General features: G+C 41.6%; 58 protein-coding genes and 1 tRNA gene (1 of these 59 running past the window's edge). 15 read left to right on the top strand and 44 right to left on the bottom strand.

Translation table 11 applies throughout. The features are described 5' to 3' along the window. On the top strand, window positions 1-243 hold the 3' end of the coding sequence (locus Q1W14_RS19650; protein WP_300704385.1) for a YggS family pyridoxal phosphate-dependent enzyme. 423 nt of this gene lie to the left of the window's left edge; only the last 243 of its 666 coding nucleotides appear in the window; its start codon lies beyond the left edge, outside the window; it ends in the stop codon at window positions 241-243. Between the two features lie 23 nt (window positions 244-266). After that, entirely contained in the window at window positions 267-1,244 is a 978-nt protein-coding gene (locus Q1W14_RS19645) for a dihydroorotate dehydrogenase-like protein (protein ID WP_300704377.1), read from the top strand. A gap of 82 nt (window positions 1,245-1,326) precedes the next feature. On the opposite strand, the gene Q1W14_RS19640 is transcribed toward Q1W14_RS19645, so the two are convergent. Together Q1W14_RS19640 and Q1W14_RS19635 are read right to left on the bottom strand one after the other, a co-directional pair. Further along, window positions 1,327-3,228, bottom strand: a complete 1,902-nt coding sequence (locus tag Q1W14_RS19640; RefSeq protein ID WP_300704376.1) for a nucleoside-diphosphate sugar epimerase/dehydratase — start codon at window positions 3,226-3,228, stop codon at window positions 1,327-1,329. 181 nt (window positions 3,229-3,409) lie between these two features. Then, window positions 3,410-4,735, bottom strand: coding sequence for a PhoH family protein (locus tag Q1W14_RS19635; protein WP_300704375.1), 1,326 nt, complete (start codon window positions 4,733-4,735; stop codon window positions 3,410-3,412). Between the two features lie 96 nt (window positions 4,736-4,831). On the opposite strand from Q1W14_RS19635, the gene Q1W14_RS19630 reads away from it, so the two are divergent. Beyond that, window positions 4,832-6,085 (top strand): folylpolyglutamate synthase/dihydrofolate synthase family protein, encoded by a 1,254-nt coding sequence (locus Q1W14_RS19630; protein WP_300704374.1) that lies wholly within the window; start codon window positions 4,832-4,834, stop codon window positions 6,083-6,085. Here the strand turns inward: Q1W14_RS19630 and Q1W14_RS19625 are convergent. The 7 genes from Q1W14_RS19625 to dnaN form a co-directional block, all read right to left on the bottom strand. Further along, window positions 6,053-6,427, bottom strand: coding sequence for a RidA family protein (locus Q1W14_RS19625; protein ID WP_300704373.1), 375 nt, complete (start codon window positions 6,425-6,427; stop codon window positions 6,053-6,055). The two genes, Q1W14_RS19630 and Q1W14_RS19625, sit on opposite strands and share 33 nt — an antisense overlap. A gap of 232 nt (window positions 6,428-6,659) precedes the next feature. Continuing rightward, the gene (locus tag Q1W14_RS19620; protein ID WP_300704372.1) at window positions 6,660-8,363 is read right to left on the bottom strand and encodes a serine protease; all 1,704 of its coding nucleotides are present in this window, start codon (window positions 8,361-8,363) and stop codon (window positions 6,660-6,662) included. 137 nt (window positions 8,364-8,500) lie between these two features. Further along, window positions 8,501-9,247, bottom strand: a complete 747-nt coding sequence (rlmB, locus tag Q1W14_RS19615; RefSeq protein WP_300704371.1) for a 23S rRNA (guanosine(2251)-2'-O)-methyltransferase RlmB — start codon at window positions 9,245-9,247, stop codon at window positions 8,501-8,503. 64 nt (window positions 9,248-9,311) lie between these two features. Next, the gene (gene recN / locus Q1W14_RS19610; RefSeq protein WP_300704370.1) at window positions 9,312-10,970 is read right to left on the bottom strand and encodes a DNA repair protein RecN; all 1,659 of its coding nucleotides are present in this window, start codon (window positions 10,968-10,970) and stop codon (window positions 9,312-9,314) included. Between the two features lie 52 nt (window positions 10,971-11,022). Next, a complete protein-coding gene (coaBC, locus tag Q1W14_RS19605; RefSeq protein WP_300704369.1) occupies window positions 11,023-12,261 on the bottom strand; it encodes a bifunctional phosphopantothenoylcysteine decarboxylase/phosphopantothenate--cysteine ligase CoaBC in 1,239 nt (412 codons plus the stop codon). A 48-nt stretch (window positions 12,262-12,309) separates the two neighbouring features. Next, complete coding sequence (locus Q1W14_RS19600) at window positions 12,310-13,083, bottom strand: 3'-5' exonuclease (protein WP_300704368.1); 774 nt, start codon at window positions 13,081-13,083, stop codon at window positions 12,310-12,312. 107 nt (window positions 13,084-13,190) lie between these two features. Next, window positions 13,191-14,315 carry a DNA polymerase III subunit beta gene (dnaN, locus tag Q1W14_RS19595; protein ID WP_300704367.1) on the bottom strand — a complete coding sequence of 375 codons (1,125 nt, stop codon included), beginning with the start codon at window positions 14,313-14,315 and terminating at the stop codon, window positions 13,191-13,193. Window positions 14,316-14,478: 163 nt separating this feature from the next. Between dnaN and Q1W14_RS19590 the strand changes: the two genes are divergently transcribed. Further along, window positions 14,479-14,853 (top strand): DUF3127 domain-containing protein, encoded by a 375-nt coding sequence (locus tag Q1W14_RS19590; protein WP_300704366.1) that lies wholly within the window; start codon window positions 14,479-14,481, stop codon window positions 14,851-14,853. Window positions 14,854-14,910: 57 nt separating this feature from the next. Here the strand turns inward: Q1W14_RS19590 and Q1W14_RS19585 are convergent, their stop codons facing one another. The 5 genes from Q1W14_RS19585 to Q1W14_RS19565 form a co-directional block, all read right to left on the bottom strand. Next, window positions 14,911-16,554, bottom strand: coding sequence for a DUF3352 domain-containing protein (locus Q1W14_RS19585; RefSeq protein ID WP_300704365.1), 1,644 nt, complete (start codon window positions 16,552-16,554; stop codon window positions 14,911-14,913). A gap of 72 nt (window positions 16,555-16,626) precedes the next feature. Next, entirely contained in the window at window positions 16,627-17,391 is a 765-nt protein-coding gene (locus tag Q1W14_RS19580) for an MBL fold metallo-hydrolase (protein WP_300704364.1), read from the bottom strand. Window positions 17,392-17,400: 9 nt separating this feature from the next. Further along, window positions 17,401-18,396, bottom strand: coding sequence for a UDP-N-acetylmuramate dehydrogenase (gene murB, locus Q1W14_RS19575; protein WP_300704363.1), 996 nt, complete (start codon window positions 18,394-18,396; stop codon window positions 17,401-17,403). A 30-nt stretch (window positions 18,397-18,426) separates the two neighbouring features. Then, a complete protein-coding gene (locus Q1W14_RS19570) occupies window positions 18,427-19,275 on the bottom strand; it encodes a DUF4348 domain-containing protein (RefSeq protein WP_300704362.1) in 849 nt (282 codons plus the stop codon). Between the two features lie 17 nt (window positions 19,276-19,292). Then, a complete protein-coding gene (locus tag Q1W14_RS19565; protein WP_300704361.1) occupies window positions 19,293-20,249 on the bottom strand; it encodes an NAD-dependent epimerase/dehydratase family protein in 957 nt (318 codons plus the stop codon). Window positions 20,250-20,403: 154 nt separating this feature from the next. Between Q1W14_RS19565 and kbl the strand changes: the two genes are divergently transcribed. Then, window positions 20,404-21,591: a glycine C-acetyltransferase gene (kbl, locus tag Q1W14_RS19560; protein ID WP_300704360.1), complete on the top strand. Its 1,188-nt coding sequence runs from the start codon at window positions 20,404-20,406 to the stop codon at window positions 21,589-21,591. Between the two features lie 86 nt (window positions 21,592-21,677). Here kbl and Q1W14_RS19555 read toward each other — a convergent pair whose 3' ends face one another. Next, complete coding sequence (locus Q1W14_RS19555; RefSeq protein ID WP_300704359.1) at window positions 21,678-22,160, bottom strand: ferritin; 483 nt, start codon at window positions 22,158-22,160, stop codon at window positions 21,678-21,680. Window positions 22,161-22,248: 88 nt separating this feature from the next. Here Q1W14_RS19555 and Q1W14_RS19550 point away from each other — a divergent pair, with 88 nt between their 5' ends. Continuing rightward, the gene (locus tag Q1W14_RS19550; protein ID WP_300704358.1) at window positions 22,249-22,677 is read left to right on the top strand and encodes a DUF2231 domain-containing protein; all 429 of its coding nucleotides are present in this window, start codon (window positions 22,249-22,251) and stop codon (window positions 22,675-22,677) included. A gap of 5 nt (window positions 22,678-22,682) precedes the next feature. Here the strand turns inward: Q1W14_RS19550 and Q1W14_RS19545 are convergent, their stop codons facing one another. From Q1W14_RS19545 to Q1W14_RS19525, 5 genes are all read right to left on the bottom strand, one after another. Next, the gene (locus Q1W14_RS19545) at window positions 22,683-23,156 is read right to left on the bottom strand and encodes an N-acetylmuramoyl-L-alanine amidase (protein WP_300704357.1); all 474 of its coding nucleotides are present in this window, start codon (window positions 23,154-23,156) and stop codon (window positions 22,683-22,685) included. Between the two features lie 75 nt (window positions 23,157-23,231). After that, window positions 23,232-23,342, bottom strand: a complete 111-nt coding sequence (locus Q1W14_RS19540; protein ID WP_300704356.1) for a smalltalk protein — start codon at window positions 23,340-23,342, stop codon at window positions 23,232-23,234. A gap of 110 nt (window positions 23,343-23,452) precedes the next feature. Beyond that, window positions 23,453-23,944, bottom strand: a complete 492-nt coding sequence (locus Q1W14_RS19535) for an HU family DNA-binding protein (RefSeq protein WP_300704355.1) — start codon at window positions 23,942-23,944, stop codon at window positions 23,453-23,455. Window positions 23,945-24,121: 177 nt separating this feature from the next. Continuing rightward, the gene (dnaB, locus tag Q1W14_RS19530; RefSeq protein ID WP_300704354.1) at window positions 24,122-25,498 is read right to left on the bottom strand and encodes a replicative DNA helicase; all 1,377 of its coding nucleotides are present in this window, start codon (window positions 25,496-25,498) and stop codon (window positions 24,122-24,124) included. Between the two features lie 27 nt (window positions 25,499-25,525). Next, entirely contained in the window at window positions 25,526-26,158 is a 633-nt protein-coding gene (locus Q1W14_RS19525; RefSeq protein ID WP_300704353.1) for a hypothetical protein, read from the bottom strand. Window positions 26,159-26,701: 543 nt separating this feature from the next. Here Q1W14_RS19525 and Q1W14_RS19520 point away from each other — a divergent pair. From Q1W14_RS19520 to Q1W14_RS19510, 3 genes are read left to right on the top strand one after another with little or no spacing between them, the layout of a single operon-like run. Further along, complete coding sequence (locus tag Q1W14_RS19520; protein ID WP_300704384.1) at window positions 26,702-27,013, top strand: type II toxin-antitoxin system RelE/ParE family toxin; 312 nt, start codon at window positions 26,702-26,704, stop codon at window positions 27,011-27,013. A 7-nt stretch (window positions 27,014-27,020) separates the two neighbouring features. Beyond that, window positions 27,021-27,329 (top strand): HigA family addiction module antitoxin, encoded by a 309-nt coding sequence (locus Q1W14_RS19515; RefSeq protein WP_300704352.1) that lies wholly within the window; start codon window positions 27,021-27,023, stop codon window positions 27,327-27,329. Window positions 27,330-27,340: 11 nt separating this feature from the next. Further along, a complete protein-coding gene (locus tag Q1W14_RS19510) occupies window positions 27,341-27,631 on the top strand; it encodes a hypothetical protein (RefSeq protein WP_300704351.1) in 291 nt (96 codons plus the stop codon). Between the two features lie 55 nt (window positions 27,632-27,686). Here Q1W14_RS19510 and Q1W14_RS19505 read toward each other — a convergent pair whose 3' ends face one another. The 13 genes from Q1W14_RS19505 to purU all read right to left on the bottom strand — a co-directional run bounded on the left by Q1W14_RS19505 (window position 27,687) and on the right by purU (window position 38,939). Further along, window positions 27,687-27,983, bottom strand: coding sequence for a hypothetical protein (locus Q1W14_RS19505; RefSeq protein WP_300704350.1), 297 nt, complete (start codon window positions 27,981-27,983; stop codon window positions 27,687-27,689). A gap of 226 nt (window positions 27,984-28,209) precedes the next feature. Next, the gene (locus Q1W14_RS19500; RefSeq protein ID WP_300704349.1) at window positions 28,210-29,679 is read right to left on the bottom strand and encodes an Ig-like domain-containing protein; all 1,470 of its coding nucleotides are present in this window, start codon (window positions 29,677-29,679) and stop codon (window positions 28,210-28,212) included. Between the two features lie 41 nt (window positions 29,680-29,720). Further along, entirely contained in the window at window positions 29,721-30,053 is a 333-nt protein-coding gene (locus tag Q1W14_RS19495) for an Ig-like domain-containing protein (RefSeq protein ID WP_300704348.1), read from the bottom strand. Window positions 30,054-30,083: 30 nt separating this feature from the next. Next, window positions 30,084-30,314, bottom strand: a complete 231-nt coding sequence (locus tag Q1W14_RS19490; protein WP_300704347.1) for a hypothetical protein — start codon at window positions 30,312-30,314, stop codon at window positions 30,084-30,086. A gap of 364 nt (window positions 30,315-30,678) precedes the next feature. Further along, window positions 30,679-31,665 carry a phage integrase SAM-like domain-containing protein gene (locus tag Q1W14_RS19485; protein WP_300704346.1) on the bottom strand — a complete coding sequence of 329 codons (987 nt, stop codon included), beginning with the start codon at window positions 31,663-31,665 and terminating at the stop codon, window positions 30,679-30,681. Between the two features lie 224 nt (window positions 31,666-31,889). Beyond that, window positions 31,890-33,050: a diaminopimelate decarboxylase gene (lysA, locus tag Q1W14_RS19480; RefSeq protein WP_300704345.1), complete on the bottom strand. Its 1,161-nt coding sequence runs from the start codon at window positions 33,048-33,050 to the stop codon at window positions 31,890-31,892. A 19-nt stretch (window positions 33,051-33,069) separates the two neighbouring features. Next, complete coding sequence (locus Q1W14_RS19475) at window positions 33,070-34,389, bottom strand: aspartate kinase (protein WP_300704344.1); 1,320 nt, start codon at window positions 34,387-34,389, stop codon at window positions 33,070-33,072. A 36-nt stretch (window positions 34,390-34,425) separates the two neighbouring features. Next, window positions 34,426-35,136: an ATP-binding cassette domain-containing protein gene (locus Q1W14_RS19470; RefSeq protein ID WP_300704343.1), complete on the bottom strand. Its 711-nt coding sequence runs from the start codon at window positions 35,134-35,136 to the stop codon at window positions 34,426-34,428. Window positions 35,137-35,166: 30 nt separating this feature from the next. Next, on the bottom strand, window positions 35,167-35,775 hold the full coding sequence (hisIE, locus tag Q1W14_RS19465) for a bifunctional phosphoribosyl-AMP cyclohydrolase/phosphoribosyl-ATP diphosphatase HisIE (RefSeq protein WP_300704342.1): 609 nt from the start codon (window positions 35,773-35,775) through the stop codon (window positions 35,167-35,169). 80 nt (window positions 35,776-35,855) lie between these two features. Beyond that, window positions 35,856-36,611 carry an imidazole glycerol phosphate synthase subunit HisF gene (gene hisF / locus Q1W14_RS19460; protein WP_300704341.1) on the bottom strand — a complete coding sequence of 252 codons (756 nt, stop codon included), beginning with the start codon at window positions 36,609-36,611 and terminating at the stop codon, window positions 35,856-35,858. Between the two features lie 100 nt (window positions 36,612-36,711). Then, a complete protein-coding gene (gene hisA / locus Q1W14_RS19455) occupies window positions 36,712-37,431 on the bottom strand; it encodes a 1-(5-phosphoribosyl)-5-[(5-phosphoribosylamino)methylideneamino]imidazole-4-carboxamide isomerase (protein ID WP_300704340.1) in 720 nt (239 codons plus the stop codon). 40 nt (window positions 37,432-37,471) lie between these two features. After that, complete coding sequence (hisH, locus tag Q1W14_RS19450) at window positions 37,472-38,065, bottom strand: imidazole glycerol phosphate synthase subunit HisH (RefSeq protein ID WP_300704339.1); 594 nt, start codon at window positions 38,063-38,065, stop codon at window positions 37,472-37,474. Between the two features lie 16 nt (window positions 38,066-38,081). After that, window positions 38,082-38,939: a formyltetrahydrofolate deformylase gene (gene purU / locus Q1W14_RS19445; protein WP_300704338.1), complete on the bottom strand. Its 858-nt coding sequence runs from the start codon at window positions 38,937-38,939 to the stop codon at window positions 38,082-38,084. Between the two features lie 523 nt (window positions 38,940-39,462). Between purU and Q1W14_RS19440 the strand changes: the two genes are divergently transcribed. Further along, window positions 39,463-39,536, top strand: a tRNA-Asp gene (locus Q1W14_RS19440). Between the two features lie 85 nt (window positions 39,537-39,621). Here the strand turns inward: Q1W14_RS19440 and Q1W14_RS19435 are convergent. Continuing rightward, complete coding sequence (locus tag Q1W14_RS19435) at window positions 39,622-40,566, bottom strand: class I SAM-dependent methyltransferase (RefSeq protein WP_300704337.1); 945 nt, start codon at window positions 40,564-40,566, stop codon at window positions 39,622-39,624. 214 nt (window positions 40,567-40,780) lie between these two features. On the opposite strand from Q1W14_RS19435, the gene sucC reads away from it, so the two are divergent. Together sucC and sucD are read left to right on the top strand one after the other, a co-directional pair. Beyond that, a complete protein-coding gene (sucC, locus tag Q1W14_RS19430) occupies window positions 40,781-41,923 on the top strand; it encodes an ADP-forming succinate--CoA ligase subunit beta (RefSeq protein ID WP_300704336.1) in 1,143 nt (380 codons plus the stop codon). 14 nt (window positions 41,924-41,937) lie between these two features. Next, a complete protein-coding gene (sucD, locus tag Q1W14_RS19425; RefSeq protein WP_300704335.1) occupies window positions 41,938-42,810 on the top strand; it encodes a succinate--CoA ligase subunit alpha in 873 nt (290 codons plus the stop codon). A 59-nt stretch (window positions 42,811-42,869) separates the two neighbouring features. Here the strand turns inward: sucD and Q1W14_RS19420 are convergent, their stop codons facing one another. The 3 genes from Q1W14_RS19420 to Q1W14_RS19410 form a co-directional block, all read right to left on the bottom strand. Beyond that, a complete protein-coding gene (locus Q1W14_RS19420; protein ID WP_300704334.1) occupies window positions 42,870-43,388 on the bottom strand; it encodes a hypothetical protein in 519 nt (172 codons plus the stop codon). Between the two features lie 133 nt (window positions 43,389-43,521). Beyond that, a complete protein-coding gene (locus Q1W14_RS19415) occupies window positions 43,522-45,279 on the bottom strand; it encodes a 1-deoxy-D-xylulose-5-phosphate synthase (protein ID WP_300704333.1) in 1,758 nt (585 codons plus the stop codon). Window positions 45,280-45,708: 429 nt separating this feature from the next. After that, window positions 45,709-46,794, bottom strand: a complete 1,086-nt coding sequence (locus Q1W14_RS19410) for an MBL fold metallo-hydrolase (RefSeq protein ID WP_366945769.1) — start codon at window positions 46,792-46,794, stop codon at window positions 45,709-45,711. A 107-nt stretch (window positions 46,795-46,901) separates the two neighbouring features. On the opposite strand from Q1W14_RS19410, the gene Q1W14_RS19405 reads away from it, so the two are divergent. Beyond that, entirely contained in the window at window positions 46,902-47,780 is an 879-nt protein-coding gene (locus Q1W14_RS19405) for a PfkB family carbohydrate kinase (protein WP_300704331.1), read from the top strand. Window positions 47,781-47,827: 47 nt separating this feature from the next. Here Q1W14_RS19405 and hcp read toward each other — a convergent pair whose 3' ends face one another. Further along, window positions 47,828-49,483, bottom strand: a complete 1,656-nt coding sequence (gene hcp, locus Q1W14_RS19400) for a hydroxylamine reductase (protein WP_300704330.1) — start codon at window positions 49,481-49,483, stop codon at window positions 47,828-47,830. Window positions 49,484-49,594: 111 nt separating this feature from the next. Between hcp and Q1W14_RS19395 the strand changes: the two genes are divergently transcribed. Further along, window positions 49,595-50,233: a Crp/Fnr family transcriptional regulator gene (locus Q1W14_RS19395; RefSeq protein WP_300704329.1), complete on the top strand. Its 639-nt coding sequence runs from the start codon at window positions 49,595-49,597 to the stop codon at window positions 50,231-50,233. Window positions 50,234-50,286: 53 nt separating this feature from the next. Next, complete coding sequence (locus tag Q1W14_RS19390) at window positions 50,287-50,976, top strand: Crp/Fnr family transcriptional regulator (RefSeq protein WP_300704328.1); 690 nt, start codon at window positions 50,287-50,289, stop codon at window positions 50,974-50,976. 1 nt (window position 50,977) lies between these two features. Here the strand turns inward: Q1W14_RS19390 and Q1W14_RS19385 are convergent, their stop codons facing one another. From Q1W14_RS19385 to Q1W14_RS19360, 6 genes are all read right to left on the bottom strand, one after another. Then, window positions 50,978-52,249, bottom strand: a complete 1,272-nt coding sequence (locus Q1W14_RS19385) for an alginate export family protein (protein ID WP_300704327.1) — start codon at window positions 52,247-52,249, stop codon at window positions 50,978-50,980. Between the two features lie 7 nt (window positions 52,250-52,256). Further along, window positions 52,257-53,048, bottom strand: coding sequence for a cytochrome c biogenesis protein CcsA (ccsA, locus tag Q1W14_RS19380; protein ID WP_300704326.1), 792 nt, complete (start codon window positions 53,046-53,048; stop codon window positions 52,257-52,259). After that, entirely contained in the window at window positions 53,045-54,325 is a 1,281-nt protein-coding gene (locus tag Q1W14_RS19375) for a cytochrome c biogenesis protein ResB (RefSeq protein WP_300704383.1), read from the bottom strand. The genes ccsA and Q1W14_RS19375 overlap by 4 nt, the downstream gene beginning before the upstream one ends. Window positions 54,326-54,359: 34 nt before the next feature. Beyond that, window positions 54,360-55,844 carry an ammonia-forming cytochrome c nitrite reductase gene (gene nrfA, locus Q1W14_RS19370; protein WP_300704325.1) on the bottom strand — a complete coding sequence of 495 codons (1,485 nt, stop codon included), beginning with the start codon at window positions 55,842-55,844 and terminating at the stop codon, window positions 54,360-54,362. 25 nt (window positions 55,845-55,869) lie between these two features. Further along, a complete protein-coding gene (nrfH, locus tag Q1W14_RS19365; protein ID WP_300704324.1) occupies window positions 55,870-56,460 on the bottom strand; it encodes a cytochrome c nitrite reductase small subunit in 591 nt (196 codons plus the stop codon). An 87-nt stretch (window positions 56,461-56,547) separates the two neighbouring features. Further along, window positions 56,548-57,420 carry a VIT1/CCC1 transporter family protein gene (locus Q1W14_RS19360; protein WP_300704323.1) on the bottom strand — a complete coding sequence of 291 codons (873 nt, stop codon included), beginning with the start codon at window positions 57,418-57,420 and terminating at the stop codon, window positions 56,548-56,550. Between the last annotated feature and the right edge of the window lie 251 nt (window positions 57,421-57,671).

The following is a 57,671-nucleotide window of genomic DNA, read 5'->3' as shown; positions in this document are numbered from 1 at the left end:
AAAAACATTCGGATATGTGGATTAATGGGAATGGCGACAAACACTGATAATGTTGAACAAATTAAGGCAGAATTTTGTTCTTTAAGTAGCTTCTTCCAAGAAATGAAATCCGCTTGGTTTGCTAATGAAGAGTCATTTCGAGAATTATCAATGGGAATGTCTCACGATTATCACGAAGCCATAGCAGCCGGAAGCACATTAATACGTGTAGGAAGCAATATTTTTGGAGAAAGAACGTACTAATAACTTATAACTAATCCTTTATCATGGCAACATTAGAAACTACTTTTGCAGGGTTGAAACTCAAGAACCCCATTATTATCAGCAGCTCCGGACTGACAGACAGTGCTACAAAAAATCAGAAGTTGTATGAAGCAGGTGCTGGAGCCATCGTTCTCAAATCCCTTTTTGAAGAGCAAATTATGAGGGAAGCTGACTGGCTTGGTGATCCCAATATGTATCCCGAAGGTAGTGATTATCTGGTAGGATATGTTCGTGAACATAAGATAGGTGAATACATAACTTTAATCAAAGAGAGTAAGAAAGTTTGTAATATACCCATTATAGCCAGTATAAACTGCTATCAGGACGCTGACTGGATTGAGTTTGCCACCAAAATTGAAGAAGCAGGTGCTGACGCATTGGAAATTAATATTCTTGCGCTGCAAACAGATATAAACTATGTGTATGGCTCTTTTGAACAACGCCACATTGATATCTTGAGCCACATAAAAAAAATGATCAAGATTCCTGTTATCATGAAGTTAGGCGACAACCTTACCAATCCTATTGCACTCATTGACCAATTGTATGCCAATGGGGCAGCTGCAGTAGTAATGTTCAACCGTTTCTATCAACCGGATATCAATATTGAGAAAATGACTCAAATCTCCGGCAACGTATTCAGCAACGAATCTGATTTAGCCAAAGTCTTACGCTGGATTGGCATTGCTTCTGCAAATGTAAACAAGATGGATTATGCAGCATCAGGTGGAATTCACTCTCCGGAAGGTGTTGTAAAAGCCATATTAGCAGGCGCTTCGGTTGTAGAAATATGTAGTGCGCTCTATCAAAGCTCTTATTTCATTATTGAAGAATACATTCGCTTCCTGAATTTATGGATGGACCGCAAAGGTATGGAGACAATTAATCAATTCAAAGGCATTTTGAATGTGAGTGATCCAAAGGGAGTTAATACATTCGAACGTACGCAATTCTTAAAATACTTCTCCTCACGCGAGTAAGAAGAACTAAATAGATATAAAATAGGGTGGTAAAGTGCTTTAGCAGGCAACTTTACCACCCTATTTTATATCTATACTTTTTTTATGACTTCTTATCCAAAGCTTCGAAACAAGAATTCTTACTGACAAACTCCGGAACGATATCTTTCATTGCGCTTACAATCTTCATTTGATCATATGTATAACTAACATCAATGAGTTTTTGGATACGTTCCTTTACTTCATCATAATCATACTCACGCACAGTAGCAATCATTATCTTCTCATGATAAGTAGGCTTGGTCAGCTCTTTCACATTCAGAAGTTCTTCATACAACTTTTCACCATGACGCAAACCTGTAAACTCAATCTTTACATCTGTACGGCCGGACAGGCTGATCATACGTTTGGCAAGGTCTACAATCTTCACCGGTTTACCCATATCAAAGATGTAGATCTCTCCACCATTCCCCATACTACCGGCTTCAAGTACCAAGCGGCAAGCTTCGGGAATAGTCATGAAATAACGTATAATTTCGGGATGAGTAACTGTTACAGGACCACCACGCTGAATCTGATCACGGAAACGAGGAATAACAGAACCATTAGATCCCAATACATTCCCGAATCGAGTAGTGATGAATTGAGTGGCTCCACCTTCTTGTTGCAATTTCTTAGCCAAAGACTGCACATAAATTTCGCAAATACGTTTGGAACATCCCATCACATTGGTAGGATTAACTGCTTTATCAGTCGAAATCATCACAAATTTCTCAGCACCATATTTCACAGCCAAGTCGGCAATAGAACGTGTACCAAAAATATTGACCTGTATAGACTCAGAAACATTATCTTCCATCATAGGTACATGCTTGTAGGCTGCTGCATGGAAGATATACTGAGGCTTGAATTCCTGGAATATCGCCTCCATACGAGTCTGGTTGGAAATATCGGCAATAATCGTTTCCGCATCAATATCACGCCACCGGTCTTGCAACTCCAGACGAATATCATGCAAAGGAGTTTCCGCCTGGTCTACCAAAATCAGTTTATAAGGATTAAACGAAGCAACCTGACGCATGATTTCACTACCAATAGATCCGGCTGCACCTGTTATCATAACTCGTTTACCTTCCAGATGGGAAGCCACTTTATGAATATCTATCTCGATAGGATTACGTTGCAAAAGGTCTTCAATCTGAATTTCCTTCAGTTGGGTACGGTTTAATGTCTGACCATTCCATTCGCTTAATGGAGGGGCGGTCATCAATTTGATATTATGTGCCAACAAGCGATCCGCCATATCCGATTTTTTCAATTCCTCCATCTTGGCAGGAGAAATAATGATGGCTTGCACATCGCGGTCACTCAAGTTATCAATCAATGTGTCATCGTTAGGAAACACTCTGACACCCATCATCACTTTATTTATCAACTCAGGCTCATCAGCAATAAATCCACGCAAGCGGTAATGATTACGCAAATTCACACGCAATGCCTTAGCAATATTTACCCCAGCTTCCTTAGCTCCATAAATAAAAACATTTGCGCTATGTGTTCCATCAAAGTTCAACGCTTCAAAGAATGTTTTAACAACGATACGCGAACATGCCATCATGGCAAAGCTAATGATGTACGACATGAAAAGCACACTGACCGGAGCCAAATTGAAATTCATATAACTTTCAGCCAATACACTCGCAATCATCAACAATGCGTAGGACACTGTTAACGAAACAAAGATACGCATGATATCCACAAAAGATGAAAAGCGTAATACGTTAGAGTATGTCCGGAAAACACGGAAAAACACCAGATTGACAACAACCGTCCATAAAATTGTTCTATCTATGGTGGAAGATTCCAGAAAAATACTTCTGAAATCATATCGGAGTGCATAAGCCAGCAGACTAGATATGACGATGATAAATACATCAATCAATAGAATAGTCCAAATAGGTAATACCTTTGCAGAAAGGTATCTATGAAAAATTCTTCGCTTCATTTTGCTTGACAGTTTTGTTTTTAGGCGTGGCAAAGATACATTATTTTGGCTAAAGCGAGCAAGAAATAGATAAAAAAATATTATAATAAAAAATTAACATAAGCAGAAATCGCCCCTTCCCCTCTTTTATGTCGTAGAGAAGATGGGGCGGATATTATTTATCTCGCTAGAAATGTCCTGTTTACATTAAATTGCTAGCTAATTCACTCAACTGGCTACGCTCTCCTTTCACCAAATTAACGTGGGCAAATAAATTCTGATCTTTCATACGATCTATCATATACACAAGCCCATTGGACTGGCTATCAAGGTAAGGCTGGTCTATTTGTTGGATATCACCCGTAAATACCATCTTTGTACCCTCACCTGCACGGGTAATAATAGTCTTTATTTCATGTGGGGTCAAATTCTGAGCTTCATCAATAATACAATAAGTTTCACTCAAGCTTCGTCCGCGAATAAAGGCTAATGCTTCTATTACTAATTGTTCACTTTTCTGCATATCTTCCAAGCGTTTTACCTCTGAAGAGTTAGAAGCGAACTGATGTTTGATCACATTAAGATTATCGAACAATGGCTGCATATAGGGAGCTACTTTTTCGTTAGCATCACCAGGCAAGAAACCTAAATCTTTATTCGACAAGGCAACAATAGGACGAGCTAAAAGAATCTGTTTGTACTCGGTAAGTTTGCCTAAAGCGGCCGCCAATGCCAACAGGGTTTTACCGGTTCCGGCTTTACCAGTCAATGCAACCAATGTAATATTAGGATCATTCAAAACTTCAAATGCAAAACTTTGTTCGGCATTACGTGGCTCGATTCCGTAATTTTTGGATTTGTTTACCCGGCAAACAGAATGGGTAAAGGGATTATAACGCGCAAGTACACTATTTCGGTCACTCTTCAAAACAAAGCATTCATTAGGATGGATAACATCCTTAAAGTCGAATTCACTAATATCTATTCCCTCTTTTGAAGAATAAATACGATCGATTAAAGCAGGATCAACTCCTTCGAAAACTTCACTCGACTTCTCGAATATATCGACATTCACCACTTTGTCGTTGATATAGTCCTCGCATAGCAGGCCGATAGAGCGGGCTTTCATGCGCAGATTAACATCTTTCGTAACAAGAATGGATTTCATATTAGGCTTCTTTTCGGTAAGCCAGTCTAATACAGTCAAAATCTGATGATCGGGAATACGCGTAGGAAACGATTCACGTACCTTGGGAGATTCTATTGCTCCTGCCACTACAAACAAACGTCCCAGCCCCTCACCTAACGATGCTCCCTTCGTAAAGAGATTGTCGTCTGTAATTAAGTCGAGTTCGCGGACAAACTCACGGGCATTGAAATTAATCTGCTCATTGCCTTTCTTAAACTTGTCCAACTCTTCAAGTACTACAATGGGAAGATAAATGTCGTTCTCTTGGAAATTTTTCAAACAGTTATAGTCGTGAAGGATTACATTGGTATCAATCACAAAATTTTTCTTAGCTCCCATACTCGATAGATTTAAATAGTTAATATCTTTGTTGCTTATAAAGATAAACAAATTAATAAGCAGAAAGGATTCCTTTCTTGTTAAATATTACAAAAGATGGATTATCAGGACACTTTATCTTACTTATATAACAGCGCACCTATGTTCCAGCAGGTGGGCAGTTCGGCATACAAAGAAGGGCTGGAAAATACTATAGCACTGGATAATCACTTCGGACATCCTCACCATTCATTCCGTTGTATTCACGTAGCGGGTACTAACGGCAAAGGTTCTTGTTCGCATACACTTGCTGCAATATTGCAAGAAGCAGGTTATCGTGTGGGGCTTTATACCTCTCCTCATTTGATAGACTTCAGGGAGCGTATCCGCATCAATGGCGAACCTGTACCGGAAGAATATGTTATCCGTTTTGTAGAAAAAGAACGTAGCTTCTTCGAACCGCTACATCCTTCCTTCTTTGAATTGACCACTGCTATGGCCTTCCGCTACTTTGCTGATGAGAAAGTAGATGTGGCTATCATCGAAGTCGGTCTTGGAGGAAGATTAGATTGTACCAATATCATCCGACCTGATTTATGCATCATTACCAATATCAGTTTTGACCATGTTCAATTCCTCGGAAATACATTGGCTAAAATAGCCGGCGAAAAAGCAGGCATCATAAAAAGTGGAATTCCCGTTGTGATAGGTGAAACAACTCCCGAAACCCGACCTGTATTTTTGAACAAGGCGCAAGAAGTAGGCGCACCTATCTATTTTGCAGAAGAAAATGACCGTGAGGATTATCCCGGGATCGAGTGTGAGTTGAAAGGAATCTATCAAAAGAAGAATACTCGTACTGTTCTTACGGCTCTTCCTCTCCTGAAAGAAATCGGCTATCACCTGGATGAACAATCAGTACGTAGTGGCTTTGCCCACGTCACCGAACTGACCGGCTTAATGGGGCGATGGCAGAAACTTCAGGATACCCCTACCCTGATTTGTGATACAGGGCATAATGTAGGAGGCATTACCTACATTGTAGAGCAACTGAAGCAACAATCTTACCACCAACTGCATATTATAGTAGGTATGGTAAATGATAAGGATATCCGCGGAGTATTAGCATTACTGCCTAAAGAAGCGATTTACTATTTTACTAAAGCCAGCGTTAAGCGTGCATTACCCGAGGAAGAATTAGCTAAACTGGCGGCTACCGAAGGACTTCAAGGTGCGTGCTATCCGGATGTGCCGGCTGCCGTGCGGGCTGCACAAGAAAAAAGCCTCCCGGAAGATTTCATCTTCGTAGGAGGCAGTAGCTTTATTGTTGCCGATTTGTTAGCGAACCGCGATGCACTCAATCTCCACTAAGGCATCTTTAGGCAGTGCTTTCACGGCAACAGCCGAACGTGCCGGGAAAGCACCGTCAAAATAGGTAGCATATACTTTATTCATATCAGCAAACAAAGACATATCCGCCAGGAAAACCGTAGTCTTTACAATATTTGCCATACTCAAACCTGCTTCATCGAGGATGTGCTTCACATTCTCCAATGACTGGCGGGCTTGTGCTTCGGCACCTTCTGCCATCACTCCGGTAACAGCGTCAATAGGCAACTGACCAGATACAAATACCATTCCATTGGCTTCTATTGCTTGACTATAAGGACCTATAGCTCCCGGTGCCTTTTGGCTACAAATTACTTTTTTCATTGAGTTCTTAGTTTATTATATTAATAATCAATTCATTATTTCGTCTACGATAAAAAAAATCAGGATATATGCAGTATTTCCTCTATAAACGCATTTATTATATAAATACACAAAAGAAAAATTCACTCATAACCTTATTAATACCTAAGACTTAACTTTAATTTTAACACGGGGGGAAAGTTTCCCCAAATAAAGGCTCTGCTTGGGAAAACAGAGCCTTTGTTTTTATTCACTATTTGCAATGCTTTGCAATCAATTCATCTACATTAGGATCACCTAACTCCTTCGCTTTGGCAAAGCTGGCACAAGCTTCTTTATTCAATTTCAACTGAACTTGTGCAATACCCATCAGACGATAAGCTTCTGCGTATTTAGGATCTATCTCCAAAGCTGCTTTCAGGACTTTCAGAGCTTCATCATTACGCCCCACACGAATATTGATTACTGCCAATTCTGCACGGTAAGTCAAGTCTTTCGGGCTTAGTTCAATAGCTTTATCCATATCATCCAATGCACGTTGATATTGTTTTGCTTTCAGCGCAGCTTGTTCACGATAATAATAGAACATATCGTTTACTTCACCCTTTACAGCCTTAAAGTACGCATCATAATCCAGCATTGCATTACGTGCCTGATCAGCATTCATACGAACTTGGGCACGTTCCAGCAGATAAGGAGCAGCTTCTACGGTATAAGGTTCTGTAAAACGTGTTACACAGCTATCCAACAATGCTAAAACTTCTTCGGTAGGTGCCTGCATCAATTCTTTAGTTTTTGCGGCACTATAGAAGGTTGCGGCAGATGCCAAGTTTGTTTTATTCACTTCTTCATATTTAGCCAATGCTGCCGGATAATCTTGTTTAGCAAAGAGAATATCACCTTCCAATTGGACATAAACCGGAAGTGCTTCGATAGCTATAGCCTTTCTAATTTCATCCAATGCTTTATCGTATGACCAATCCTTATAAACTTTTTCCGGTTTACCCAGTTGGTAGCTATAAATCATTTTAGCGCGATTAAAATAAGCATCGTCTTTCTTCTGGGCAACTTCCAGTGCTTTATCCATATCTGCCGCTGCTTTGTTCATCGAAGCATCATCAGTGGACAAAAACAACTGCTGGGAAGCACGACGAAGATAACCATCGGCACTAGTAGGATACTGAGCAATAAAATCATTCAAGATATCCATATACTTTTCAGGAGACAATTGCGAAGATGCCATGTATAAGAATACCAAAGCTTGTTCTTCGGTATCAGGCAAAGCTTTCTTGATTCCGATTCCCTTCAAGGACATATCGCTATAAGATAGAGCACTTACACTCTGAGCCATAGCAAAGTTTGCATCAATAGCATAGCAAATAGTGGCAGTATCTTGTCCGGATGACTTTTGAGCCAAACCAAATACTTGTCCGTCTACGGTCATTACCGGGCAGCTTACCATTTTATCTTTCAAATGCATGTCAAGTGTGTAGTAGTAATAATTTCCTGCTACTTTACTGGCTTCTTTCACTTTTCCTGCTGTATAGGAGCGGTCTTTCTGAGTAGAGTATGATAACAAGTATACATCAGCCCCAACCACAGGATCTGTAGCAGCCAATGTCAAGGCAGGCACTTTCTTTCCTGATATACCCACACGGAATTTAACAACATCGTAAATATCGTTAGCTCCCATAACAGACTCTACCGGCATTTGCACACCATCCGAGTTTATCACAACTGCACGTTGGGCTCCCTTAAACAAGCTGTAATCGGATAGTGCCACACCATCTTCCGTTACAAAAAAGCCATTTCCTGTGTTCAGTATTTTGTCGCTACTGTCATAAGTCACTACGGAAAAGACCGAACGTTTGGCCTTTTCCACCCATTTGGGCGCTTGCGCTACACTCCATTGAGTCAACAAACAGAGAGTAAGCAATAAGAAGGTTTTCTTTTTCATATTTCAATTATCTTTCTTTTTATTCTTGAAATCACGCATCATCTGTTGGCCCGAAATGCATCATCTGTTTGCATCAAATACATCATCTGTTTGGGTGAAATACATCATCCGTTTGGGGTAAACAGATCATCTGTTTTTTATTCCTGTGGAGTACGTTGTTTCACAGCTTCATAAATCAAGACTCCGGCAGCAACCGATACATTAAGCGATTCAATGGTTCCCAACATAGGGATCTTCACCCATTCATCACATAATGCCAAATTATCGTATGATACCCCTCTATCTTCAGCTCCCATAATGATACACATCGGTCCGGTATAGTCAGCCTTTGTATAATCATAATCTCCCTTTTCAGTAGCAGCTACAATATGGAAACCACTGTTTTTGAGGAATTGCAAAGTTTCTTTCAAACTTTGCTCACGGCAAACAGGTAAGGTATGCAATGCGCCGGCAGAGGTTTTCATAGCATCGGCATTTACCGATACACTATTCTTAGCCGGAATAATTACGGCATCTACTGCTGCACACTCACATGTACGGGCAATAGCACCAAAATTACGAACATCCGTAATTCCATCCAACATTACAAATAGAGGATTTTTACCTTGCTCAAAAAGGAACGGTACCAAGTCTTCAGTCCTTTGATAAGTAACCGAAGATACAAAAGCAATCACTCCCTGGTGGTTTTTACGAGTTATGCGGTTGATGCGTTCCACAGGAACACGTTGTACCGGTATCAACAACCCTTTCAAGGCGGCAAATAACTCTTTGGACAAGTCACTTTGGATATCAGTTTTCACTAGTATCTTGTCGATTTCTTTTCCTGCCTGAATGGCTTCTATCACGGCACGAACGCCGAAAATCATTTCACTTTTATCAACCATCTATTTATTTACGATTTAATTATTTACGATTTACGATTGGAGTTACTATTTCACTAATCATTTTCTACAGCCCAAGCAAAGCTTTGGCATTATTCAAAGCAGCTTCGGTCAAGGTAGCTCCGCTTAGCATGTGAGCTATCTCTTCTACCCGTTCCTGATCGGTCAGTCGACGGATATGGCTGTTTGTCTCAGTTTCATTGTCTTGTTTATATACTTTATAATGGGCACATCCACGAGCGGCAATTTGTGGTAAGTGGGTAATACTGATTACCTGACGATCACTCTCACCCATTTCTTGCATAATATCTGCCATACGGTCGGCTATCTCACCTGAAACGCCGGTGTCTATTTCATCAAATACGATTGTAGGAAGTTTGACTGCACCTGCTATCATGGCTTTGATAGATAACATGACACGGGCTATTTCACCGCCGGATGCTACCGAAGATATGCTTTGCAAAGTTCCATTCTTATTGGCAGAAAACAGGAAGTTAACGGTATCAGCGCCATGTACTCCCGGTTCTTTACGAACACCGATTTCTACCTGAAAGCGAACGTTAGGCATTCCTAATGGCATCAAACGTGCAGCCATCTGTTTCTCAACTTCATGAGCAGCCAATGTACGGGATTTAGTTAATATAGCCGCTTGACTTTTCACCTTATTATATAAAGAGTCACAACGGGTCTTCAATTCTTCAATATTCTCTTCGGAGGAAGTGATAGCAGAAAGTTTGGCAGCATATTCTTCCGCCAAGGACAAAAGCCCCTCAACTGTGGTTACACGATGTTTTTGCTGGAGGGTATAAATCAAATTCAAGCGTTCGTTCACTTCTTCCAGTCGTGCCGGATTGAATTCAATTTCTTCTTCCCTGTCCGATACTTCCTGAGAAATATCTTTCAATTCAATATAGGTACTCTCCAAGCGTTCGGCAAATTCTCCGGCAGGAACGTAAACCTTCTGCAATCCTAGCATTGTATTCAAGCAATCTTTCAGTCCGGCTAATAAGCCACCTTCATCTGAATATAATGTTTGATTCACACGGTACAATCCTGCTTTGATATCTTCGGCATGACTCAGTGTATCAGCCTCTTGTTCCAATTCTTCTTGTTCACCTGCCAACAAATGTGCTTCTTCCAATTGTTCCAATTGAAAACGAATAAAATCTTCATCAGATTTATCCTGTTCAGCATGGGCTAAAAGGTCTTCCAAATCTTGCTGCGCCTGTTTCCATTCTTTGTATAATGCTTGATATACATCCAGATCTTTTTCATTATGCGAAAGTATATCCAGTACATTGAGTTGGAAACCCTCTTTATTCAATAAGAGATTTTGATGTTGAGAATGTACATCTATCAGTTGTTCACCCAGCTCTTTCATCTGCCCCAATGATGCCGGAGTATCGTTAATGAACGCCCTGCTCTTGCCTGAAGAATAAACTTCACGGCGAAGAATACATTCGTCTTCATACTCCAATTCATTGTCATCAAAGAATGGACGCATACCATAGGCAGATATATCAAAACGTGCTTCAATAACACACTTCGATGCTCCGATACGGATAGACTTCACATCAGCACGTTGCCCTAACAACAAACCGATAGCTCCCAGAATGATGGATTTACCTGCACCTGTTTCACCTGTAATTACAGAGAAGCCACTGCTGAAATCAATATCAAGCTTCTCAATCAACGCATAATTCTGTATGTAAAGTGAACGCAACATGTTATCAATTAAGAATTATAAATTATTAATTCAATCACAACTTTGCAAGAACCTACTTTGTTTCTTGCAATACCTTTGCTAAATGATCTATAATATCCGTAGCAACTTCTGCTTTAGATTTCAGCGGATAATCGGTTTTATTCTCCCGATCAATGATACTGATTTTATTGGTATCGTAACGAAAACCTGCTCCCTCGTCATTGAGAGAGTTCAGAACAATAAAATCAAGATTCTTCCGATTGAGTTTATCTTCGGCATTCTGTTGTTCCTGATTGGTTTCAAGAGCAAAACCTACCAATACTTTCTTGGCAAGTTTAGAAGTCAATGTACTCTTCAATTGTCCCAAAGTAGCAGCAATATCTTGCGTCGGTTTCAGATGAAGAGACATATTTCCGGTTTTTTCCCGTTTGATCTTTTCATCAGCTACCTGCTCCGGAGTGTAATCAGCTACAGCTGCCGACAAGATAGTGGCATCCGCATTGGCAAACAAAGAAAGTGCCGCATCATACATTTGCTGTGCCGACTCTACATCGCAACGTTGGTATACCGGAAAGTGAGTTTTTTGCTGAACCGGTCCCGTGATCAAGATCACTTTTGCCCCCCGACTAGTACATTCATCAGCAAGTGCAAATCCCATCTTTCCTGACGAATAATTACCGATAAAACGCACCGGATCAATCTTTTCGTAGGTAGGTCCGGTTGTTATCATAATGGTCTTCCCTACCAGATCGCCTTCTTTTGCCGCAAAGTATCTCTCCAAATGGAGAATGATAGTTGAGGGTTCTTCCATGCGTCCTTTTCCAACAAGATGGCTGGCTAGTTCTCCTGTAGCAGGTTCTATAATATGGTTACCGTATGAACGCAGTGTTTCCAAATTCTTTTGTGTAGAAGGATGGGCATACATATCCAAATCCATGGCAGGAGCCACAAACACAGGAGCTTTTGCCGAAAGATAAGTAGTAATAAGCATATTATCGGCAATCCCATTTGCCATTTTACCAATGGTAGAAGCCGTTGCAGGAGCTATCAGCATAGCATCTGCCCATAAGCCCAGATCTACATGGCTATTCCAAGTACCATCACGCTGGGCAAAGAATTCACTGATAACCGGTTTACTGGTTAAAGCAGACAAAGTAATAGGAGTAATAAATTCCTTACCGGCAGGGGTAATAACAACCTGCACTTCTGCACCGCATTTTATCAATCCACGGATAATATAACATGCTTTATAAGCAGCAATACTTCCGGTGATACCTAATATTATTTTTTTTCCTTTCAGCGTATTTGCCATGATGTAAGTTACAAATTACAAATTAACAGCTATCACCTATGTGTCCTGTTACTTTTGAGTCATTTCACGCAGACGTATTTTTGTCAACGTCGCCTTAGTATTCAGAGTAAAATCACTGTTTAAAATCCAGCTGTAGTAACCCGGATCACGCTTTAAAACTTCTGATACAGACATCCCTTTGTATTTACCGAAATTGAAAACTTCCACTCCATTATCATCATAAACCATGCGACCGGCAAAGTCAACATTTTTGTTATAACTGGAATATTCGGAAAGAAAAGCTACATCATTCTTTAAATCTTCAGGATATCGTTCCAATTGAGACATCAACACTTCGTAAGTGGCACGCGTATCTGCTTCGGCCGTATGTGCATCTTCCAAATTTCTGCCACAATAAAATTTATATGCAGCAGACAAGGTGCGCTGTTCCATCTTATGGAAAATAACCTGCACATCCACAAATTTACGGCGAGTCATATCTATTTCGACATCAGCACGAAGAAATTCTTCTGCCAGAACAGGAATATCGAAACGGTTGGAGTTGAAACCGGCAAGGTCGCAGCCCTCAATATCATTGGCTATTTTCCGCGCTACTTCTTTAAAAGTAGGACAATCAACCACATCTTCGTCGTAAATACCATGCACGGCAGATGATTCGGCGGGTATAGGCATTTCGGGATTGATGCGCATGGTTTTCGCTTCTTCATTCCCATTTGGATAGACTTTGAAATAGCAGATTTCAACAATCCGATCAGAATTAATGTTTGTACCGGTAGTCTCTAAGTCGAAGAAGACAAGCGGATTTTTCAGATTTAATTTCATGGAATTTTGTATTTACTGTTTTTCACCACAAAGGACACAAAGAGTACAGAATGCAAACTCTGTACTCTCAGTGTCCTCATTATGGGAAGACAAATCGTTCAGTTCTTTTAGTCATTCAGCATCATCGGCATCAACAACATCAACAAATCTTCGTTTTCTTCCTGCTCCACCGGAACAATGACACCGGCGCGTGAAGGATCAGCCAATTCCACAATAACTTCGTTAGAAGAGAAGTTATTCAGTATATCGATCAAGAAAGTTGATTTAAAACCGATACTCATCGGATTGCCTGTATATTGGCATATCAAAGTCTCTTCCGCAGAAGTAGAGAAATCGATATCCTGAGCAGAGATAACGATAAGATTTTCCTGCATACGCAGTTTTATAAGGCTACTTGCCTGAGAAGAGAATATAGATACACGGCGTAATGCTCCCACCAATTGCTGGCGATCTACCGTTACTTTGTACGGGTTATTTTGTGGAATTACAGAGTTGTAATTCGGATAACGACCTTCAATCAAACGGCATACCATGCGATAGCTTTCCAAAGTAAACACAGCATTGCGTTCATCAAATTCAATAGTAACCGCACCTTGTTCCTTAGGCAACAAGTTCTTCATCAAAGAAGCCGGTTTTTTAGGAAGGATGAAAGCAGCACGTTCGTTACCTTTGGCAGCCAACGTTTTGCAACGAACCAATTTATGACCGTCTGATGCAACCATAGTTATATCTTCGGTAGTAATATCAAAATAAATACCGTTCATTACAGGACGAAGTTCATCGTCAGCCGTAGCAAACACAGCACGATTGATACCACCCAACAGAATCTGCGCATCCATTTCTACTCGTACAGCATTGTCACCCAACATAGCCGATTGTGGGAATTCATCCGCATTCTGCCCCATCAGGCTGTATTTACCATTCTGATACTGTACTGTGATTTCGAGAGAATCCGTATTTATCTCAAACGTCAACGGTTGTTCGGGGATTTCTTTTAATGCATCCAATAATGTCTTGGCAGTCACAGCAAAACGTCCGTCCATATCACTTTCGTTCACTTCGACTGAAGTAACCATAGTTGTTTCACTATCAGAAACCGTAATAGTCAAAGTTCCGTCTTGCAGTTCAAAAAGGAAGCAATCCAGAATAGGCAGTGCATTCTTCGAATTAATCACTCGGCTAATAGCCTGCAAATGGCTGGAGAGTGCAGTACTTGAAACGATAAATTTCATATAATCTGTATATTTAAGTTTTTATTTTGTCTTCTTTTAAACTAACGGACAAAGTTAAAAAAAGAATTCCCTACAACAAAGAAATACTAAGAAAAAACAGCCGATTATTCGTCTCATATTACTAAAAAATTGTAACTTCGCCGCATCATTAAAATAGAGAACAATGGAATTTACAGGAAAAATTATTGCTATACTCCAGCCCAGAGGCGGAGTTTCCAAGACAGGCAATGAGTGGAAATCACAAGAATTCGTAATCGAAGACCACGGTCAATACCCCCGCAAAATGTGTTTCGACGTTTTCGGAGCAGATAAAATAGAGCAATTCAATATCCAGATGGGTGAAGAATTAACCGTATCCTTTGACGTAGATGCACGCCAATGGCAAGACCGTTGGTTCAATAGTATCCGTGCATGGAAAGTAGAACGTGTAAGCGCTGCCAATGCAGCACCGGCACCGGGAGCACCTGTTCCTCCTCCGGCACCATCTGCTGCACCCGAGTTTCTTTCAGGAGACGCAAAGGATGATCTGCCTTTCTAAACAGGAATCAACATATCAACAAAAAAGGGAAAGCATGCTTTCCCTTTTTTGTTGATATCAATCAGGCTCACTTCCTTTATAGAGGAGTACAATATTAGGATAAACTATTCCGTCCGTACATGTAAACTGCACTGCAAAGATAAAATGACGGAAGAATTTTGCCTGGCGGAAGAAAAAATTAGGAATCAATCGCACATAGGTTTCCGGTTGACGCAACATCTCTTCCATATCGGCCATCATCACGAAATTGTAAGAAGGAGACAAACTGCCGATTCCTTCTTCATAAGTTGGCTTTCCATCCATCACATCCCCATTCTCTAGTGCATCAATGTAAGCCGAAAGACTCACGGCATCAGGAGCAAGCAAAAGATGCCCCTTATAAAAACAGGCAAATGTATAAAGCGCTGATTCCGTAATACCGGTCATCTGAGTCAACATCGTATTTCGAGGCAACACATATCGTTTGAATTTCCTGGCTTTGGGATATTGATTATAGTCAGGAGAAATCTTTGGTACATTCGGTGCGTCCTCCTCTTTAGGAGTAGTGTATAGCAAGGATTGCAAACGTCGTTCAGCCTCCAATTCATTCTTAACAGGAATGCTCATTATCGCACAAGGATGATTATCCAGAGTGTCATTGGCGTAGAACAAACAAGACATCACACTTTCACCACTATGCTCAGTCAGAAAAGTAATCCACTCTACATCACGGTTTTTGATATAATCAGAATAAGTTGCCTTAGCATATTCTTGCCGGGCAGTAAAGGTAAACACAGCCTCCCTATCCGAAATAGCCCAACGATCATAGAAGAAGGTAGAAGATGGAAGAGATGTTCCTGAGAAACCTTCCACCGGTTTCTGTTTGCGTAAAGCATTGATAAATGTCTGTGTGGTATCCACCCCGTGACTGATACCGGAACAGTAGATAGCATCTTCATTGAACTTCATATCAAATTCCGCCCAACTTCCCAAGCGAGACTGCGAACGAATACCATCGGTAGGCTTACCCATATCTACAGACTTCATGCGCACATAAACCGTAGCCGACACATTATTGTGTTTCCCTGCCTGCATAGCACGGAAAGAAGGAAGCTGCATCAACGATTCTTTCTTACGATATGCGTCAATTACATCTTCGATCAAATGTTTCTGAAAACTCACGGCCAAGAAATCCGGTGTAAAGTAAGCCGCCAAGAAGCGACCGTCTGCCATAGGATATATGCGTATCTCCTCTCCCTTATAATCAAAAAACTTGGAAGGAAAAATACTGGAACAATACTTTTGTATGAAAGACTCCACCAGCTCATAATCGCCCGAGCCGAGGGTACAATACAAAACTTGGTTCATTGGAGTATCCGGTTCATGGAAACTGATCATCATCTTATTCATCTGCTTGCTTAATCCGTGCGGAGTATCTTCCACCAAAGTATATAAATACTTTTTCAGATAAACAAAGAGTTCCGATACATACAGGAAATGATTGTCTTTGCTGCAATGCAATTGATTGATATCTTCTACCATTTCTGCCATACGATCCGTTTCAAGTATGGCTGTAGCATCTTGCGGAACCAAAGAATAGAGGTTAAAATCTTGTTGATTTTCTGCCGCATTCATCCTAAAATAAGAATACACACCGAAGCCCGTGCATAGTAGCACTACAGATACGATGACAGCTATTCTTATAACGACTCGGAGTTTCATGGCATTCACACAACAAGTTTTGGCAAAAATAACATTTTCTACTAATAAAACAAAACAAATGTTTCAAAAAGTTTAGAAATCTATTTCCAGTCCATCATAAGCATAGTGTACATGGGGTGGCATCTGCTTGCTCAACTCAGCATGAAGGCCGGCATGATGGCTCATGTGGATGAAATAGGTTTCCTTTGCCCCAATCCGTTCTGCAGTCGCCAAAGCCTCAGAGATGCTTTGGTGCGTTGGATGGGATTGCGGACGCAAAGCGTTCACTATCAAAACATCCAACCCTTTCAATTGTTCGTAAGAAGCATCGGGCATTGTCAGCATATCCGTTATATATCCTAAACGTCCTCCGATACGATAACCCAGAATAGGTAATTTGCCATGCATTACTTGTAGAGGTACCATTTCAGTCTCGTTTATATAGAAAGGGTTACCTGCTTCCACTTCGTGCAAGTAGATACGGGGTACACCCGGATATATCTTGTCGACAAAGCAGTAGGGCATCCGGATACGTAAATGATTGGCAGTATAAGCATCCGAGTAAATAGGGATCTCACCAAAACGGCAGAAAGGACGTAAATCATCCAGACCACCTACATGGTCGTAATGCTCATGGGTAATCAGCACACCATCGAGCTTCTCGAAAGTAGAAGTACGTAACATCTGTTCCCTGAAATCAGGACCACAATCTATTAAGATGGTAGCATCATCAGTATGCACAAGAGATGATGCACGCAAGCGGTTATCCCGCGGATCGGTAGAAGTGCAAACCGGACAAGTGCAACCTATTTCCGGAACCCCCGTAGAAGTTCCGCTCCCCAATATTTTTATTTTCATAACTTCTAACTAAATAAAGTTTACTTCCGGATGAATTTCTATTCCGAATTTCTCACGTACAGAGGCTCTGACAGCATCCGACAAAGCTATGACATCCTTACCGGCAGCACCGCCCAAATTGACCAACACTAACGCTTGCTTGTCGTGAACAGCAGCAGGTCCCAATGCCTTGCCCTTCCAGCCACACCGATCAATCATCCATCCGGCAGGTATTTTTACCCGATCCGCATCTACGTCGTAATAAGGCATAGAAGGATATTGCTGTTTCAATTCTTCAAATTGCACGCGTGGTACAATAGGATTCATAAAAAAACTTCCGGCATTACCCAAGACTTTCGGATCAGGTAATTTACTTTCACGGATATCAATAATTACCCGGCGCAGAGTTTTTAAATCAATAGCCGGAAACTTCATCAGTTCCTGGCGGATAGTACCATAATCCAGCGTATAATGTTCTTTTTTCGACAAGCAAAAATTTACATAGGTCACAAACACCGATTTCATTTCCGGTTGTTTGAACAGACTTTTCCGATAAGCATATTCGCATTCATCCACCTGATAAACACGCTTCTCGCCTTGAATGTTTATCGTTTCAACGGAAGAAACCAAATCCCTTACCTCTACACCGTAAGCACCGATATTCTGCACAGCACTTGCACCGACTTCACCCGGTATCAAGGATAGATTTTCGGCACCATACCAGTTATGATCCACACAGTAACCTACAAAATCATCCCACACCACTCCTGCACCAACACGTACAAATACTTTATCTTCATCTTCCGCAGTAATTGTCACATCATTAATGCACGAATGCAGCACCGTACCTTTATAGTCTTTGACAAACAGCAAATTACTGCCTGCACCAATATGCAGATAAGGAGAAGCAACGCACCCTTCGGCGATCCACCTCTCCAATTCTTCTACTGATTCATACTCCAGCCAAACATCTGCTTTGACATCAAACCCGAATGTATTGGGTATCTTCTTCCCTTCAAGCCTCACTGTATCAGCTCCTTTATTAATAATTAATTATCAAATACTTGTATCTTCATATTTGTACAACTCCCATTCCCCACCCCGCTTGCGGAAGTAGAAGATATTGGAGTAACCATTTCCGATACCGTTTACCTTCAATATTTTGGTGTTTGAATTATCCTCGTTCTGCTGCCCGTAGTTAATGTTCGAAAGTTTATCGGCAGGCAATACTGGACGGAAAGCATACCACTGGTTCACGTCCAATGTAGTTTCCAATATAGAAAAATCATCATCCGGATCTATGGTGATAAACTGCAACGGATCACTGAGATGGCGGCTTTGATATACACTATCGGTTGCAAACCGGGCATAGAAGCTGACAAAGTCTTCATTCTCCCCTTCTTCAATGTGACGCAATTTGATAGCTTCGAGCTTCCACATGCCCTTCCGGCGTTCAAAGTTATACTTCTTTACCATACGGGTTTTCAGATATATCCACTCTACCTGCACCGATTTCAAAGTAGTATCCCCTACCATGTCCATATCATCTTCATTGTCAAAAAGTAGGGTGTAGTAACTCTGATTAGTAAAAAGGTAGTCATGTTTCCAGAATTTTTCTTCTATTTTCGTCGGAGTCTCTCCGTTATAATAAGGCAATGGAAAGATTGTCCGCTGCTTTTGCAGGGCATCATCCGAAGCGTAATTGAAGATAAAATCATCAAACAGCTCATCAGCCTCTATAGGTTTCGGTTCTTCCTTTGCCTGCTGATGCAGTGAATCGGCTTTGCGATTGCTAGCCGAATCCACCATATCAGTAAGAGTAGCAAAGGGATCTATTTTCGTCTTTTTATTTCCGCATGAAATCAAAAAGGCTAGTAAGAAAAATCCCAGTAATAATTTTCTCATTTTTGTAGACCAAAAGGTCACTTATTTAATTTTGCTTTTAACTTTTCAAGCATGTCTACAGTCATGGATTCCAAGTTATATTGTGGTTTCCAATCCCATTCTTCACGAGCACAGGAGTCATCCAATGAATCAGGCCAACTGTCGGCAATAGCTTGTCTCAAGGGGTCAACCTGATATTCCATTTCGAAATCGGGTACAAACTTCTTGATTTCCTGATAAATCTCTTCCGGATCAAAGCTCATGGAAGCAATGTTAAACGCATTGCGATGTTTCAATCTGGCAGGAGCAGCCTCCATCAGAGTGATAGCCGCATTCAGTGCGTCTGGCATGTACATCATATCCATAAAAGTACCTGCTTTGACGGGGCATACAAACTTTTCACCTTTCACGGCAGCATAGTAGATGTCTACTGCATAGTCCGTAGTACCACCACCCGGAGGGGTTACATTAGAAATGATTCCCGGAAAACGTACCGCACGGGTATCAACTCCATATCTCGTATAATAATAATCACTTAACAATTCTGTGGTTACTTTTGTTACACCATACATGGTACGAGGACGCTGAATAGTATCTTGCGGAGTACCTACATGAGGTGTCGTTTCGCCGAACGAACCGATAGAACTCGGAGTAAATACAGCACAACCATATTCACGTGCAACCTCCAATATATTCCACAATCCATCTATACCAATTTTCCAAGCCATGGCGGGACGGCTTTCGGCAACTACTGACAACAATGCAGCCAGATTATAGATAGTATCAATCTTAAATTGACGTACTACTACTTCAATGGACTGGCGGTCGGTTACGTCTGCGATGGCCGAAGGACCTGATGCCTTCAATTCGCCTCTAGGCATAGCGCTCGGGATATATCCTGCTACAACATGGTCATCACCATAACGCTTACGCAACTCTAATGTGAGTTCCGAACCGATCTGCCCGGTAGCTCCAATTACCAAAATATTCTTCATACGATTTATTAATAAGGTGTTTGTTAATTACGAGGCGCAAATATACGTACTTTTTTTTCATTTTTCTATCATTTTGCTTTGTTTATTCGAAGAAAAATAGTGTCCTTTGTATGCTCATGTTTATGTGAGATAATCACCTTTAAAAAAAATTTCTATGTACGGTAAAATGCAAGAACACCTCAGCAACACACTTGCTGAAATTAAGGAGGCCGGACTCTACAAAGTAGAGCGCCTGATTGAAAGTGCACAACAAGCTGCTATCACTGTAAAAGGTAAAGAAGTACTGAACTTCTGTGCCAACAACTACTTGGGATTATCCAATCATCCCCGCTTGATAGCCGCCTCACAAAAGATGATGGACCGTCGCGGTTACGGTATGTCGTCCGTTCGTTTTATCTGTGGAACTCAAGACATCCACAAAGAACTTGAAGCCGCTATCTCCGATTACTTCAAAACAGAAGACACTATCCTATATGCAGCTTGCTTCGATGCAAACGGCGGTGTATTCGAACCTCTCTTTACTGAAGAAGATGCGATCATCTCCGATTCATTGAACCATGCTTCCATCATCGACGGCGTACGTCTGTGTAAAGCCAAACGTTATCGCTATGCTAATGCCGACATGGCCGAACTGGAAAAATGCCTGCAAGAAGCTCAAGCACAACGCTTCCGTATCGTTGTAACAGATGGCGTTTTCTCTATGGACGGCAACGTAGCTCCTATGGATAAGATCTGTGATCTTGCCGAGAAGTATGATGCCTTGGTAATGGTAGACGAATCTCACTCTGCCGGAGTGGTAGGCCCTACTGGTCACGGAGTAAGCGACCAATACAACACTTACGGTCGTGTAGACATCTATACCGGTACTTTAGGAAAAGCTTTCGGCGGTGCTTTAGGCGGATTTACTACTGGACGCAAAGAGATTATTGACCTATTGCGTCAACGCAGTCGTCCGTACTTATTCTCCAACTCTCTGGCTCCGGGCATCATTGGTGCCAGCCTCGAAGTATTCAAGATGTTGAAAGAGAGCAATGCTCTGCACGATAAATTGGTAGAAAACGTAAACTATTTCCGTGACAAGATGACTGCTGCCGGTTTCGACATCAAGCCGACTCAAAGCGCTATCTGTGCAGTAATGTTATATGACGCTAAATTGTCTCAGATTTATGCAGCCCGTATGCAGGAAGAAGGCATCTACGTAACCGGATTCTACTACCCAGTTGTTCCGAAAGACCAGGCACGTATCCGCGTACAGATTTCTGCCGGACACGAGAAAGAGCATCTGGATAAGTGTATTGCCGCATTTATTAAGGTAGGAAAAGAACTGGAAGTACTTAAATAATACTCAAGTCATACAGTAAACAAAGAAAGGGTGCTTACATTTTTTTATGTAAGCACCCTTTTCTTAATATATTATATTATCTAAGTTTAGCTACGTTTACCCAGTTTAGAGTCAATATAGAAGATTCCCGTAGGACTAGCTTTCTTAATCATATCCACAATAGTCATTGCCGAAGATTCTTCCTCAACTTGCTCGCGAACAAATCCCCACAAGAAATCCTGAGTAGCATTATCTTTTTCAGCAGCAGCTATATCCACCAACATATCAATCATTTTAGATACGCGACGTTCATGCTCGTACACTTGTTCAAATACTTCTAACGGAGTACCGAAGTCATTAGGAACTACATCAATCTTGTCCAACTTGGCTTTTCCACCACGTTTAATAATATAGGAAGCCATTGAACAAGCGTGTTCATTTTCTTCCGAAGATTGTTTTTTCAGCCATGCTGCCATTCCACAGAAACCTTCTTTCTCCATATAAAAGGACATCGCTAAATAAAGGTTCGATGACCACATCTCAGCCGTAATCTGCTCATTAATTGCATTTTGTAATTTTTCTGTTATCATAATCGTATTTTGAGTTAATGAAACCATATCTAATTAAACAAAAACACAAAGCAAGTTGTTCATTTAATCAGATTAAATTTGAAAGGTTATGTTCAACGTCGATCACATTCATCCTATGTTGGTTCACTTCCCAATAGCACTGACATTATTAGGAGTGCTATTCGCAGCCTTCAGGCTCTTCAAGCCCAACAAATTTGCCTATCCATGCGGCGAGTATATTTTATATTTTGCCACAGTATCAGCTATTATTGCAGCAATGGTAGGGGGAGCTTTTACGCCTAACTTCACCAATCCTGTTTTAGCACAGGCAAAAGACATCCATAGCACTTTTGCAGGAATTACAATTACTTTTCTGTGCATTGCTTCTGCCTTCTATCTTGCCCAACATTTTATTAAAAAATATGCCGATAAATTACATAAGGCAGGATTTGCCTTTTATGTATTAGCAGCTCTCGCTGTATCGGCAACCGGATTTTTAGGAGGAGTCATAGTATATAATGACTTGCTAAAGATGTAAGAAGACTACAGGTAGGCAGGATTAACAGGTGGAGGTTCTTGAAGAAGGTCTGCTGCATCAAAGCAGGGACATTGCTTCACCCATTCTTCCGGCTCTATTTCGCCATTGTGATTCAGATCGGGGCTAAGGTCACGATGACCGCAAAGGCGGGAACCGGGATAATCTCTTAATAGCAACATAACCAGTACACGTAGAGAGTGTTTCTGAAAAGGAGTCCGTGTATCAGCAGGATGTCCGTGTTCATCAAGACCACCTTCATAGCAAATCCCGATTGAGTTTGCATTGTAACCTTTGGCATGTGCACCTAGTTTTTCCACAGGTCGCAAGGATTTGATATCTCCATTCTTCCTTATATAGTAATGATAGCCTGCACCGGAGAATCCCCGGCGCAGGTGGTCTGTTGTCAAATCATACTCCGTATAGCAACGGTCACAGCGGGTTGCGGAGCAGTGGACAACGATAAGATTGATTGATCTCATAATGATAGAAAACAAGCAGCCTCACCCCCTGCCCCTCTCCGAAAGAGAGGGGAGACAGAGAGGTGGGGTTAGGTTTTAAATTGGGTTATAGGGACAGGCATGAGCACCAAGGGCGCCAAGTAGTGCCGAGGCAAGTGCGATGATTACTTTCAATACATAATCCCAGGTAGATGATTTCTTATTCATAAAAGTTACAATTTAGGTTTTAAAAAAAACATTATTAATCCAGCGTTCCGGATTTCGGTACTATCCCTATCCCCCTCTCTTTCGGAGAGGGGTTAGGGGTGAGGCTGTTTTTATCCCAGCGGATTATCATTCTCGTCCCCCGCTCCTCCACCGGTACTGCCGCCCGACGAGCTGCCATCAGTAGGTTTATCGAGCACGAAATCGACGTTGGCGGAGCTTCGCGTAGTGGCATTGCTGCCATTTACAAGCCGGAGTTCTTTATCGGGAACAAAGCGGATATTGACACGGCTGATGTTACGAACCGTACATTTATCCGAAGTTTCTACACCGGGACAACGGAAAGTCATGTGAAACGTGCCGAATTCGTTCAGCTTTACCTTGTCACCATTGGAAAGATTAGCCTGTATCTCTTCCACCAGAGCCACAATGACATGCTTCACGTCACCTTTTGTCATGGCACAGTTCTTCTGAATACTGGCAGCAAGTGTATCTACATCCACCGTACCACAAGTTTTGGGTTTCTGACGAAGATAAAACAACATGGGAGATTTAGCGTCACTCACAATTTTTCTGCGCTGAAAGCGTTCTACAAGTACATCCATAATCTTTAAAAAGTTAAGGTTTAAGTTAAGAAAAATGATTTAATAGGAAAAGTGGGAAAGAGGAGGGATAAAGGCGCCTTAATCAATGATTATTCCTTTTCTTAAGCACATTACAAAGATACAAAATCAGAGAGGAAAAGTCAAGTATTCCGTTGTTTTTTTTCAAATAAAAAGCAACTATTTCGCATTCTTCATCATCCACTCCAACGGAGGAACATGATCTACTATCTTCGTCAGACTGGCGTTGTGGTGAAAGTACACATCACCCGTCTGACCATTGCGGTGCTTGGCCACAATTACCATTCCCAAACCTTCGGAAGGGAATTTGCTTTTACGCTCTGTGGGCAGATCGTAGAGAGCCGGACGGTAGAGCAACAGTACGAGATCGGCATCCTGCTCGATAGCTCCACTTTCGCGCAAGTCGCTCAATGCCGGGCGATGGTCGCCACGCACTTCACAATCGCGGTTGAGCTGACACAGGAGGATGACCGGGATGTCCAGTTCCTTAGCCAGCATCTTGGCTTTGCGGCTGGCTTCGGCCACTTCTTGTTCACGGTTCCGATTTTTCTGGTCGGACTTCATCTCGCAAAGTTGCAGATAATCCACAATAATCCCATCGCAGTGTCCCTTGCTCTTTTGCAAGAGGGCGGACGAGCGGATGTGATCCATATTCATCTTAGGATTATCGTCTACATAAATAGGCAGATTGGAGAGCTGGCGGGCAGCATCGAGCGCCTGTCGTTGTTCGTCGTCACTGAGTTGTCCGGTGCGCAGGCGGGTGGCGCTAAGGTCATCAGCATGCGAGCAGAGCCAACGGTCGCCCAGGCGTTCGCCTTGCATTTCGAGGCTGTACACCACCATCTGCTTTCCGGCGCATCCTGCTGCCAACGCCAAGTGCAGTGCAAAGGCAGTTTTACCTACCGAGGGACGGGCGGCAATAATTATCAGATCTCCCGATTGCCAGCCGGCGGTGAGTTTATCCAGTTCGGTCAAGCCGGTGGGGATACCCGTGATACCGTTGCAGTTATCAGCTATACGTGCATCCATCTGCTTCAAAGTGGCAAGCATCAGTTGGTCCATATTGCGCAGATAATTATCGAAGACACATTCACCTTCCAAATGATCCACCAATGCATGCAGTTTCATCATTACGTCGTCCAGATCCTCCGACTCATCAGCAGCCTGAGTAAGCAGAACTTGCAGACCATGTATCATTTCGCGACGTATGTACATATCTCGCAGAATAAGGGCATGTTCTTCCAAGTGAGCCGACGAAACGACGCTGGAACTAAGTTGGAGGAGCCGGATAGGCCCTCCAACAAATTCTAATTTTCCACGCGAGGCAAGTTCATTTTTTACGGTGATGGGGTCTATCGCTTTGCCCTCATGATGCATGGCCAGCAAAGCCGAATATATTTCACAGTGCTTGTCGTCGTAGAACATTTCGGGACGAAGTTTGTCACCAATAAGCACCATTGCGGTTCTCTCTATCAGGCAAGCACCCAAGATAACAGATTCAAGGCTGTCATCATGGGGATTTAGGATTTCGGACATAGGGATTGAATGTTTAATGATTAATGTTTAATTAAGAACGTCATTTTCAAAAGTTCTGTATTCCAAATACTTGGCGGCTTGAAAGCAGAAATTAGTGTTGGGCAGGCCGTAATAATAATCTTCGATACCGTCCAGGGCATGCTGGCGATCGACCGTAGAAAGGTGCTTCCACAGGCTGCGCAAGCGCCCTTTGCTCTCGGCAGGCAAATGGGTTACTTGGCTGTAGCGGTCGATGAATTGTAGCAAACTGTCTTCAAGCGGGTTTACACTAGGTTTGAGAATTGGCTTCTTCACCAAATCCTGCCCTGCCGCTTTGCCTGTCCAGGCATCATAATGAGGAACACGAATATGACTGGGACATTCGTCGGACACCATTTCGATTACTCCTTTCGTAACACATCGTTTGATAAAGTTGCGCACATGCCCACGCTTCCAGCCCAATATATCCGCCCAACCCACAAAGGAGATTACTGACTCACCACGGGCGCACTTTAGCGGAATGCCATTATACCAAGCTATGTTTTCTTTATAATTCACATGAATCAATATCCGCAAAAAGGCTTCATCGTCAGTTTTAGCCGCACCTCTTTTCTCACAAATTTCCATCAGCAATGCCCTCGAAACCATGACATAGCCTTTGTGCAATAATTGTTCTTCCATTAGTTGTAAATGTTTTCGGTTTATAATCGGTTGTTTTCGTCGTGACGCGCTCATGACACCCAATGTGGCAGAGTCGCATCTGTTTATCAATAACTTACGTTCGTCACGCGATATTCCTCGTGACATCGATATGACACAACATAATTAATAAAGATAAGATATACTATCGTATATCTAGGGCGGACTGCCTAAACCGATGATGTGTTTATGTATAAGACATGATGCATCGGAGGCAAACATATCATCTATTTGCCTCATACTGATAATGTATATTTTTTCTTTCATTGCTACATATTGAATGTTTGGATATTTATCTAAATAGTCCATGCATACTAATTCTTCTCTCACTGTACAGTGATGCAAATATAAGAGTAGCAGACTAAAGATAAAAAGTAAATAATTACGTTATCACTCGCGTAAACTTCTAGGAGTAAAATAGTTGTAATTATTTCGATGTAAGGAGATATAGCAAGAAAACATTCACTATTTCAGTGAATATTTACCAAAAAACTTCTATCTTTGCATAAACAAGCATACATACCAATGATTATTGAATATGACAAAGACTATCTTCGTGAACTTTACAATGATGGCAAGTGCAAAAGTAAAAAATATCGTTTTGAAACTTCTGTGATAAAAAAGTATCAAAAGCGTATAGATACTTTAATGGGTGCCACTAGAATTGAAGATTTATTTATCTTCAATTCATTGAATTTTGAATCATTAAGCGGCAAAGATTGTTTTTCTATTCGAATAGATTATCATTACCGTTTAGAATTTAAAATAAAGATTGAAGGAAGCGAACCGATCATAACAGTTTGTACTATATTAAATATAACAAACCATTATCAATAAAGTGTTTATGAAAACAATAGATAGATTACCCACACATCCAGGTGATGTTTTAAAAGAAGAATTAGAGTGCAGGAAAATTTCCCAAAAGAAATTTTCTCAAGTATTAGGAGTGTCATACACTATGCTTAACGAAATACTTAACGGCAAACGCCCCGTAACAAGTGATTTTGCTCTTATGATAGAGGCTGCTTTAAACATCAATGCAGAATTGCTTATCAATATGCAGACTCGTTACAACCTGGCTGTTTCCCGTAAAGAAAATGCGCTCGCAAATAAATTATATGAAATACGCAAGTTATGCGCTTCCTTATTATAATATAAGCAAGTGTGTCATCACAATACGACAGCTTCCTTTACTCTAAATATTTAAGTCAGATTAAAAATTGTCATACTCGTTCGGCTGGATTTGTAATCCAGCCGAACGGAGAGAAATATGATGCAAGTATCAAAGTATATAGAGATACGCTTGCAACGATGGCGTATGCTGAAGAAAAAGGAATAACTACAAGAATGGCAGAAGGTATAAAAAAGGACGGGAAGAAGTGCAAAAACTATAGTTTCCCATTCTGCTCTTTCAAGCAAAAACAGATTCTGATTATCGTTATATTCCTATTGTAAAAACAATTAAGAATATAACGATAACTTTTTTCTAATAAAACGACAATAAAATCAATCAAGGCAACTTGCTTTTGTGTACGTACAGCAAATCTTCGATTAATACATTGAATTCTTTATCGCTGATGCAGCCCTCGTGAAAGTAGAAATGATAGGTAAGCAGATGCCGCACTTGCTTGATGCAGCACTCGGAGGTGTGCCCTTTCCACTCACCCACCCCATGGTCGAGCGCCAGACGAATCACAGCAACATAAGTAGCAATAAGACTACGGACATCATCGCCGGGATGGACGGATATCTTTTCGTCGGGCAGGATGATGGTAGCTTCGGGATGAAAGGAACGGATGACACGCAAGGCGTCGGTCCAGCGGTTGCCGGGAGCTACTACATCGTGGATGGTCTTTTTTTTGATGCTGTTTGGACATCGGTCGTCTTTTGAGCAACAGTTTTCTTTCTTGTCATAATTTTCTTTTTAATGGTTTTAGTATTCATAAAAAGAAGGATGCAATTATAGGGTATATAATGTGCATCCTTCGTCTATTCTTATTTGTATATAGGCATTGCCTTACCTGAACGGTCTATCATTCAGAAATATGTACCAAAGCTCTAATTGTATCTGCCGGCATTCTTATCGGATCAACGGAGTTTTTCCATACATAGATTTCATCTTGCTTTGTCGTAGCATTTTCACAACCACCATACACATAAGTGTCATTACCTTCTCCTATTGCCATAATACCATAAGGACTCAATGTTAGACCTGAAGGTATTGCTAAACTTGGTAAAGCTTTACTCCAATCAGTCTTGTAGACATTTATAGTCTTGTCCGTTGCAGTTAATATAGCAAACAAGCCACCTTTTGCACCAATATAATGAACAGTGTTTGCTTCTACAGAAGCATCTTCGACCATTGTAGTGCCATTATAGACGTATCGACGACACATTTTATCACTGCTTGTATACACAACCAAATAAACCTTACCGTCATAAACCATCAAATCATTGACAGTAATACTACCAGTATAAGGTAATTCGAACATCTCCAAATCACGGCCTTTAGCGACAACTAAAGTCTTGGCATTCCTATTATTTAGTGCAACAAACGCATCCTCACCCAAAACGCAGGCTCCTTCAATACCCATACCTCCGCCGGCTGTGAATACTCTATTTCCGTCTTTCCAATAAGCACCTTCTCCCTTTATATTCGTACCAACTATATAAAGAGAATTTCCAGCTGCAAACATTTTACTGGGTCTTGATATATCTGTCGGTATCTTATCGGCATCAGTACAAATCACGCCATTTTTATAAGCATTCCCACTAAAATCCATTGCATAGAAATCTTTATTTAGCAATGCTGAAACCGCAATAGAATAAGCGGAAGCACCTTCTACAGGCTTCAAACTCTGTCCATCATAGTAAACCAATTTTTTATTTTTAACTCCATAAAACAAGAAGTTAGCTCTATCTGCTACTGTCACAATACAAGTAGCGGTTTTGCCGCCATCTTCGGTGGTAGCGGTGATGGTGGCAACGCCTACGCCTACAGCAGTCACTTCACCGGTAGGGCTTACAGTTGCTATGCCGGCATCGCTTGTGGTCCACGTCACATTGGTGTTTGTGGCATCTTCGGGAGCAATGGTGGCGGTGAGTTGTGCTTTCTCGTCAGCACTGAGCGAAAACTGGGCATTATCGAGGGTGATGCCTGTCACTGCTATAGGAGCAGGAGTCACCTTCACTACACAAGAGGCTGATTTGCCACCACTGCGTGTAACTACAGTTATTGTGGCTTCGCCTACCTTCAGAGCTGTCACCACACCACTACCGTCTACAGTAGCCACTGTTTCGTCGCAACTCATCCAAGTGAGGTCTTTGGTTTCTACATTATCGGGGGTAATAGTAGCGGTAAGCGTACCGGTAGTGCCTTCGACAAGCGACAACACTTCTTTATCGAGACTCACAGTAGTAGCTATAATCGGGTCGTCATCATCTTTACAAGAGGTCAGAAGAACAGTTGCACATAGCAACATTAAAGAGAAAATCTTTTTCATACGTTTTAACTTAATATTAATTTGTAAATAAACAGATGGAGTTACTCAGCCGTAACAGTAACAGTACATGAAGCGATTTTACCTTCATTGGCAGTGATAGCCGAAATGACTGCCTTGCCTGCCGAGACTCCTGTCACTACACCTTTGCTATCTACGGTAGCAATGGACTTATCACAACTAATCCAACTTACTTCCATAATCGAGGCATTCTCGGGAGCTATGGTAGCGGATAGAGTAGCAGTTTGTCCCACGGCAAGGGATAGGGTAGTCTTATCAAGACTTATGCCCGTCACAAGTGTCGGATCGTCATCGTTTGAGCACGATGTGAAAAGAATTGTTGCACATAGCAACATCAAAGAAAAAAACTTTTTCATCTTGTAATAATTAAATTGTTAGTAAATAAGTTATTGGTTAGTATTAAATCCTTTTATTTGCTCCATCGCAACACATTCATATTTTACATCACCGCTATCAAGATAATGTACCGCTACATAAGTATTGACTTTCATTATAGACGATAAAGAATTGACTCTCAGCACTTCGGCTGGTCGCAAGCGTAAAGGATTACCTAAAACATCTTTTTCTTCTACCCAAATATGGTCCCCTTTCTTAAGTTCTATATTTATACAATCCATAAAACAGGTCTTTTGTTTGTGCAATTACTTACCAAGTAACGGCTAACTACTATCAATGCAGCATAGAAAAGCGTTTCAAAAACTGTGTTAGTAGGAAGGAAAAAGGATTTATTATTACGATAAAGACTATAAGAAGGCATTCTGCTTTTCAAGTATGAAAGCAGAAGATATATTTCATGTACGTATACGGATGGAAATATGGAATAATATGTATGTTTGTCTGAATTACGGTGTGTCTACACCCTGAATCACTAGATATATTTAAAGATTAATTGTGTTTCATTTGCGTTTTTCTAAAAAATACAGCATATTTGCAAAACAAACAGCCGTTACTTGGTAAGTAATTTATCGCCAATATCGTGCTTTACAATATGTTATTTATCGTCTCATCCTTCCATTTACATTTTCTAACAGAAGAAATCAGTTTACGATTTGCTTCATCCACCATTGCATTTTCAAAAGGTTTGAGATAGGTTTCTGTGACATGTAGCGAAGAGTGCCCCAGTGCCTGGCTGACAATGCCGGGAGTCGTGCCAAGATGAAAGGCCAAAGTAGCCCAGGTGTGCCGGGCGGTGTACGAACTTACGTTTACACCGGGCAGTAATTTACACATCAGTCGCTTCAAAGATTTATTAAAGCAACAGAGGGCATCCAGATAGTCCTTATACTGATTCCAGCTCCCTTTAAGACTGGAGTCGAGGATCGGAAACAGGTAAACGGAATCCGTCCTTCTGTCTCTGAACTCTTTGATTAGAGGAAGGGCTTCTTTGGGAATACATACCGTCATCTGCTTGCCGGTCTTGTGGCGGCGGTACACGATTCTATTCCCCTGTACATCCTTTTTGCGGAGATGTGCCAGGTCAATAAACGGCATCCCGCGAAACAGGAACATTAACAAGAAATAGGCAAGGACGCTTTTCTGTTCATCGGGCAGCCCGTCAATGTCGGTATGCATCAGTTTCGACATATCCTCATTAGTCAATGAACGCTTGGTGCACGAAACAACTTTGGTTGTTACTCCGTCGAATAGCTTGGGATTATGACCGAGGGTTCCCGGTATCATCCAGCGGTTATAAACTGCCCGCAAGGTATGCAGGTACGTAGACACGGTGTTCAGGCTCTTTTCATGCAGGATCATCCAATTCTCATATTCCTTTAAACACCCGGAAGTGAACACCTCCTGCATAGGCATGTCTCTCCCTTCAGAAAAGGCCACAAAGGAATGCAATGTACTCGTATAGATATGTACAGCCGGATACTTCTGCTCCTGCCGCAAGGTTGCGATAACCTCAGCCATGTAGGAAGACAAGGCTGACATATCTACTACATTCTCTACTTCATCAGTTCTCATAACTTTCTTCGTATTTAAGTTTCACATTAGTAATGTGCCGTGACATAACAGGCACAAATGCTACAAAGTTCATGAATAGAAAATAACAATCATTACATTCAACTAGGAAGAGGAAAAAAGTAGAACTGTATAATGGTTTATAAAAGATGTAAGAGTAATAAAAAAACAGAAGCAGAACATAACAATATGCTCTGCTTCTGTTTTATAAGTAGATGTATCTTCTGTTACAACAGTTCCTCCGAAGCATACCCTAACGGTAGCTCACGGCAGTTGTATCTTGACGCCATAATCTCACCGTATGCACCGGCAGAACGAAGGGCGATAAGATCACCACGCTTCACACCGTTCAAATCTACTGCCTTGCCGAATACATCGGAAGATTCGCAGATAGGACCTACTACATCGTAAGTTTGAATCGGAGCATCCGAAGTGATATTTTCAATCTTATGATAAGCCTGATAGAGTGCCGGACGTATCAGATCCGTCATACCGGCATCGAGAATAGCGAATTGCTTATTCGCACCTTTCTTGACGTACAGCACCTTTGATATGAGCGAACCACACTGTCCTACAATCGAACGCCCCAATTCGAAGTGCAACGTCTGATAAGGACGCAACTTCAAATGCTCGTCATACACCCGGAAATACTCTTTGAAATCGGGAATAGCCTGACGGTTAGGATGATTATAATCAATTCCCAATCCTCCACCAACATTGATATGTTCTACCAGAATACGACGAGCTTCCAGTCTGTCTTGCAATTCGTTTACCCGATTACATAACGCCGTGAAGTCACCCATATCCAGTATCTGAGAACCGATGTGGAAATGCAGACCGACAAACTTCACATTCTTCATTTCCTGTGCCACATCGATCACTTCTTCCATATCCCGCATGCTGATACCAAACTTATTCTCAGCAAGTCCCGTTGTTATATTGGCATGCGTATGGGCACCTACATTAGGATTGATACGAAATACCACATTGGCAACCTTGCCTTGTGCACCAGCCAGCTCGTTAATCACCTGAAGTTCGGGAATAGACTCTACGTTGAAACAGAAAATGTCGCATTCCAGTCCGAGCTCAATCTCCCAATCAGCCTTGCCTACTCCGGCAAATACTATCTTGTGAGCAGGAATCTTAGCTTTGATAGCGGCACGTATTTCACCCCCGCTCACACAGTCGGCTCCCAATCCGCTTTCACTGATTATCTTAAGAACTTTCGGATTAACATTCGCCTTCATGGCATAATGCACGTCGAAACGTTCGTATTTGGCAACTTCACTCTTAATGCAAGCCAAAGTATCACGCAACACCTTTGTATCATAATAATAGAAAGGTGTACGCAGTTCACGAAATTTATCTATAGGAAATATTCCTTTCATATATCAAATCACTGCTCGTTTATTCTGCATTGAACAGTGCATCACTGAGCGACTGTAAAGCAGCTTTCTTATCACTCTCGCGGATAAGGAAAGAAATGTTATAGTTACTACCGCCAAATGAAATCATACGAACCGGAATATTACGCATAGCATCCAATGCTTTTGCCTCGAAACCTACGTTCTCCCATTCCAAGTCGCCTACCACGCAGATAATACACATATCTTTGTCTACTGTTACCGTACCATATTTCTTGAGGTCATCCAAAATCTCATTCAGATGCTTCAGGTTATCAATGGATACAGATACACCTACCTCGGATGTACAAATCATGTCGATAGATGTCTGATAGCTTTCGAAGATTTCGAATACCTTGCGCAAGAAACCATGAGCAAGCAACATACGGCTGGATTTAATCTTAATAGCCGTGATATTATCTTTAGCAGCTACTGCCTTGATTTTATCTTTCTCAGTATCGTTAGAAATCAACGTACCCGGAGCTGTAGGTTCCATCGTATTGAGCAGACGAACAGGTATATTAGCATACTTAGCCGGCTGAATACAAGTAGGATGCAGAATCTTAGCACCGAAGTAAGCCAACTCGGCAGCTTCCTCGAAGTGCAACTGGCGTACAGGAGCTGTCTTATCTACAATGCGCGGGTCGTTATTGTGCATGCCGTCGATATCTGTCCAAATCTGTATTTCAGCAGCGTTGATAGCCGCACCAATCAATGAAGCAGTATAGTCGCTACCACCACGTTGCAGGTTATCGATCTCACCATAAGCATTACGGCAGATGTAACCCTGAGTAATATAGATTTCAGCATCAGGATGCAATTCCAACTGAACCTGTAGTTTCTCCTTAATATAAATAGGATCGGGCTCAGCGTTCTTGTCTGTACGCATGTATTCTAAAGATGGAAGAAGAACTGACTTCACACCGCATTCCTGCAAATAGTAATTCATCATGGCAGTAGAAATCAACTCGCCCTGAGCCAATACCACTTTCTCTTCGAACAGTGTGAAGAGGTCTTTGGTATAAGAACGGATATAGTCAAAATGAGATTTGATGAGTTCCAGACCTTTCTGTTTATACTCCGGTGTAGCAAAAAGCTCAGCAATATGCTGGCGATATTTTGCTTCCAGCTTATTGATAATCTCGTTGGCACCCTCCGGATTCTTCTTGTACAGATAGTCCGAAATTTCCACCAATGTGTTTGTGGTACCCGACATGGCTGAGAGAACCACAATCTTACGTTCACCATCGGTAATCAATTTGGCTACTTCTTTTATTCTTTGTGCTGAACCTACTGAAGTACCTCCAAACTTTAAAACTTTCATTTTCGTTCCTGTATTAAAATTGTTATATAATTTTGTTTATTTCTCTATAGCTGATGCAATGGCAGCATATTCTGGTGTAACATCCGTCATCAAGTGGTCGGCAAAACGATATACTTTCCCCGGAAACTCACGAAGCAACTGCAAGTTGTGCGTGGTCATGATAACAAGCGAACCTGCTTCGCTAATATCATGCAAAAGTCCGGCAATAGCACGTCCTGTTTCAACATCCAGATTACCTGTCGGTTCATCGGCAAGAATAATCTCCGGAGAGTTGAGTACGGCACGGGCAATCACGATTCGCTGTTGTTCACCACCCGAAAGTTCGTTGGGTAGTTTATAGCCCTTGTTACTCATACCCACCAAATTCAAGACTTCATCAATACGGTCTTTAATCTCTCCCTTGTTTTTCCAGCCGGTGGCCCGAAGAACAAATTCAAGATTATCATGCACAGTACGGTCAGTAAGCAACTGGAAGTCCTGGAAGATAATTCCCAACTTACGGCGTAACTGGGGAATATACTTACGCTTGATATGAAGCATATCATAACCCAACACTTCCGCCTCTCCTGATGCAACATCCAATTCGCCATAGAAGGTCTTCAGCAGGCTGGTCTTACCGGAACCTACTTTACCAACCAGATACACGAACTCTCCTTTGTGAAGTTCCAAGTTCACATCATTCAGTACGCATAACTCCTGTTGGTGTATTTCTACGTCTTTATATCGTATCAGCGCTCCTTCGCCCATCTCCGTCTTTTAATTATTATTTTTTAATTATTAGTGCTTCTTCCAAGATGCACTATGACGTACTATCAATTCCTGTGCCAAATCTTCAATGCGATAGCCTTTGGAAGTCAGCAACACAATCAGATGGTACAACAAATCGGAACCTTCGTAAAGCAAACGGTCATTTGTACCGTTGGTAGCTTCAATCACAGTCTCAACCGCTTCTTCACCTACTTTTTGTGCTATTTTGTTTATCCCGGACTGGAACAGGCTCGTTGTATAGGAACCTTCGGGCATTTCGGCATAACGTTTATCAATAAAGTCCTGAAGTTCTTTCAAGAACATAACAGGTTCTTCATTTTTTTCGCCCCAGCAAGTATCTGTACCTGTATGACATACAGGACCAACGGGATGCACTTGGATCAATAAAGTATCTTGATCGCAGTCTTCTTTCATGGAAACTACATTCAAGAAGTTGCCACTCTCCTCACCTTTAGTCCAAAGACGATTCTTTGTACGGCTAAAGAATGTTACTTTTCCGGTTTCTACTGTCTTGTCGTATGCTTCTTTGTTCATGAAGCCCAACATCAGTACTTTAGCAGTATTTGCATCCTGTATAATCGCCGGAACAAGTCCGTTCATCTTATCAAAGTCCAACATCTTTTTATTTACGATTTAGCTATTTACGATTTATGATTCATATTACTATTTTAATGACTGGAGATTTCGTAAATTCTCCTTTATCTTCTCATCGCGATTCCTTGGCCACAAAGATACGATTTTAAATCGGGAATTTTAATTTCTCCGAAGTGAAAAACACTGGCTGCCAAGGCGGCATCTGCTTTCCCTTGAAGAAAAACATCGCGAAAATGTTCTTTATTACCAGCTCCACCCGATGCAATTACCGGAATGGAAAGGGTGTCTGCCATTTTGGAAAGGGCTTCGTTTGCATATCCTGTCTTAACACCATCATGATTCATACTAGTGAAAAGAATTTCTCCGGCGCCACGTTCCTGAGCTTCTTTAGTCCAGGAAAACAGTTCTTTTTCTGTTTCCACACGACCACCGTTCAAGTAACACCACCATCCTTTTTCGGTCTGTTTGGCATCTACGGCGAGCACACACACTTGCGAACCAAAGTTTTTAGCTATCTCATCAATCAATTCGGGACGACGAATAGCAGAAGAGTTGATGGAAATCTTATCAGCTCCCGCACTTAATAGCCGGTCTACATCACTCAATTCATGAATGCCTCCACCCACTGTAAAAGGAATGCTGATATTAGCAGCAATACGTTTCACCAGTTCAGTAAACGTCTTCCGTTCCTCAAAACTGGCGGTTATGTCCAAGAACACGAGTTCGTCAGCCCCTTGCTCACTATAAGCACGAGCCAACTCAACCGGATCACCTGCCTGACGCAGATTCACAAAATTGGTACCTTTCACCGTCTGCCCGTCTTTTATATCAAGACAAGGAATAATTCTTTTCGCTAACACAATTATAATTAGTTATAAGTGATTAGTGATTTGCTTATTACTCTTCTATGCTCTGATCAGCTCTTTTGCAAACAAATCACTAATCACTAATCGTTAAACACTATAAAAAGTTTTCCAGTTCTTTCAAAGTTATACGGCCTTCGTATAATGCTTTGCCGAAGATTACAGCAGGTACGCCGGCATCTTCAAGCTCATAGATATCTTCGGCACAACTTACACCTCCACTAGCTATCAGATAAAGATCGGGATGGCGTTCCAACATCTCTTTATATAAAGCTGTAGAAGGTCCTTGTAACATACCGTCACAACTAATATCCGTACAGATAACCTTACGGATACCTTTTTCTACATAATCCTTAAGGAAAGGGAACAGCTCACATACACTCTCATCCTTCCAGCCATTGACCGCAATCTTATAATCTTTTACATCAGCACCAAGAATGATTTTCTCTGAACCGTAAGTCTGAAGCCAATGACAAAATAAATCTGGATCTTTCACGGCAATACTACCACCGGTCACCATCTGTGCACCGCTTTCAAAAGCGATCTTCAAGTCTTCATCACTCTTTACTCCACCACCAAAATCAACAATCAACGAAGTTTGTGAAGTAATCTGTTCCAGCGTACGGTAGTTTACTACATGATGAGATGCCGCACCGTCAAGGTCTACCACATGCAGACGACAAATACCATGTGCTTCCAGTTCTTTGGCCACCTCTACAGGACTCTCATTATATACCTTCTTGCTATCATAATCTCCTTGGGAAAGGCGTACGCACTTTCCGTCGATAATGTCAATAGCAGGGATCAGTTCTATCATTTTATTTACGATTTACGATGTACAATGTACGATTGGAAAATCATTTCAAATCTAAGAAATTACGAAGAATACGCTCTCCTACTCCTCCACTCTTTTCCGGATGGAACTGGGTGGCGTAATAGTTATCTTTATGTAAAGCAGCACTAAACGGAAGGATATAATCTGTTACAGCCGCCGTACAGTCGTTCAACGGTACATAGTAGCTATGTACAAAATAAACAAACTCTTCTTTCGTAAACCCTTTAAACAATTCACTATTCGTCTGCACAATCGTATTCCAACCCATGTGAGGCACTTTATCTTCATGCTTCTCAGAGACAAACCGCTTCACTTCCGCATCAAAGATGCCAAGGCAGTCAGCATCTCCTTCTTCAGAATGACGACACATCAACTGCATGCCCAAACAAATACCCAGCACCGGCTGGCGTAGTTCCTTTATCAGCTTGTCCATGCCACCGGCACGCAGAAAGTTCATAGTGGTCTCCGCCTCACCCACTCCGGGAAAGATAACTTTATCGGCAGCACGCAACACGGCTTGATCTGCCGTAATCACCGCCTCCACGCCCAAGCGCTTCAACGCATAATCTACCGAACAAATATTGCCTGCATTATATTTGATGATTGCAACCTTCATAAGCAATTCGTTTGCATTAACTAAATATCACTGTTTTATTCTTATACGCCAGTACCTTCCGTTCAATATGTTTCTGAACGGCACGGGAAAGGACAATCTTCTCCAAATCCTTACCTTTATTAACCAGATCACTCACCGTGTCTTTATGGGTAATACGTACCACATCTTGCTCAATAATAGGACCGGCATCCAGTTCAGTAGTTACATAATGACTGGTAGCTCCAATAATCTTCACACCACGTTCAAATGCCGCATGGTAAGGTTTTGCCCCCACAAATGCAGGAAGGAACGAGTGATGAATATTGATAATCCGGTTAGGATAAGCATTAATCATTTGTTCTGAAATGACTTGCATATAGCGAGCCAGGACTATAAAGGTTATCTGGTGTTTTGCCAGCAGTTCCATTTCTTTTTGTTCTTGTTCTTCTTTTGTCTCTTTTGTAATAGGAAACAGATAGAAAGGGATACCGAAACGTTCTGCTACATGTTGCATATCGGGATGATTACTTATAATCAAAGGTATTTCCACATTCCACTCACCCGCCGTATATCGTGCCAACAAGTCGAACAGACAATGTGACATCTTCGACACAAAGATAGCCATACGTGGTTTAGTATCCGAGAAGTAAAGACGAAAACTCATTTCATACTTCTGTGCATACAAAGTTGCAAAATAATCCTCTATTTTCTCTTGGGGTATCAGGAAATCTTTCAATTCCCACTCAATACGCATGAAAAAGATATCCTCCACATGGTCTACATATTGATCCAAATAGATAATATTACCTTTATTCACCGTTATAAAGTCTGTCACTTCAGCTAAGATACCCGGTTTGTCAGGGCAGTGAAGTAACAGTTTGGCTGTTTTCATCATCCTTGAAATCTCTTTTTATTATATTCAAATTACAACATTCTTGTTTTGAGTTCGCAAAAATAACGATTTATTGCAAAATAACGAAGTTTTCGAGCAAGAAGTTTAAAAGAAGCCTCAAATTGTTTCGTTTTCTTCAAATAAGAATTAGAAAGAATCCCTATTCTTGAAACTCTATACACATACCCTATAACTATCTTCTTTGCTTCTCCTTCGCTTCAGCTCTGCCTATAGATGCTTATAAGTGGAGCTGAAGCGAAGGAGAAGCGGAGAAAGTATATTAGGAAAGAAACCCGAAAGTCATGCGACTTTCAAACCAAAAGTAACTACAAGGCATGCGCCTATTTCTAAACAGTTGTTAATTGTCAATATTCTGTTTTTTTACAACATCCTCAATATGAGATAATAAAATCAAATCGCAAATAAACGTTCAAAAAATAATTCATCATAGCTATTGCAGATATGAAAAAAACGCCTACCTTTGCAACCGCAATCGAGAGAGATAGCAAATAAAAAATGAAATAATGGTTCGGTAGTTCAGTTGGTTAGAATACATGCCTGTCACGCATGGGGTCGCGGGTTCGAGTCCCGTCCGGACCGCTTAAAAATAAGCGAATAAAAATAAAGCTCTAAAATCTTTCTTAGATTTTAGAGCTTTTCTTTTTTACCACAATACCCGTTATTATTACCTCTCACTCCTTTTCCTCAGAATAAAACAAGCCTGATCTCCATCTTGAGACAAGTTCAATTGAGCAGCTTTACGTTTGTAACGATATTTCTCCCACATGCTGGGTGAAGACATTTCAGATGCCGAAATACCCTTAACATATCCTTCTGAAATGGTAAACTGCCTGTACTCGGAATCATATATGATTGACTCAATCTCTAACCCATGCTCCTCAGCCAGCATGCGCATGCTTTTAACCGAATATAAAAACAAATGACGTGGAGCATCCACCTGAAACCAGTTCATCTGATATTTTCTCCAAGCATATCCGTCGACGACCGGAATACGAATCAATATCCGACCATTATCCGTTACGCTTTCACTTAACCGACTAATTGACTTATGCGGATCGGCTATATGTTCGAACGCATGATGAAGCATAACAAAATCATATTGTTTATCAAGATCGTAGATATCTTTTTTGAAGATTCGGACACCATTATCATAAGACACATCCCGATCAATATAAGGATCTATTCCAGTAAGGTTTTCATAACCGAACACATGAAGCATATTCAGTAAAACCCCTTTTCCACTACCAATATCCAATATTGAAGTTTTTTTATCTACTCCTTTCAGCCAAAGCTGTTTATATTGGTGATACTTCGCATATTTATGGGATAAAAGATGTATGGGCAATATCCTGTCTATCCCCAATTGAGCTGAAGAATGGATAAGACTATCCCTCAAAGTTCCCCAAGAAGATGTTCCCTTCTGACGGTAGGAATAATAATTATTCGGGTAATACTTATCCAAAGAATCGGGAACTTCCTCTATTTGTAAACAACCACATACCGGACATTTAAAATAAGAAAACTCATCTCCAGTTCCAAACATCATTTCCCGGCCGGTATAGGGTATATTACCTACTGTATTATTACAAATCTTACATTGATGACTCATAGCATTATTCAAAAGATAGCGAATTTTAAATGTAACTCATTACATTATTCATTATTGACTCTCATGACAAATATAGGGGTTATTTTTTATATTTATAAGTTGTTTATGCAAAAAATCTCTCATCTTTCGTAACAAATACAACAGCTTTCTTGTTGTTTATTCATAAGTATTAACCGAACTTACTTTGTATCAACAATCTATAAATCGCAACCCCATGAAGATACATGAATATCAAGCAAAGAAATTGTTTGCCGCTTATGGCATTCCGGTAGAAAAACATTTGTTATGTGAAACTCCTGCCGAAATACGCACTGCTTTTAAAGAACTAGGCAACAAAACTGCCGTAGTGAAAGCACAGGTATTGACCGGCGGTCGTGGAAAAGCCGGCGGTGTAAAGCTAGTACACAATGAAGAAGAAGCCTTTACGCAGGCAAATGCCATACTGAATATGGAAATCAAAGGATTACCGGTCAAAAAAGTACTGCTAAGTGAAGCGATAGATATCCAATCTGAATATTATGTAAGTTTCACTATTGACCGTAATACGCGCTCTGTTATTTTAATGTTAAGTGCTTCCGGTGGCATGGACATTGAAGAAGTGGCGCGCCTTAATCCTGAAAAAATACAGCGTTTCATCATTGATCCTTTCATCGGATTACCCGACTTCCTAGCCCGCCAATATGCATTTACCCTATTCAGGGAAATTGAAAACGTGAATTCTATGGTGGTAATCCTACAATCACTGTATCGTCTTTTTGTAGAAAAAGATGTATCACTGGCCGAAATTAATCCACTAGTATTGACCAACAACGGAACACTCGTAGCCATCGACGGCAAACTTGTCTTCGATGATAACGCTCTTTACCGTCACCCGGACATCTCCGCCTTAAACGAACCTACTGAGGAAGAACGAACCGAAGCCTATGCCCGTTCTTGCGGATTCAGTTACGTACGAATGGATGGAAGCATCGGCTGCATGGTAAACGGTGCCGGACTAGCTATGGCTACAATGGATTTAATTAAACTCTATGGCGCCGAACCTGCCAATTTCCTTGATATCGGTGGTAGTTCCAATCCTCGTAAAGTAACCGATGCCATGCAACTGCTACTTGCCGACCCGAAGGTATGTGTAGTACTAATTAACATCTTTGGTGGAATCACCCGCTGCGATGACGTAGCTCAAGGACTTATCCAAGCTTTCGATATGCTGAAACCAACTATTCCCATTGTAGTGCGACTTACCGGTACGAATGAGCAGGAAGGTCGTGCCCTCCTTGCCGGTAAACAGTTCTTTATAGTCCAAAGCCTAGAAGAAGCGGCACAAAAAGCGGTTAATTTATTTAATGAACTACCTTAAAACAACTCCAAGCCATGAGTATATTGATTAATAATTCTACCCGCGTGATTGTACAAGGCATCACCGGACGAGACGGACAATTTCACACTTTGCGAATGAAGGAATACGGAACACAAATAGTAGGCGGTACTTCGCCCGGCAAAGGCGGTTCCAATATATCAGGCATTCCGGTATTCAACACCATGAAAGAAGCTGTGGCGGCTACAGCTGCCGACACTTCTATCATTTTCATACCGGCTCGTGCAGCTGCCGATGCCATTATGGAAGCGGCTGATGCAGGCATACGACTGATCGTTTGCATTTCCGAGGGTATTCCTACACAAGATGTTATCCGTGCCTATCGTTTTGCACAGGAACGAGGGGCACAGCTTATCGGACCTAATTGTCCCGGATTAATTGTACCCGGAGAAAGTCTGATAGGTATACTACCCGGACATATTTTCAAGCAAGGGCATACCGCAGTTATCAGTCGCAGTGGTACGCTGACTTACGAAGTAGTCTCCCTACTTACTAATAATGGTATTGGGCAGTCCGTAGCTGTAGGTATGGGTGGAGATCCCGTAGTGGGATTATATTTTCTCGATTTACTCAAAATACTAGAAGCTGATCCGCAAACAGACTCTATCGTACTAATAGGTGAAATTGGAGGCAATGCCGAAGAACTGGCTGCCGACTATATCCATAAACATGTCACTAAACCGGTTGTCGCTTTTATTGCGGGGCATTCTGCTCCTCCGGGAAAACAGATGGGGCATGCCGGAGCAATTATCTCAGGAAGTTCAGGAGCTGCCGAAGACAAGATTAAAGCATTGGAAGTGGCAGGAGTACATGTGGCAAGGAAACCATCGGAAATACCATTGTTACTACGCAACGAGAAAAAGGAATAAATAAAAAGAAGCCATCTTACTTAAAATGATTAAGTAAGATGGCTTAAACAGGCTTTTCTCTATTTTTTAGAAAATGTAACTATATAGTCTTCTTTGATAAATTCGTCATATACCCGTTTAGGATGATCGAATGAAGCAGTGCCATTACTATTTTCTTCAGCCTTTTCACTACGCGACTTTTTCAATTTCACATTATCTTCAGCATACTCCCTCAGTTTCCTTTTTTCACCACCATAAAGCGAGCTATCCAATACTTCCGAATCGAGTAGACTTTCTTTAGGAGTGATGGTAGGTAATAAATTTTGTTCCAGAAGTCCACGATAAGCACCATTATATTCACACCAGACGCTATCTCCTATGATAAACAAACGGTATGCATATTTAGACCATGCAGTCTTTATAGTGACTTCGCGAGCATAAATCTCCACTAATGCTTCTGATGCATAGTTCTGATCACGAATGACAACTAATTTTCTTCCTAAGATATCCTCTTTAATAACAGTGACCCATCTTTCACTATTCAATATCTCATTAACAATCTCTGATAGGTGTTCCCTGATTTCAAATTGTATTCTCATATTTTTTGCCTGTGGGTCAGGACTTTTTATACTCCCAAATTACACATCACAACTCAGACATTACAATATAGAAACAACCCAAAACCTATTATTCCGATACTCTTAGAAAGAAATTATGTTTATTAACCATTTATTATACAATCTTTGTGATATCCTCCACAATCTGTCCGGTAGTTAAATGATTAGCATAAAGGAAATCTTGAACATCGTAACGATCTACAAATTCTTTCTTTGCTCCGAAGTTCAGTACTTTCATATCGGAAGCACCGTAATAACGAGCTATTTTTTCACCGAAGCCACCGTCCAATACACCATCTTCCAAGGTAACTACCAACTGATGATCTACTTTCAACTCTTCCAGAAGTTGCTCGTCGATACCTGTGATATAACGTGGATTAATCAATGTGGCATCAATCCCCCTTTGTTGCTTCAGTAATTCAACAACAGATTGTCCTAACTGAAAGAATGATCCTAAGGCGAGAATAGCCACTTTCGTTCCCTGTTCAATTACTTTATAGCGATTCAGTACATTATAATCTTTCTCCACAGGTTCTCCGGTCATAACAACACCATTAGCAGGTACCCTGATAGCTACCGGATGTTCATTCTGCTGCATGCTCCATTCCAGCATTGCCATATACTCTTCTTTGCTGGTAGGTGCCAGATAGACCATGTTCGGAATATTACTGATAACCGGTATATCAAAGAAACAAAGATGAGTAACATCGTTCATAGCTGTAAGCGAACCCCAGAATACCAATATCACGGCAGGATTATTATTGATGCAAAGGTCCTGCGACAATTGGTCGTAAGCACGCTGGATAAACGTACTATAAACTCCGAAAACAGGTTTACCACCGGCAGCAGCAATACCCGAAGATAAAGCCACAGCATGCTCTTCGGCAATACCTACGTCCACAAATTGCTTCCCGGCTGCTGCACGAAGTGAAGGAGTGAAACCCATAACAGTTGGTGTTCCTGCTGTAATGCCTACCACACGAGGATCTACTTTCATCTTTTCGAGCAAATAATGAGCAGTAAGACCGGCATAATCTTCTTCTGCATCTGAATCTGCTTTAGACATACCCGTTTCAACATTGAACGGAACACAATAGTGATAGCTTTCTTTATCCTGCTCAGCCGGAACATACCCTTTACCTTTCACGGTATTGATATGGATCACAACTGGATGGCTGCTATCTTTCACTGAAGAAAAGGCATCGATTAGTGCTTTCACATTATTTCCGTCTTTCACATATTGATAGTCAAAGCCCATCGCTTTAAAGAAATTACATTCACATTTCCCGTCACTCTCGCGAAGTGCTTGCAAGTTTTTGTACAGTCCACCATGATTTTCGGCAATAGACATTTGATTGTCATTTACAACAATAATCAGGTTACTATCCAACTCTGCTGCATAATCTAAACCTTCGAAAGCTTCACCACCACTTAAAGAGCCGTCACCGATCACTGCTATGACATTACCGCTCCCTCCATTCAAGTCACGTCCCTTGGCTAGTCCGCTTGCCAAGCTGATAGATGTGGATGTATGCCCAATAGTAAAAAAGTCGTGTTCACTTTCCTGAGGTTCCGTATAACCGGATACTTCTCCGTATCTATCGGGATTGAGGAAAGCCTCTTTCCTTCCGGTCAGCATTTTGTGTACATAGCTCTGATGAGATACATCGAATACAATTTTGTCTTTGGGAGATTCAAACACATAGTGCAACGCAATAGTCGCCTCCACCATTCCGAAGTTAGGGCCAAAGTGTCCTCCATGCGCGCTGAGTTTATTTAATAAAGCGTGGCGTATTTCGCCGCTCAAGTCATTGAGTTCTTCCATGGATAGTCTTTTTATATCCATAGGAGAATTAATTTTTTCTAAATACATACCTTATTGAATTATTAAATTAATACTGGATAAATTTCCGGTTACAAAGGTATCGGCAAACGATTGATCCGGAATTATACAGATAACTGAATATACTACCAATATTACTGTATACAATCACAACCGGCAGATTTTCCGGCAGATTATTACAAGAAAAGAAAAAATGATTATTTTATTTTACATTTCAGGCTATTTTTCTTCTTTTTACTTAAGCTGACTATGACGTTTAGTAAAAGTCCACTGAAGATTTACTAAATCTCCCATGGATTTTTACTAAAAATCGTCCGAGTTTTTACTAAAAATTTTCACCCCTGCGAGAAGCTATTCTGACGGGGATTTTAGCCCAATAGAGTGACGGCTACTTATTTCGAGAAAAAATACAACAAAGTCACTCATGTTTTTAATTTATTACACGAATGAGGGGAAGTTTTAATAAAGAGTCACCTCCCCTATTGTCGGCATCAAGACATTCAGTGAATCTTTATTTTTCAGGTCCACGGCATTCTTTATCGGTTCATCCCAAGGATGCCGTGCCAACGCATATTTAGAATGATGTACCGTCAAGTATTTCTTGGCTTTCAGGTCATTGGCTATGCGACTTAAATAAACCGGCATGGTATGGATATACTTCCAATCCTCATTGTACTGACCATTCTCCAGTATAGCCAAATCTATATTCGGATACTTCTTACCAATCTCAGCAAAATGTGTATCATAACCACCATCTCCACCCATATATATCTTTTGTGAAGGAGTTTCTATAAGGAAAGAAGCCCAAAGTGCCTGGTTTGATTTTAAGAAACGACCCGAAAAATGACGGGCAGGCAAACAATGTATCAGGAGATCTTCATCTAGTGCAGCATCTTCAAACCAGTCCAGTTCTGTTAACCGCTCTTCATCAAATCCCCAATATTCAAAATGCTCACCTACTCCTAGCGGACAAATTACTTTCCCTACGCGATCTTTTAATTGCATCACTGTCTGATAATCCAAGTGATCCCAATGGTCATGCGTAATGATAAGATAATCAATATCCGGCATATCGGCAGGTTTATAAGCATCCGTCCCTTTGAACGGCTTGTTTATAAACGAAACCGGAGAACCCATACAGAAAACCGGATCTACTAGAATGCGCTTGCCATCTACCTGAATAAGATAAGAAGAATGTCCGAACCATACCAACAGATTTTCATCCTTATCCAAGTTCTTCAAGTCTGTTTTTACCACCGGAATTTCTTTTTCAGGACGTAATCCTTCTTGTTTTTTAAATATGAAATCCCACATAGCCCCCATTCGGCCACGACGAGCAGTCATTAATACTGTGTTATGTAAATTTCTAAACTCTCCATCTTTATAATGTGGAGACTTCTTTATCCGCTCCAACCTTTCTCCCTGAGGCGTTCTTCCAAAACTGGGCTGACTGACAAACATCCAACCCGCTATACCTACAAGAAGTATAATAGCTGCTATAATACCTATTATCATACGTATCTTTTTCTTTTTTAATAATCGCATATTCTATAACAAAACAACTGTGAGTAAAAATAACATTGGCTATAAATCGCTATCTTTGCGGCAAATATACAGGATTTACAACAAGAAAAGAAATATAACATACATATATGAGCACTCACAATTTATGCTGTATAGGGTATATCACTCAGGATAAAGTAGTTACTCCTCAAAATACCATATACATGCCCGGAGGAACTTCCTTCTATTTCGCACACGCCATCAAACACCTGAATACTAATGACTTTTTATTAGTAACGGCTTTAGCTGACTGTGACATGGGAATTGTAGAAGATATAAAAAAGGAAGGAATAGATGTAAAAGCACTGCCCAGCACCCATTCCGTCTGTTTTGAAAATATCTACGGCGAAAACCAGAACGAACGTACTCAACGCGTGACGGCAAAAGCCGACCCGTTTACAGTAGAAGGGCTAAAGGATATCAATGCACAGATTATTCATTTAGGGAGTTTACTTGCCGATGATTTCTCTTTAGAGATTATCAAATATCTATCCGGTAAAGGATTTCTTTCTGTAGATGTACAGGGTTTCCTCCGCAAGGTAGATAATGAACAAGTTTTACCAGTAGATTGGGAAGAAAAAAAGGAGGCTTTGAAATACATCCATATACTGAAAGCCAACGAGGCTGAAATGGAAGTTCTCACCGGATGTACAGAGCCGCACGAAGCAGCGTTGCTGATTGCAGACTGGGGAGTGAAGGAAGTACTTCTGACACTGGGAGACAAAGGTTCGCTGATATACTCCAAAGGACAATTTCACGAGATACCTGCTTATCCGGCACTTCGTATAGTCGATGCTACCGGATGTGGCGATACTTATATGGTGGGGTACTTGTATATGCGCAACAAAGGAATGTCTTATAAAGAAGCCGGATGTTTTGCTGCCGCTATGTGTACCATAAAACTACAATCACACGGACCCTTCAGTGGCACTGAAGCAGAGATAAATAAGATTATAAACTTTAATTAAATTATTAGGTATCAGGATCATATTCCTGATACCTAATAAATCTTCTCTTAAGAAGCAAGTCCGAATTTCTTCAGATCATCTTCTACAGTACCGATACCAGCAATGTGGAACATATCTATCAACACTTTAGCTACATTGGGAGACAAGAATGCAGGCAATGTAGGACCTAAATGTATCTCTTTTACACCCAAACTCAGCAATGCCAGTAGTACGATAACTGCTTTCTGTTCATACCAAGCTATATTATAGACAATTGGCAAGTCATTAATATCGTTCAACTGGAATACTTCTTTCAGTTTCATGGCAATCACTGCCAATGAATAACTATCGTTACACTGACCGGCATCCAACACACGAGGAATGCCATTGATATCACCCAAAGCAAGTTTGTTATAACGGTATTTGGCACAACCTGCAGTTAATATCACTGTATCTTTAGGCAGTGATTGGGCAAAATCCGTATAATACTCACGGCCCTTCATTCTTCCGTCGCAACCTGCCATGACTACAAAACTACGGATGGCACCGGTTTTCACAGCATCTACCACCTTGTCGGCAAGTTGCAAAACCTGGTTGTGGGCAAAACCGCCGATAATCTCTCCATGTTCAATCTCTATAGGAGACTGACATTGCTTAGCCATTTCTATGATTTCGGAGAAGTCTTTTTTGCCAGCTTCATCTTGTTCAATGTACTTACATCCGGGATAACCCGTAGCGTTTGTTGTGAACATCCTTTCCTTATACACGGCGTTTGCCAAGGGAGGAACAATGCAGTTGGTAGTAAACAAAATAGGACCATTGAAGGAAGTAAACTCTTCACGTTGTTTCCACCAGGCATTGCCATAATTACCTACGAAATGGGAATACTTCTTGAAAGCAGGATAATAATGGGCAGGTAACATCTCGCTATGCGTGTAAACATCTACTCCCGTACCTTCGGTCTGTTTCAGCAGCTCTTCCATATCTTTCAAGTCATGACCACTAATTAAAATGCCCGGGCGGTTCTTCACACCGATATTAACCTTCGTAATTTCCGGATTACCATAAGTACTGGTATTTGCAGTATCCAGCAGAGCCATTGTCTTCACACCGAACCCGCCGGCCTCGAGCACCAGTTGTACCCACTCATCCGCAGAAAGCGAACGGTAGGCAATGGTAGCCAACGCCCGCTGTATGAAAACATGGATAGTATCATCATTGAAGCCCAGCCGCATGGCATGTTCCAGATAGGCTGCCATACCTTTCAGTCCATAAGTCAACAATTCTTTTAATGAACGGAGGTCTTCGTTCTGTTCACGCAAAACACCTACCGTTTTAGCTTTTTCTGCATAATCGGCACGTTTGCCTTGCCAAGTCAGTTCATCTACTCCCGGCAAGAATACTTGATTCTTTTTTGCATACTGAATTAGCTGATCGCGCAGAACAATACCTTTATCAATTCTCTTTAAGATGCTTTCATCATCAAAATTGGCATTGGTGATAGTACAGAACAGAGCATCCGTCACAAAACTGTTCACTTCCTCAGATACCGGATAATCTGCTCTGCGCATAGCATCGGTTACAACAGAAATGCCTCTGACTACAAACAAAAGCAAATCCATAGCTTGCGCCGTATGACTTTCTTTTCCACATACACCTTTCAGCGTACAGCCAATACCTTTGGCTGTTTCCTGACACTGATAACAAAACATGTTCGTTTCCATATTATACTCCGTTTAAAAGTTAATTTCACTATCTTTGTGCAAAGATGGGAGTTACGCTTTAAGTAAACTGTCACGTATGTTACACCCAAACCTAAAAAAGTAAAAAAGAGAATGGAAATTCATGTATTACTAAAAATGCAGCCTTTTCAAGGTATCACGGAAGAACAATTACTACCCCTTATTCTGGCGCCGGAACATACATGCAGGGTATATAAGCCCTCTGACTTCATCGCTATGCAAGGTGAAATATACCGTTCCTTATTCATTCTATGCAGTGGTAGCGTACGCACACAGATGGTGAATGCCGAAGGCAAGCAACTCACGATAGAAACACTAAAAGCCCCTCAACTGCTTGCACCTGCATTTATCTTTTCATCGGAAAACCGCTTCCCGGTTAATATAGAAGCCAAGGAGTCATGCGAAATACTCGTAGTAAACAAGACGGTCTTTCTGGACTTTATGCATCAACACCCCATCGTGATGCACAACTTCCTGCAATTGGTATCCAACCGAACCTTGTTTCTTTCTAAGAAGCTGAATGCTTTTGCACTACAAAGCCTGAAATCACGCATACTGAACTACCTGCGCATGCACGGATCCATACTCAACCAACAGGAGGTAGCGCAAATCCTAGGAGTTGCCCGTCCTTCGCTGGCACGTGCCCTATCGGAGTTAGCAAATGAGAACTGCATCCGGATGGAAGGAAAAGAAATACAAATCGATGAAGCAAACTCCGGAAAGTATTTATGATTCTTTTTACGGTTCGGCATATTATTTCTATCTTTGTCTGACAATTAAATGCTATGGAGAAGATTTCACTGAATGAAACATACGAACAATTGCTGTTTCGCATCCCCCTATTCCGGGATCTGCCGCAAAACATCAAGCATTCATTGCTTGACAAACTGGATTATTCAGTTTATGATGTTGAGAAGAAAGATATTGTCGCCTATCAGGATACTCCTTGTAAAAAACTATATGTACTGCTGGAAGGTAAACTACGTGTAGATATTATAGACGGATTGGGCAATAAAGTAATGGTTGAATACATTATTGCCCCTCGTGCTTTTGCCACTCCCCATCTTTTCGGTTCCAATACTACGTTACCGGCAACTTTTACTGCTATTGAAAATTGTACCTTATTCACAGCTACCAAGGAATCCACTTTCAAGCTTATTAGCCAGGATTCCCAAGTGCTGCATAATTTTCTTTGTGTAACCGGGAACTGCAACGCTTGTACAGTATCCCGTTTGAAAACGCTCTCGCGCAAAACTGTGCGTGAAAGATTCGTTGTCTATTTGTTGGAAAACAGAATTGCGAATTCTACCAGCATCACCATCGCCCACACTCAGTCCGAACTGGCAGAATACCTCAATGTAACTCGTCCGGCTCTCTCTAAGGAAATCAATAAGATGATTAAGGAGGGCATCATATCGATGACGGGAAAGAAAATTGAGGTATTGAACGAAGCTGCGCTGAAAGAATATACTTAACCTACCATTTCACAAACAAGATTCTCGGGTTGATATTCAGAGATACCCAACCCCAATCCTGCCAACGTTTATGATCGCCGCCTTTCACAATATCCATTGACTTTGTGCCCAGCATGAAAGAATAGCCGGCAGAGAGTTTTACGTCTTTCATCACATTCCAGTCGAGTTGATAATCGACTTCCGAGCCTAAGCCCTTCTTAACATCATCCAGCTTGGCAGCAGTAGCAAAGTAGTGGTAGTTCAACTGCATGCTCACCTTTTGGGAAGTCTTGAAGTTCACTCCCAACTGTGCATCTTGCAATCCCGGAGCCACACCCTGCCAGGCAGAAGCATAAAAATAGTCCATTGCGCCATAGAATTTATGATGTGTTCCATACAGAGGATCGAAGGCTTTGAACTTATCTCCTTTTCCATTATTTCCACTCAAATAGTCGTATCCCAGACTTACGCTCCATTGTTTATCTAATGCGTATGCAGCCTTCACACTTGCCATAAAAGCAGATACGCTCTGTGCGGACTTATTCTTTCCGGTCTGGTAATAGAATGCACCTTGCATATCCCATGACTGAGGCTTGTAGGTAATATAAGTTCCGAAAGTTTGCAAATAGCGGGTATGAGATGTCTCCGTTGCAGCATCCCCGGTTTCCAACCCCAGGTTCAGGAAGAGCAGAGAAGCATTCAGCGGAAGTTCATCGGCGGTATAGTGATACCAAAGAGTCTGCATATTCTTGTAAGGCTGTGCACCATCGTAATAATAAGTACCTCCTTTTTTCTTTTCCGTATTCTGATTAAATGCCAGGATTAAATGCAACTGATTGGCTTCATTGGCATACCCCAACTTCAAAGCATCGTGATAGCGACCTGCCACATTCCAATCTAGCCCTCCCAAAATACGTTCATCATCGTATGACAATGTTTGGCGTCCCAACTGTGCAAAGAAACCGGTACCGAAGTTGAGTTTCGCCCAAGCTTCGTTCATGATAAAACGACCGTTCGTATCAATTTGCGGATCTTGTCCCCAAACTCCGACGTGCTGGGCAGAAATTTTCATGCTGAGGTCCGAGCGTTTGTATTCCATAGACAGACGGGCGCGATTATTGATGAATGACGCTGCCTCATCTCCCTCATTGCGTGGAAACAGTGCGCCATTACGATACTCAGCACGAGGTCTGATTTGCATAGACATGGTGAATTCATTCTCTTTCTCTGATTGTTGTGCCCACGACATACCGGGCAACAGTAGTAAACCTAATGCCAAATAAACTATTTTCATAAGTATTTTAATTTAAGTTATACGTATGTACACTCACTCCTTGTGCCGAAGGCAGATAGTTGATGCCATACCAGCACATTTGTAATAATAAGAAAGATATAAGTAATCCGACTAATGCTTTCCGATACACAGTAGGTCGTCCCAAACGGAAATGAACATATCCTAAATAGGAGAACCAGGTAGCCGCAGCCCAAGTTTCCTTGGGGTCCCAAGCCCAATAATGTCCCCATGCCGATTTTGCCCACACAGCACCGGATAGCATACCCAAAGTCATGAATGCCAGTCCCACACAAGCCAGATTGTCGCATAAATCCATCTCACGGGGTTCGATGCCTTTCTTTTTGAAGAAAAGCAGATAGACCGCCATCACGGCAGCCGCACCAAGCATGGCGTATGCAAACATATACACAATGACATGTGGCGTAAACCACGGACTTTGCAAAGCAGGCATCAACGTCTTGTTATGTATTTCGGGCTTAAAAAGATTAATGCATATAAACACTAATGATAATATAAAACTGAAACTAAGTATCCATTTATACTTCCAACGACTATAAGTAATAATCCCCGCCAACGGAAGGAAAAACGAATACCACAAACGGGTTTCACCCATTGTCCGCATGGGAGGACGTTCCAGAGACACCCACATAGCAACAATAAAACTGAAGAATACAGCCAGTCCCAACAAGGTAAAACCATATACCACGCCTTGCCGTTTTCCCCGCCATGCGGCAAAGGCCCCTACTCCCCAGCAAAGCAGAGCAACAATAGCAAACGGAGCAAAGTAATCCCAACTCATACCGTAACCTCCTTTTCTTTTTCGTCAGAAGAGAATTCCTTTTCCTCCGATACTTTATCTTTTCCCTTTTGAGCAGTTATAAACAGACAAACAGCTCCCAACATCATCATGATAATACCCGTATAGACATACGGCAACCAAGGGTCACGTACCAATTCAAAGACACTGACATCACTCCACTTCCCCTTCGTTTCATCATAACTTAACTGATAAATATTCCAACCGGCAATCTTTAGAGGATGATTTACTTCAATAGTATCTTCTTCTACAGTGCCTTCCTGGGTATAAACTGTTACATCGGAAACGAAACGTTGAGGTTCGCGATCGGGCATTATAAGGCTGGTTTGCTCATTCAAGCGCAAGGCCTTGTATGGAAACATGAAACTTCCACAACTCACCCACCCTTCTTTCATCTGACCTGTTTTCGTATTCGTAGCTTTCAGATAGACGGCATACGTAGCTCCCATCGAATGAAATTCGGTAAACTTCACAGTATCCTCTGTTGCTATGGAAGCAGCCATCGGAATGGATTGAAGAATGGAGAGCTGCCAATCCAGCAGTTTGCCCGTCTTTACCTCTTCTGCGAGCAAGAGATGTTCAGGCACATCCTCAGGAAGTGCACGCCCCGTTTCATTGTCAATCAACATCAGTTTAGGAGGATATTCGTCAATGGTAAAACCTTTCAGTTCGATGGCAAGAGGAAGTTCCGTCAACTTACCTTTTTCATCGGTGGCGCGCCATTCGGTTTTTCCCATTTGGGTAATCATTTTCAGACGTTGCAAGTCGGCATTGCCTAAAGTGGCAGTCAGCAGGGCGATGAACAAGCCCACGTGATTGAGGATAAAAGATATCTTCCGCACTTTCAAAGGAAAGGTAGCGCGAAGAATAGTGAGTCCCAAAGCCGAAACCAACCAGATATAAAGCAGTATAAACGGCCAGAAAGAAAGCATCTTTGAAAAGCCGATAATATCTGCCGGAGACCCGGTGGAAGGGACCTGACGTACTAAACCCATAATCACAGTAATAACTGCAACACAGATAAGAGAAGAAACCGCGGACGTATAATGACTAAGCCATTCAAAGCAATAAACCCGTTTGCGCAATCCGTGCATAGCCGATAAAAGAAGCAGATAGATCACTAAAACTAGAATGTTTACCGGCCACGCAAACAAATCCCAACTAATGCCGCCAATAGTCCACTGCAACAACAGTCCTGTAATAAACAGCCCTGCGCCACAGGCGAACCCTTCTTTATACCCCCACGGTTTCTTCCACAACATCTTGATAATTTACGATTTGACGATTTACGATTTACGATTTCTGTGCCAAACGGTTATTAGCTTTCGCTTTCTCTAACCAAGCCGGTACTGTAGTCTTCAAGAACTTATCTTTTGCAGCTCTTTCGGCATCCATATCCAAGCCGATATATTCCTGAGCTTTCTCCTTAGTAGAAATGTCCGGCATAGGTACATCGTCCGTATAGCCATGTTTTGCTAATACTTTGGTAACTGCCAGGCGGGCTTGCATGGCTTTATCCAAACCATGGGATAAGATGCGCTGAATTTCCTGCGGTGCATGGAAAGCACCACCATGAGAAGCCACACCAAAGTCCCAACGCCACTGTGCCTGACGAATCAGTGCCAATACATCTTTCATTTGATCTTCCGTTGCTCCCTTATCCCAAGCAAACTTCGCTTCGATATGGGCTTTTGCCAATTCTTGTTCCAGACGGGTGCGGATTTCATTTGCCTTGCGTTGACGTTCGTAAACATTGTTACGCAGGGTTTCTTCACTTTCACGATGGCAAGTCTGACAAGTACGGTCTATCATCGCCAACGGGCTTTGTATGTGGTGATCGCTGAACTTCACACCGCCTTCGCTCTTATAAGGCATGTGGCAATCGGCACAAGAGACTCCACGTTGTCCATGAATACCCATTTGGGAGATTTCATAGTCGGGATGTTGTGCCTTCAAGATACGCGCCCGGCTCAGTTTATGGGTATAATCTGCAAAGTCAGCCTCATCGTAGTAGGCTTCCATATCTTCCACAGTAAAACCTTTGTCCCACGGGAAAGTCAGATACTTGCCGTCGCCTTTGAAATAGTATTCCACATGGCACTGGGCACATACCAATGAACGCATTTCCTGCGGAGTGGCTTTGGTGATGTCCTTGCCCTGACGTTGGAAGGCTTCGATCAATGCCGGACGGCTGATATGTAGGTTCATGTTTTCCGGTTCATGGCAATCGGCACAACCGATAGGATTAACAATCTCACTACCCATAGCACCCCACTTATTATTATAGAAGGCGTCCACACCGACTGCTTCCATCATACGGGGAACATCCGGACTTTTACAAGTCCAACAGGTAGAGGGTTGTGGCCCATCGGCATCGGTAGCAGGAGCACCGGTACGAAGACTTGCCGTGATGTCCTCGATAGCATGCATGTGTCCGCGCGGAGTAGAATAATCTTTTGAGAAAGCATAGCCAGCCCACAGTACAACCATCTCCGGACGCTGTGCCAATACATCGACTGCTACATTTCCGTTGAACTCACTCTGAAAATCGGTCTTGGCTGTTTCAGTCCACGTCTGATACTCACGAGGAAAATCGTCCTTAAAAACTTCGTTGCGTGCTTCAATTCCTTTAATCACTGTTTTACGGTTGTTGAATACACTCGCCAATTCGGCTCTCCGTTCCGTCAAAGCTGAAACACATAAGCCCAGGACAAATACGACGACCATTGAACCACCGAACAACAGCCATCCCTGCCATGATTTTAGTTTCTTTTCCATATAATATGAAGATTTATTGTTATTACTATTTCTTTATTATTTTCTGTAACCATACCGGTACGGGGGACTCAGGATAAGGCACCAATGCGGCGGGTGTGGCCGAAAGACTGTTCTTTCCGCCATGCGGCACATCCCGATGGCAATCCCAACAAGCTTTGCCGTCGCCCACAAGAGTCATCATATAGTCGATTTTTCCGGCATCCACAAACTCGGCAGTGAGCTGTGTATGACAACGGATGCAGTTGTTCATAATAACTTCTGAACTTGCGGCTTGCGCCTGAATAACTTGCGGTTCGCTCTTTGTGAGGAAAGCTGCTACGTGCTTCATACCGTCCATTCCTTTGAATGTCCATTTCTTTACCGCATTCTCATGAGGGACGTGGCAGTCGTTACAAGTGGCGTCCCTACTGTGGGAACTATGAAACCACGTTGCATAATAAGGAGCCATTATGTGGCAGTTGACACATGCCGAAGGGTCATCACCTAAATAAGTGTGCGCCCGGAGAAGATATAAGAATAAGCCTCCTCCACCAACGAGCACACCGCATATAACAAGTGCCGTCACTTTCCATTTATAAGATGGAAACAGTTTACTTATGATAGATAGCTTCGCCATAGGAATTAATATTTTCCACAAAAATAAGCAGCTATCATTAAAAAAAGTGTAATATTGATTACTATTTGCTATTTATTTTCACAAATTTCACGCCTCTATTCCCGTAAACGTCTTCAGCAGATAACCTATCAGGAAACTGATAGCAGCGACCGAGAAGCTAAGTGCCGCCATTTCTGTAAACCGACGCTTGAAACTTTCGTTACGAGCAACAGAATAATAATAGTTAAAGAAAGCAATGATAAGCAATGCCATCATCAACATAACACACAGCCCTATCACAGGACTGGATATTAATACAAAGGGTGCAACTAATGCCACTACCGTAATAACGTATGCAATACCTGTATAAATGGCAGCTTTTACCGGATGCTTACCCGGATCTTTATCCGATTTAGTAGAAAGATATTCGGAAGAAGCCATAGAAAGAGCTGCCGCAATACCGGTAATACTTCCCGTTAATGCAATCAGTTTCGAATCGTTCAATGCCAAAGTAAAACCGGCAAGAGCACCCGTAAACTCTACAAGAGCATCATTCAACCCCAGCACCACCGAGCCCATATACTCCAACCTTTCTTCGTTAATCATCCCGATAAGTTGTTGTTCATGCCGTTCTTCGTCGGCAGCCATTTCGGCAAGATACTGCGTATCGGGAAAGTTTTTATAGACTTCGCTGATATCTTTCTCATTCAACTCCATCTGACGAACAACAAACGTAATACCCAACAGATGAACCAACATCATATAAAAGATGATAAGGAAACGATTAGGGGCTACATCCTGCCCGGTATAGCTACGCAATGTTATATAATGACTCCGTTCTTCGGCCGAGATCTCCGATAATATCCGACTATTATGAGGATTCTTTTCCCGCTTTGACAATTTCTGATAGACTATACAGGAAGTCAGTTCATCTTGCTGTAACCGAAGCATGTTCTTTACCAAGATATCTTTCTCATTCATATTTATAATAAGCCTTTGCTAACTATTTTAATAAGTTTCTGCAAAGCTATAAATAAATATCCACATCGCGGCAAAAAATTAGGGTAACCATACCAAAATTAATTCATTATTGGCGGGTTTTGAATTAATTTGAAGTAAATGAAAGTCTAGCGCAGCCTAAGCCTGAAAGGCTTTTATCTTACAGCCCAGGGCATCGCCCTGGGTACAATAATAGGTTGCTAACGTTGCGCCCTGAAAGGGCAAAAGTCACA

This window comes from Bacteroides sp. (genome assembly GCF_030151085.1).
Taxonomy (GTDB): domain Bacteria; phylum Bacteroidota; class Bacteroidia; order Bacteroidales; family Bacteroidaceae; genus Bacteroides.
The sequence above is the reverse complement of the archived record's forward strand: the minus strand, read 5'-3'. Positions and strand labels throughout refer to the sequence as shown.

Coding starts and splice junctions, on each gene's coding strand:
- Q1W14_RS19645 (WP_300704377.1), top strand. CDS start 267: ATGGCAACATTAGAAACTACTTTTGCAGGGTTGAAACTCAAGAACCCC.
- Q1W14_RS19640 (WP_300704376.1), bottom strand. CDS start 3,228: ATGAAGCGAAGAATTTTTCATAGATACCTTTCTGCAAAGGTATTACCT.
- Q1W14_RS19635 (WP_300704375.1), bottom strand. CDS start 4,735: ATGGGAGCTAAGAAAAATTTTGTGATTGATACCAATGTAATCCTTCAC.
- Q1W14_RS19630 (WP_300704374.1), top strand. CDS start 4,832: ATGGATTATCAGGACACTTTATCTTACTTATATAACAGCGCACCTATG.
- Q1W14_RS19625 (WP_300704373.1), bottom strand. CDS start 6,427: ATGAAAAAAGTAATTTGTAGCCAAAAGGCACCGGGAGCTATAGGTCCT.
- Q1W14_RS19620 (WP_300704372.1), bottom strand. CDS start 8,363: ATGAAAAAGAAAACCTTCTTATTGCTTACTCTCTGTTTGTTGACTCAA.
- rlmB (WP_300704371.1), bottom strand. CDS start 9,247: ATGGTTGATAAAAGTGAAATGATTTTCGGCGTTCGTGCCGTGATAGAA.
- recN (WP_300704370.1), bottom strand. CDS start 10,970: ATGTTGCGTTCACTTTACATACAGAATTATGCGTTGATTGAGAAGCTT.
- coaBC (WP_300704369.1), bottom strand. CDS start 12,261: ATGGCAAATACGCTGAAAGGAAAAAAAATAATATTAGGTATCACCGGA.
- Q1W14_RS19600 (WP_300704368.1), bottom strand. CDS start 13,083: ATGAAATTAAATCTGAAAAATCCGCTTGTCTTCTTCGACTTAGAGACT.
- dnaN (WP_300704367.1), bottom strand. CDS start 14,315: ATGAAATTTATCGTTTCAAGTACTGCACTCTCCAGCCATTTGCAGGCT.
- Q1W14_RS19590 (WP_300704366.1), top strand. CDS start 14,479: ATGGAATTTACAGGAAAAATTATTGCTATACTCCAGCCCAGAGGCGGA.
- Q1W14_RS19585 (WP_300704365.1), bottom strand. CDS start 16,554: ATGAAACTCCGAGTCGTTATAAGAATAGCTGTCATCGTATCTGTAGTG.
- Q1W14_RS19580 (WP_300704364.1), bottom strand. CDS start 17,391: ATGAAAATAAAAATATTGGGGAGCGGAACTTCTACGGGGGTTCCGGAA.
- Q1W14_RS19570 (WP_300704362.1), bottom strand. CDS start 19,275: ATGAGAAAATTATTACTGGGATTTTTCTTACTAGCCTTTTTGATTTCA.
- Q1W14_RS19565 (WP_300704361.1), bottom strand. CDS start 20,249: ATGAAGAATATTTTGGTAATTGGAGCTACCGGGCAGATCGGTTCGGAA.
- kbl (WP_300704360.1), top strand. CDS start 20,404: ATGTACGGTAAAATGCAAGAACACCTCAGCAACACACTTGCTGAAATT.
- Q1W14_RS19555 (WP_300704359.1), bottom strand. CDS start 22,160: ATGATAACAGAAAAATTACAAAATGCAATTAATGAGCAGATTACGGCT.
- Q1W14_RS19550 (WP_300704358.1), top strand. CDS start 22,249: ATGTTCAACGTCGATCACATTCATCCTATGTTGGTTCACTTCCCAATA.
- Q1W14_RS19545 (WP_300704357.1), bottom strand. CDS start 23,156: ATGAGATCAATCAATCTTATCGTTGTCCACTGCTCCGCAACCCGCTGT.
- Q1W14_RS19540 (WP_300704356.1), bottom strand. CDS start 23,342: ATGAATAAGAAATCATCTACCTGGGATTATGTATTGAAAGTAATCATC.
- Q1W14_RS19535 (WP_300704355.1), bottom strand. CDS start 23,944: ATGGATGTACTTGTAGAACGCTTTCAGCGCAGAAAAATTGTGAGTGAC.
- dnaB (WP_300704354.1), bottom strand. CDS start 25,498: ATGTCCGAAATCCTAAATCCCCATGATGACAGCCTTGAATCTGTTATC.
- Q1W14_RS19525 (WP_300704353.1), bottom strand. CDS start 26,158: ATGGAAGAACAATTATTGCACAAAGGCTATGTCATGGTTTCGAGGGCA.
- Q1W14_RS19520 (WP_300704384.1), top strand. CDS start 26,702: ATGATTATTGAATATGACAAAGACTATCTTCGTGAACTTTACAATGAT.
- Q1W14_RS19515 (WP_300704352.1), top strand. CDS start 27,021: ATGAAAACAATAGATAGATTACCCACACATCCAGGTGATGTTTTAAAA.
- Q1W14_RS19500 (WP_300704349.1), bottom strand. CDS start 29,679: ATGAAAAAGATTTTCTCTTTAATGTTGCTATGTGCAACTGTTCTTCTG.
- Q1W14_RS19495 (WP_300704348.1), bottom strand. CDS start 30,053: ATGAAAAAGTTTTTTTCTTTGATGTTGCTATGTGCAACAATTCTTTTC.
- Q1W14_RS19490 (WP_300704347.1), bottom strand. CDS start 30,314: ATGGATTGTATAAATATAGAACTTAAGAAAGGGGACCATATTTGGGTA.
- Q1W14_RS19485 (WP_300704346.1), bottom strand. CDS start 31,665: ATGAGAACTGATGAAGTAGAGAATGTAGTAGATATGTCAGCCTTGTCT.
- lysA (WP_300704345.1), bottom strand. CDS start 33,050: ATGAAAGGAATATTTCCTATAGATAAATTTCGTGAACTGCGTACACCT.
- Q1W14_RS19475 (WP_300704344.1), bottom strand. CDS start 34,389: ATGAAAGTTTTAAAGTTTGGAGGTACTTCAGTAGGTTCAGCACAAAGA.
- Q1W14_RS19470 (WP_300704343.1), bottom strand. CDS start 35,136: ATGGGCGAAGGAGCGCTGATACGATATAAAGACGTAGAAATACACCAA.
- hisIE (WP_300704342.1), bottom strand. CDS start 35,775: ATGTTGGACTTTGATAAGATGAACGGACTTGTTCCGGCGATTATACAG.
- hisA (WP_300704340.1), bottom strand. CDS start 37,431: ATGATAGAACTGATCCCTGCTATTGACATTATCGACGGAAAGTGCGTA.
- hisH (WP_300704339.1), bottom strand. CDS start 38,065: ATGAAGGTTGCAATCATCAAATATAATGCAGGCAATATTTGTTCGGTA.
- purU (WP_300704338.1), bottom strand. CDS start 38,939: ATGATGAAAACAGCCAAACTGTTACTTCACTGCCCTGACAAACCGGGT.
- Q1W14_RS19435 (WP_300704337.1), bottom strand. CDS start 40,566: ATGAGTCATCAATGTAAGATTTGTAATAATACAGTAGGTAATATACCC.
- sucC (WP_300704336.1), top strand. CDS start 40,781: ATGAAGATACATGAATATCAAGCAAAGAAATTGTTTGCCGCTTATGGC.
- sucD (WP_300704335.1), top strand. CDS start 41,938: ATGAGTATATTGATTAATAATTCTACCCGCGTGATTGTACAAGGCATC.
- Q1W14_RS19420 (WP_300704334.1), bottom strand. CDS start 43,388: ATGAGAATACAATTTGAAATCAGGGAACACCTATCAGAGATTGTTAAT.
- Q1W14_RS19415 (WP_300704333.1), bottom strand. CDS start 45,279: ATGTATTTAGAAAAAATTAATTCTCCTATGGATATAAAAAGACTATCC.
- Q1W14_RS19410 (WP_366945769.1), bottom strand. CDS start 46,794: ATGCGATTATTAAAAAAGAAAAAGATACGTATGATAATAGGTATTATA.
- Q1W14_RS19405 (WP_300704331.1), top strand. CDS start 46,902: ATGAGCACTCACAATTTATGCTGTATAGGGTATATCACTCAGGATAAA.
- hcp (WP_300704330.1), bottom strand. CDS start 49,483: ATGGAAACGAACATGTTTTGTTATCAGTGTCAGGAAACAGCCAAAGGT.
- Q1W14_RS19395 (WP_300704329.1), top strand. CDS start 49,595: ATGGAAATTCATGTATTACTAAAAATGCAGCCTTTTCAAGGTATCACG.
- Q1W14_RS19390 (WP_300704328.1), top strand. CDS start 50,287: ATGGAGAAGATTTCACTGAATGAAACATACGAACAATTGCTGTTTCGC.
- Q1W14_RS19385 (WP_300704327.1), bottom strand. CDS start 52,249: ATGAAAATAGTTTATTTGGCATTAGGTTTACTACTGTTGCCCGGTATG.
- ccsA (WP_300704326.1), bottom strand. CDS start 53,048: ATGAGTTGGGATTACTTTGCTCCGTTTGCTATTGTTGCTCTGCTTTGC.
- nrfA (WP_300704325.1), bottom strand. CDS start 55,844: ATGGAAAAGAAACTAAAATCATGGCAGGGATGGCTGTTGTTCGGTGGT.
- nrfH (WP_300704324.1), bottom strand. CDS start 56,460: ATGGCGAAGCTATCTATCATAAGTAAACTGTTTCCATCTTATAAATGG.
- Q1W14_RS19360 (WP_300704323.1), bottom strand. CDS start 57,420: ATGAATGAGAAAGATATCTTGGTAAAGAACATGCTTCGGTTACAGCAA.